This is a genomic window from Pyxidicoccus sp. M6 (assembly GCF_055568925.1).
Window position 1 is genome coordinate 12,459,506 of the sequence record NZ_CM145714.1, and the last position, 57,671, is coordinate 12,517,176.

Consider the following 57,671-nt stretch of genomic DNA (forward strand, 5'->3'; position numbering starts at 1 on the left):
CTACCTGACGCGCGTGGAGGCGACGACATGGGCGCTGTTGCCTCGCGCGGGCAGGGACGCGGAGGAAGGATTCGCTCAAGTCGAACCCACGCTCATCATCGACGGAGGAGCGGAGTTTGGCGTCAACGTGGGTGCCCCGATGCGACTGAGGTTGTGGGGCGGAGGTGAGGGCGCGACCGTCATTCGGCGTGAGGACTGGGACAGCCTCTCGGACTGGGGACAGCTCGTGCGCGGCCTCAAGTTTGGCTCCGACAACGCTCCGCTGGGCGTGTGGTTCGGCGTACTGGAGGACTACAGCCTTCTGACCGGGCACCTCGTGCGGCGCTACTCCAATCGCACCAACCCGGACTACCACCCGGCCGGAGGGTTCCTCACTGGCACGGTGGGGCCTCTCTACACGGAAGCTTTCGCCTCGGACGTGCTGGGCGCTCGCCTCATGGGCGCGGAGCTCTCCCTGGACGTGCAGCACGTCCTCTTTGGCAAGCCTCGGGAGAAGGGGCGCTACACGCTGGCGCTGTCTGCCGTGCATGACTGGGGCAGGGCCGGAGGACGCGCGCCGTCGGTGACGCTGGCACACCTGGACGCGACCGCCATTGCGATGGTGCGTCCGGGTTTTGAGGCGCACGTGTTCGCGGGCTGGGGAGGACTGCCAGGTGAAGGCGGCGCGTGGGGCGCGGTGGCGGGAGTGGGCGTGGACGCGGTGACGCCCACCCTGGACTCATGGCTGCGGCTGGAGGTGAGACGGCAACACGGTGGCTTCCGGCAGGGCTTCTTCGGCCCCGACTACGAGCTGGCGCGTTTCCGGGCGGCGGGCCCTGACGGCGTGCCGCTGGCCGACGCGCCATTTCCGGAAGGCTACTCCGCCTTTGGCGAAGCGAAGGTGGGCTGGGACGCCGTGGGCTACGGCGGGCTGCAACGGCACCTGATGCTGACGCTGGGTGTGGAGGCCTTCTCCTGGGGGCGCTTCGACGTGGACGGGCGCGTGGCGGTGCAGCTCTTGGAGCGAAGCCTGGAAGTTGCAGTGAAGGGGCTGGGCGTGGGCATGGGAAAGCCTGGAGCGCGCTACCTGGGAGCAGCAGAGGTGCGGTGGCGATTCCTCGACGGGAAGCTCTACGCCATGGGCACGGGCGGCACGCTGCTCTTCCCGGAAGCAGACGGCACGCTACGGCCGGGAGCCTTCGCGTCGGCAGGCCTGGGGGTGGACGATGCGCGCTAATGCATTGTTGCTGTGCGTGGCCGTGCTCTCCACCGGCTGCGTGTCGTCGTCGCGAGCACCGAACCGAAGCGGAAGCCTGAGCTACCTGCCACGCGGCGCCAAGGGCCCAGCGTTGACGCAACCGCCGAGCGATGAGCACCCGCGCGCCCTCGCGTCTTCGCCTCTTTCCATCTCGGGTCCCGAAGAGTCGGAGCGGTTGAGCCGTCGTCGGGGCTCCCGTGAACTCGTGACGGGGGCGGCCTCTGGCGGCGTCGGGGGCGCCATTTCTCCCGGCACGTCGCAAACGGATGCCTGGGAGAAGCTGCTCACCGCCGCGGGCCTGGAAGGCCGGGACGAGCGGCCCTTGCCGGGAGGCTCCCTGTCGCCCACGCAGGCGGCGCGGCTGATGGAGACGTTGCTGCGCAGGCCGGTGACGCTCGGCAACTTTCCGGCCCGCATGGCCGTGGGCCTCATGCTGCGCGAAGTGCTGGAGGAGGGAGAGGCTTCACGCGACGAGCTGGTGCGCCGAGCGGAGCGCTTTGCACACGTGGCAGTGCTCCGGCCCGACGGCTGCCTCGCGTGGGTGCACAGCGGGAAGACGCAGCAGCGGGTGGGCCCTGTCGAGTGGACGGACGGTGCCTTCCGCTCCCATTCCTTCGAGCTGGGACGCTTCTACGTGAGCGATGGCTTCCTCTTCCATCTCGCGAACGAGCGGATGGAGCCGATTCGCAACGGCCCGGTGAGGACGGAAGTCCACGACGACGCGGACCATGTCAGCCGCACCCTGGACGGAGCCGAAGCGGCCTTCTTCAAGCTGGCGCTCTCCATTGGCCACTTCTTCACCTACCCGCTGGACAGCATCGCCTCACTGAAGAACCTGCCCGCTGGAGTCGCGGCGCTCATCGAGTCGTCACCGGAATACTTCGAGCGGTTCCGGTACATGACGCATGGCGAGCAGGTGCAGGCAGTAGCCGAGCTTGCCACGAACCTCCTCGTGACAACGGGCACCGCCACGGCCACCACGCGCACGCTGACGGGAGCACTAGCCGGTGCCGAGGCGACGGTGCCGGTGCTGTCGCTGTCCGCGCAGGGAGCGCTGGCGATTGAGCGCGTCACGGTGCCGGTGGGAAGGGCAGCAGCCGTGCTGGGCAGCGGGCCAGGCGCCGCCATCATCCTCCACCGGGCGAATACGGCTACGGGACAGCCATCGCCCTCCGACGATCGCGGGCCGGGGCAGTGGGGCCCATCCGAAGAAGGGGGCGCAACCGAAAGCGCTCGGGCGTACCAGGAGCAGATTACGGAGCACTCCGCCGACGAGGCCTACTGGGTTGGCGGCGTGGGCAAGAAGAGCGGCGGGACGAAGTTCGACGGCTTCAAGAATGGCGTGCTCCTGGAGGCGAAGGGTCCCAACTATGCCAACAAGTTCCTCGACAACCTTGACCCTCAGTTCTGGTTCAAGAACTCGGGAGCAGCCGAGATGGTCAAGCAGGCCAACCGGCAGATAGGTAGGGTGAAGGGAACAGGCATCCCCATCGAATGGCACGTCGCGGAGAAGAAGACAGCCGATGCCATCCGAAAGCTGTTCCGGGAAAATAGGATCAAAGAGATTACGGTTGTCCACACCCCGGCGCGCTGAAGAGAGACCAACGTGACCGTCAAGTCCGAGCCACAGACCCATCCTGAGACCTACTATGCCGGTGCCTACTGGGGACCCCGTAAGGAGTCGCCCGAGGAATGCGCCCGGCGCACAGCGGACTTCCTCAACCTGCTGGCTCCGTGCGATCCGTTCTTGGCCAATTGGTATAAGCCGGCCCGGTCACTCAAGGATGCTCGCAAGCACCCGCTCATGCCGCCCGATGTGCCTACTCTCACCGCACTGTTCCGGAGCGGCGTCAACCGCGAGAAGGGAGGGCCAGCCATCGAGCAATTGGGCTTCACCTTCTGGTTCGGCAACGGCGGTGGGAATTACGACAGCGCGGATCTACGAATTCTCTGCGGATGCTACTCTGAGGCTGTTTCCAATGCGTGCGTGCTGAAGCTGCCCACGCTCGGTTATGGCGCGAACGCTGCTCGAGTGCTCACTGCCCCCGTCCTGACGAGTGCGGTGCGAAGCATGGCGCTAGCCTGGGAGCCGGACTGGGCGTTCGCGACTTCACACGCCTTCGAGGATGAGTACCAGGAGCCCGACTCGGCGCCCTTCTCTCTGGGCTGGATCACGTACCTCTCACGCCGCATCGGCGCGGTGCCGCCGCTGCCCGCTCCGGTGCGCATCGAACCCGTCGCGGACAAAGGAACCCTCATCGTCCTCACCCCGGAGCGCTTTACGGCCAGCAATCCGGAGCATGTAGCGCTAGCTGAGAGAGTGCGGGAACTGCTGGACGGGGCGGGCCTGCTGAAGCCGCTCCGGCCCACGTCATAGAGAAACGCAGGGGCCTGGACGCTTCGGCCCTTCTGCATGCCCTGGAGCTCCCGGGGCAATCCCCCCGTGGAGGTATTCGGCTCCCACGAGGAAGCACGTTGAATGCCGCCAAGTCCTCAGGAGCTCTCCATGGCACTCGTGAAATGCAAGCAATGTGGCGGTGAAGTGGCTTCCAACGCGGCAGCCTGTCCCAAGTGCGGCGCCCCTCCACCGCGAGGCCTCTCCTTCGGGAAGCTGCTGCTGTTCGGCGTTGGCGGCTTCATGGCCCTGTGCTTCTTCGGCACCTGCATTGGCGGCATCGGCGCGGCGGGTCGCAAGAACGCCGGTACCGCCTCGGCGGCTCCGGCCGATCAGAAGCCCACGGCGACTCCGACGTCAGTGGAAATCCGCAAGCTGCTCGCCGAGTACAGCGACAACGAGGTGCGCGCCGACTCCACCTTCAAAGGCCAGCTCATCCAGACCACGGGCGTCGTCGATGACGTCAAGAAGGACATCATGAACTCCATCTACGTGACGCTCGGCACGGGCCGGCAATTCGAAATCCCGCAGGTCCAGTGCTTCTTCGACGACGTGCACGCGAAGGAGGCCGCATCCCTCTCCAAGGGCACGCGCGTCACCGTCCGCGGCCGCGTGGACGGCCTGATGATGAACGTCCTCGTCCGCGACTGCGAGTTCGCCGAGTAGCGCCTCCGCGCGCCCCCGCGTCTCAGGCCCCGTGCCGGGGCAGCCGCACCGTGAAGGTGGTGCCGTCGTCCGCCGAGGACACCACGTCCACGCCACCGCCGTGGCCCCGGACGATGTCGCGGACGATATAGAGCCCCAGGCCGATGCTCCGGCTCGACTGGCCCTCCTTCAACACCCCACGCGTCATCGGCTCGAAGAGGCGCGGCATCAGCTCCGAGGGAATCGGCGCGCCGCCGTTGAAGATGGTCAGCACCGCGCTGTCCCCGTCCAGCTTCGCCCCCACCCGCACCGGCGCTCCCGGCGGGCTGTACGTCAGCGCGTTGCTCAAGAGGTTCGTCAGCACCTGCGCAATCCGGTCCGGGTCCCACTCGCCCTTCAGCTCGGACGCCACGTCCAGTTCCACGTGCCGCCCGGGGTGCGCCACCAGCACCTCGTCCACCACCTGGTGCACCACGTCCTTCAGGTCCGTCGGCTGCCGGTGCAACGCAATGCCGCCGCCCAGCCGCGCCTTGGTGAAGTCCAGGAGGTCGCGAATCATCCGCGCCGCGCGCTCGGTGGCCTGGTTGATGCGCACCACCATGCGCTTCTGCGAGTCGGACAGCTCGCCCTTCTTCTCCATCAACCCCGCGGACATGGTGATGGCCGCCAGCGGGTTGCGCAAATCGTGCGAGACGATGCCCACCAACTGCTGCTCGAACTCGGCGCGGCGCCGCAGCTCCTCCTGCGAGCGCTGCTGCTCCGCGAACAGGCGCGCGTTCTCAATCGACAGCGCCGCCTTCGCCGCCAGCTCCTCCAGCAGCCCCAAATCGTCCCGCGTGAAGGGCCGCCCCGGGCTGAAGCGGCACAGCGACAGCACGCCCATGGTGCGCCCCTGCATGCGCAGCGGCACGCCCACCAGGCTGTGGATGGGGAAGCGCCGGCCCGCCTCGTGGTGCTCCGGCTTCATCGTGGCCAGCAGCGACTCCAGCGTCAGGACCGGGAGAATTTGCGGCTGACCGCTCTCCAGCACGCGCCCGCTGAAGCCCTCACCGGAGCGCAGCGGCACCTGGAGCACCTCTCGGTAGAGCGCCTCCGCCTCCGGGTTCTCATGGTGGAAGGCCGCCAACTCCAGCCGCTCCCCGTCACCGGACAGCAGGTAGAGCGCGCACGACTCCGCCAGGTGCCGGGCCATCTGCCGGGCGATGGTGGCCACCAGCCCGTCCCAATCACGGTTGGCCACGCTGAACGCGTCCGAGGCCTCGCTGAGCAACCGCAGCCGCGCGGCCGCCGAGCGCGCCTGCTCGTGCGCACGGCGCTCCTCGGAGGACAGCCGCACCCGCTCCAGCGCCTGCGCGCACGCGTGCGCCAGCGCGGTGAAGAAGGCCCGGTCCATCTCCGAGAAGACGCGCTGGCGCGCGAAGGACAGTCCAATCGCGCCCACCCCCCGGCCCTTCACCAGCAGCGGCAGCGACACCGCCGCCTCGAGGACGCCGCGCGCGTCCACGTCCGGGTACTGCGCCTGCCACTCCTCCGGCGAGCCCAGCCAGATGGGCCGCTGCTCGCGCACCGACTGGGTGAGCGGAATGGGCGCGGACAGCGGCACCCGCCGCCACTGGGACAGCACCGCCTCCGAGAAGCCGATGGAGTCCACGACCTCGAGCGCCTCGCCCGCCGCGTCCAGCAGGTTGACGGCCGCCGCCTTCGCCCCCGCCGCCACCAGCCCCTGCTCGAAGAGGGCGCGGCACACGTCCTCCACCGTGCCCGCCTCGGACAGGCGCGCGGCGAAGTCGCGCAGCCGGTCGATGTAGCCGGACGCGCGCAGCGCCGCGTCGCGCGCCTCGGCCTCCTTCTGCTTCAAGAGCTCCGACTGGCGCCGCACCTGCTGCTGCGCGCGGAACAACTCCACGAAGACGGACACCTTCGAGCGCAGCACCTCCGGCGGGAAGGGCTTCTGCAGGAAGTCCACCGCGCCGGTGGAGTAGCCCGTGACGACCTCCACGTCGTCCCGGCCGTAGGCGGTGAGGAAGATGATGGGGACGTTGCGCGTGCGCTCGCGCTGCTTGATGAGCGCCGCCGTCTCGAAGCCGCTCAGCCCCGCCATGCGCACGTCGAGCAGGATGACGGCGTACTCCTCGCGCAAGAGGAAGCGCAGCGCCTGCTCACCGGAGGTGGCCTTGTCCATCCGCACGCCGAGCGGCTCGAGGATGGCCTCCAGCGACACCAGGTTGGCGGGGTTGTCGTCCACCAGCAGCACCGCCGGCACCTCGCTACCGGCCAGCACGGGGTGGTGCGAGGACTCGTCGGGCGGAAGGAGCTGGGGCGCCAGCATCAGGTTCGGCGCCGTCACCGCGCGGCGAGCGGGGGCCCCCAGTCGCTCCAACCACTCGGTCATCGTCGGAATCCCGTCCTGGAACATGAAGAGGTCACCTGGGTGTATGGCGGTCCGGAGTGCTTCCGGCCCCATGGCCCCGAGGGCGGGGGCTCTGGGAACAAACGTGCTCTTAGGATTACACCGGTGCGTAGAAGCGCGCGCCCGGCATGGCGGCCCCGCGAGCAGACAAGCGTGCGCTATCCATCATTCCTGTTGCTCAATAGCGCCCCTTCACTCCGAGGATGGGCAGGACGACGGGCAGGCCCACCGCCTCCTTGGTGAGCGTGCGTCCGCCGCCGCCGTTGTACTCGAAGCCCACCGTCTCGCGGCTGATGGTGACGTTGAGCATGTCCAGGTACGCCTCCAGGTTGAAGGAGTCGTAGACCCACGCCTTGGACAGCCGCACGTCGAAGCGGAGGAAGCCCGGCAGCCGGTCCACGCGGTCCCGGTCCGCCTTCACCCACGTGGGCCGTCCCGCCACGTCCACGCCCTCGCGGTGCGTCTGCGTGCCCAGCGCGCCGTACTCCGGGCGGCCGGTGTTGAAGTGCACCACCCCGCCCACCGTGACGCTGTTGGAGAACTTGTAGCTGAGCACCAGGTTGAGGATGTGCGTCTGGTCGAAGACGAAGGGCAGGTTCTTCTCGTCCTCGCGAATGACGTTGCCCTCCGCGTCATGGCGGTAGAAGCGCGTCAGGCGGGTGCTGCGCTGCAGCGTGTACGAGAGCCAGCCGAACCAGTTGTTCCCCAGCGGGTGGCGGATGAGCAGCTCCATGCCGTACGCCATGCCCTTGCTGGTGAAGTCCGGGAAGTCGATGTCGCCGCGGTCCGGGATGAGGCCACCGTCGTCGTCATCGTCGTCGTCCTCCTCCTGGAAGGCGCGGCGCAGGGAGCGCGCCTGACGGGCGCCCTTCGTCACCTCCACGTCGTCGGGGAGGTCCGGGTCCACGTCGTCCACCAGCCCCTCGTCGGAGAAGGGCGTCAGCTCGATGGTGCGCACCATCGGGTTGACGTAGACGTCCAGGCCCACCTCCAGGTCGCGCCACGCCTTCCACTCGGCGCCCATGGAGAGCTGGATGCCCTCCTGGAGCCCGAGCAGCAGGCTGCCCACGTCCACCACGGGGAGGCTGATGAGGGACGTGGGCGGCTGGTGGAAGAGGCCCGCGCCGCCCTTGAGGGTGAGCCGGTCCGTCAGCTTCCTGCGCACGGTGACGCGCGGCTCCAACACCGAGTACTGGATGTTCGGGGACAGGTGGTAGCTGTCCACGCGCAGGCCGGGCACCACGGACCACTTGTCGTCGGGCGTCCACACCGCCTCCGCGTACGCGCCCAGGAAGGTGCCAATCGCGACGGGCGCCGTCTCCACCTCCTCGGAGTCGTCCCGCGTCTCGTCGAGGATGTCGACGATGGCGCGCTTGGAGTCGATGTCCGCTCCGCCGCGCAGCGAGAGCTGGGGGGACACCGTCATCGTGTAGCCCAGGCGCGCGGACAGCGTGCCCTGGTCGATGTAGACGGCGTTCGCGTTGTCGGCCACGTCCTCGTTGATGACGGAGAAGCGGTCCAGGCCCCACGTGGCGCCGGCCTCGAATTCACCGGGGCCCACCGGGTAGCGCAGGCGCAGGTCCACGCGGTGGAAGACGATGGACTGCAGCGAGGTGCTGCTGAAGTCGTCCTGCGCCTCCTCGCCGAAGGTGTCCGAGGAGCCGAAGGCGAACAGCCGCAGCTTGCCCTGGCCGACGTCCTGTTCGATGCGGCCCTGGTAGTCCCAGAAGTCGAGCACCAGCTTCGGATTCTCGCGGCCCGGCGAGGGCGGAGACTGAAGGCTGTTGGCCGCGAGGGCGATAATCCAGGGCGTGTACGAGTAGCGGCCGGCGAGGCTGACGTTGGTGCGCGTGTCCTCGAAGGGCGTCTCGATGAAGAAGCCCGCGTTGATGAGGTCCGCGTAGGCGCTGCCGTGCACGCCGTCATCGCGCGGGCGGCTGAGGCGCCCGTCGATGGCGCCGCCCATCAGCCGCCCGTACTTCGGCGGCGGCGTGCCCGGATAGAAGTCGATGGCGTCGAGGAAGTCCGGGTGGATGACGGCGGGGCCGAGGAACAGGTGGAAGAGGATGGGGACGCGGATGCCGTCGAGGAAGTAGCCGGTGGACGCGGGCTGGCTGCCACGCACCACCGGGTACGCCACGCCAGACAGCATGCTGCCCACGCCCGGCATCAGCATGACGACGCGGAACGGGTCGCCCATGGTGCCTGGCACCTCGCGCAGCTCCGCGTCGTGCAGCGTGACGCGGCTCACCTCGGTGCGCTCGCGGTCTCCGCGCACCACCGTCTCGTACGGGTTGATGACGAGCGGCTCCAGGCCGTAGACGACCTCCAGCGCCTCCTTCGCGTTGAGCGTCTCGCGGAAGACGAAGGGCTTGTGGCCGGGTGCCACCACGCGGACCTTGTGCGCGCCCATGGGCCAGCGCGCCTCGAAGCGGCCGTGCTCATCCGCCTGCACCGGTGAGTCCGGCAGCACGTCCGACACCAGCGTGGCGCCGGCGATGGGACGGCGGTTGCCCCGCGTACGCACCAGGCCGCGCAGCGTGACGGGTCCGTCGGGAACCACCCCGCCGTCCACGGCCGCCACCGGCATGGGGGCCTCGAAGCGGTACTCGAAGAAGAGGCGCACGCGCACCGGCTGCCCGTCGAGCGTGGCCGGGTTGAAGCGCAGCATGGGCGCGGCGTGCAGCGCGGCGCGGTCCAACCGCGGGTGCAGGCCCTCCACCAGCGTGGCGGACTCCACCTCGCCCGCTTCGTCGAGGAGGAGCTCCAGCTTCACCACACCCGCGATTCCCTCGGCCGCGAGCTGCGGCGGGTACGGCGCGGGCGAGTCCGTCACCAGCGACGGCGGCACGAAGGCCTGCTGCGCCGGAGTCCCCGCGTCCGCTGACACCTCCGAGGCGGCGGCGGCCGGGTCCACCGCCCAGCCCGCGTCCGTGTGCAGCAGCTCGCGCTCCACCTCTTGTGGAAGGGCGACGGCCGCGTCGGGAAGGCCTCCGTCCGACACGCCCCCAGACTGGGCGCGCGCGGCCAGCACGGGCACGAGCAGTCCCAGCACCAGCGCGAGCGCGTGCCCGTGGGGGCTCCCCCTCCGCCACCTCTGTCGACGAGTCATGTCCTTCACGGTGTCGTTCGCGTCGGCCCCTGAGGTCGCATGAGGCCAGGGACGGCAATGGGTGACAAGCACCCCCACGTGAAGCAACCCACCTGACGGCTCTCACGGGGTCGAAGTTCCCTCCTTCCGTCATGCGGTGGACGGTCCAGCGCACCGCGTCGAGGGAAGGACAGGGGACTCCGCCATCCGGGCGGGAGGACGTCGGCCCGGACGCTCCCCACCTTGTTCTCCACCCCGGAGAACCCCTCCATGCGAGACACGCCCCCACCTTCCAGAAGCCGGCTGGCCGCCGCCGCGCTGCTTCTCTTCACGGGCACCTCCGCCGTGGCCGCCGAGGGCGAGCCACCGCCGCTGCCCTCCTTCGACCTCGAGCGTCTCACCGTATCGCCCACCTCGCGCGGCGCGCTGCTGGGCTCGGACGCCATGCTGCTGGAGCCGGGCGCGCTGCGGCTCGCGGTGGTGACGCACTACCAGCACCACCCGCTCGTCATGGTACGAGACGGGCGCCGCGTGGGTGAGGTGGTGCGCGAGCGCGCACTGCTGCACCTCGCGGTGGCCGTGGCGCCGCACCCGCGTCTGGAATTGGGCGCGGCGGTGCCGGTGCTGCTGGGCCAGGGCGGCATGTCGCTGGCGGGCCTGGGGCTGGGCGAGTTGCGGCGCTCCGGCGTGGGCACGCCGCTGGTGCGCGCGCGCGTGGGCCTGCTGCGCGAGGCGGACGGCGCGCTGGTGGACCTGGCGGCCGAGGTGGACGCGGGCCTTCCACTGGGACGGCGCGAGGCGCTGATGGGCGACGGGCACTGGAGCGCGACGCCGCGCCTCGCGGTGGGGAAGAGGTTCCAGAAGATGCGCGTGTCGCTGGAGGCGGGCACGCGGCTGCGCGAGCGCGTGCAGGTGGGCTCGCACTCGGTGGGCTCGGAGCTTCCCTTCGCGATGGGCGTGACGAACGTGGACGGCTCGCTGCGCGGCGAGGTGCAGCTCCGCGCCTCCGCGCCGCTCACCGGTGGCGCCCTCTGGTCCGGCGAGGTGCTGGCCGGTGCGCGCTACCTGCTCAGCGAGAAGTTCGAGGTGTTCGCCTTTGGAGGCCCGGGCCTCGGCGTGGCCCCCGGCGTGCCCGCGTTCCGCATGCTCGCGGGCGTGGGCTTCGACCCGCTGCGCGCGAAGCAGGCGGTGCCGCCCGTGCCGCTGCCTGTGCTTGCTCGCACACCGGAGCCCGAGGGCGTGCGCGATGGGCTTCCCGGTGAGACGGTCGTCGCCGTCGCGGAGCCTCCGGTGGAGGACGGCGCGGCGCCGCCCGAGCCGGAGGTGGTGGTGGAGTTTCCGGACCAGGACGCCGACCTGGTGGCGGACGGCGTGGACAACTGCCCGCGCGAGCCCGGCCCGCCGTCCAACCAGGGCTGCCCGGAGTCGGTCCGGCAGGTGGTGTACCTGACGGACAAGACCCTCGAGATTACCGAGCGCGTCTTCTTCGCCTTCGACCGCGCGGAGGTGCTGCCGCGCTCGTTCCCGCTGATGGACCAGGTGGCGAAGGTGCTGCGGGAGCACCCGGAGTTGGAGTTGGTGGAGGTGGAGGGGCACACGGACAACATCGGCCCGGCGACGTACAACCGGCGCCTGTCGCAGGCGCGCGCGGAGTCGGTGTGCCGGCAGTTGGAGCGGCGCGGGGTGAACGCGATGCGACTGCGCGCGGTGGGCCGAGGGCCGGACAGGCCCGCGGACACCAACGCCACCGCCGCCGGACGCGAGCGCAACCGCCGCGTGGAGTTCCACATCATCCCGCCCGCCACCGCGGCGGAGGGCAGCGCCCGGGAGGTCACGCCATGATTCGGCCGCTCTCGTTCCATGGCATGCGCGCGGAGAGGGTGCGCGTGGCCGGCTGGCTCGTGGTGCTGATGCTGGTGCCGGTGTCCTCCGCCTTCGCGGGTGAAGAGCGGGAGCTGGACACGGTCATCCTCACCGGCCCGGACTCCTTCACGACGTCCACCACGGCCGACTTCACCTTCCGCTCCAATCTCTTCAACCGCACCGACGACGCCGAGTTCTGGTGCGCGCTGGATGACGAGCCGTATGCACGGTGCGGCAGCGGCACGTGGCACCGCGAAGGCGCTACTCCCGGGCCCGCCATCCAAGCGTGGCACCGCGAGGGCATCACTCCGGGGCCACACCTGTTCTGGGTGAAGGCGTACGACACGCTATTGCACAGGGAGGACGCCACGCCCGCGAACTGGGAGTGGACAGTGGAGGCTCCGGGTGACGCGGGGACGGGGGACCCCGATGGCGGTGTGCCTCCGAGGGACGCGGGCTCGGGTGGAGATGGTGGCTCTCCAGGAAGCGACGCGGGCTCGGGTAACGACGGCGGCTCACCCACGAGTGACGCGGGCTCGGGCGCGGACGGTGGCTCCTCCGGAGACGACGCAGGCTCGGGCGGCAACGACGGTGGCTCGCCCGGCGATGTGGACGGAGGCACGGGCCCGGTTGGCGACGGCGGCACGAGCAACGTCGATGACGGAGGCACGCCCGTCACCGACGCGGGCACGGCTGAAGAAGACGGAGGAACACCGGGCCCCGTGCCTCCGGGCGACGTTACGCCGCCGAACGCACTCGACTACCTCGGCAGCGGCATGGGCTGCACGGGTGCGCCCGCTCCAGGCGCGATGACAGGGCTGCTGTTGCTGGTGCTCGCGCTACGTCGGCGGAGACGCGGCTGACAGAGTGACCTGACTCAGGTCCCTTCGATGGGACGCGAGAGCACGGAGGATGGAGTGCTCTGGGTCTGGGGCCTGTCGGCGCAGCGCTGGATGATGGTCTGGAGCTGGCTCTTCACACCGGTGAGCTTGCTGCGCAGCATCGCGTGGCGCAGCGAGCCCGCGAGCGCACCCGCCAGGACCTGGCCCACTTCGATGTCGGCCGCCGTCCACCGGCGCTCCTTGCGGCAATCGTCGAAGCCCACGAAGCCCCACCAGTCGCGGCCCACCATGATGGGGCACACCAGCAACGACTTGATGTCCTGGCTCTCCAGCAACTGCTTCGCGGGCGAGGGAAAGTCGCTCGGAGTGCCGAACAGCGATTGTCCCTTCGACAGCACCGGCGGCCAGGTGGGGATGACCTCCTCGTAGGCCATGTTCTGCAGCTCCGGGTTGTCGAGCTGCGCGGAAGCCGAGGCCGCCGTCCACTCGAAGCGCTGATTGCAGAGCAGCTTGCCGCCAGGACCGGTGTGGTTCTCGAAGATGTAGACCCGGTCCACGTCCAGCGCGACACCCATCTTGCCGAGCGCCTCCGCGACTGTCTTTGGCTCGAATCCGTGCTCCAGAAGCGCCTGCGTGACACCCATGACGGATGCGAGTGCCTTCAATGCCATGTGCTTCTTCTCCAGCTGAGGGGACCGGCGGGGGGACCGGCCAGGCAATAGTCACATATACATCATAAATTTTCCACCCCCTCATAAAACAAACCCAGCCCGAGGCATGCGCGTTGACTGCGCAACACGCGCCTACACCTGGAAGTACGGGTATTTCTGGATAACCGTGTAGGTCTCCAGGGGATACACACCCAGATAAACACAGGCCGGAGCCCCCTCGCGGAATGACTCACGCGGGTTGCTCCGGCCCCATGTCTGACAATGAAAAACGCGGAGAAGTGCTAGCGCGAGGACGTCTGGGTGACGATGAACTCCACGCGGCGGTTGTTCTCGCGGCCCTTCGCCGTCTGGTTGGTGTCCACCGGCTTCGTTTCACCGTAGCCCACCGCGTCCAGCCGCTCCGCCGCGATGCCCTGCTTCACCAGGAACTTGCGCACGTTGTTGGCGCGGCGCTGGGACAGGTCGAGGTTCTTCGCGTCGTTGCCCTGGCTGTCGGTGTGGCCCTCGATACGGAGGCGCTCCACCTGAGGGTTGGCGCGCAGCACCGTGGCCACCTGCTTCAGCAGCGGGAAGGAGCGCGCGAGGATGATGTCCTTCGACGTGGCGAAGTAGACCTTCTCCAGGATGAGGATGCGCTCACCGTCGAGCTGCACCTTCGCCTTGCCCTTGTCCGGGCAGCCATCCTCGTCCTGCACGCCGTTGATGACCTCGGCCTCGTTCGGGCACTTGTCGGCCGCGTCGGTGATGCCGTCGTTGTCGTTGTCCGGCTCGGGGCAGCCATCCGCATCCTCGAAGCCATCCTTGTCCTCGGCGGCGTGAGGGCACGCGTCATTGGCGTCGAGGAGACCGTCGTGGTCCGAGTCCACCGGCGGCGGCGGGAGCTCGAGCGCGGGCTGCTTGTCCGGGCAACCGTCCGTGTCCTTGTAGCCGTTCTTCGTCTCCGGCTCGTTGACGCACGGGTCGGCGCTGTCGGCGATGCCGTCCTGGTCATTGTCGAGGTCGGGGCAGCCGTCCGTGTCCTCGAAGCCGTCCTTGTCCTCGGCCTCCACGGGGCACCGGTCCTCGGTGTCGATGAAGCCGTCGCCGTCGGTGTCCACCGGCGCGGGGGGAACGAAGGGCTTCGGCTCGCGCGAGGGCGGCGGGCTGTAGCTCAGGCCCGCGAGCACGCGGAAGCCCGGCGTGCCGTAGCCGCGCGTGAGGCCGGGGCCGGCGCCCACGTGCGCGGAGAGGCCGCTCAATGAGCGGTACTTCAGCGCCGCCAGCACTTCCAGCGGGCGCTCCTCCGTGTCCTGCTGCTTGAAGCCAACAGCGCCCACCAGCGTGGCCTCGGCGGACAGCGGCACGTCGCGCAGGGTGAAGGGCAGCTCCGCGCCGACACCGAAGGCCAGCGCGTTGCCCGTCATCAGGTTGCGAAGCTGCTGCTGCTTGCGGAGGTCCACGCCGAGGTTGGCTGCGAGTCGCAACCGCTGGCCATACTCGGCCACGAGGCGAGGCTGCACGCCGACGCCCGAGCCCCCGAGGAAGTCCGAAGCGCCACCCGTGGGCAGAATCACCGGCACCACCAGCGCGAGGCCGAAGGAGTCACCGTCCACGAGCCGCGCCTTGGGCACCAGGCGCAGGTCACCGATGCCGCCCGAGGCCACGCCGTTGGCGAGGCTGGAGTCCACCTGCGGCGCCGACTCCGAGTCCTGCAGCGTCACCGGCAGCAGCACGCCCAGCTCGAAGCGGTCGAACAGACCCACCGCGCCCATCAGGTCCAGCCCGACCTGTCTGCGCACCAGCGCGGTGATGAAGCGGTCCTCCCGTGGGTCGAGGTAGTTGAGCGGCTTGTCCGCGTAGTTGAGCGACAGGCCCACGTTCCAGTTGAGGTGGCTCTGCACACGGGCGCTGTGCACGCCGAGGATGTCCCCGGCGCCCGGCCCCGGCTTGTACTGCTGCACGTCGATGGCCTGCGACACCGTGGGCGTCGTCACCTGCGCCTGAGCGGGCGAGGCCACCAGCGCGCCCGTGAGGGCCACGCCACCGGCCGCGCCTGCAATCAGGGCCCGCGAAGAAAGCCCACCCGCGTGAGCCAGACGGCCCGGCAGCATCGGCGAGGACTGCTCCGCCCGCGCGGACTGCCGGCCCGCGCGGCGCAGGCGGCCCAGCAGCGGCAGCGCGAGGAGCAGCAGCGCCAGCGGAGCGAAGGTGCCCGCCCCGCCCGTGCTGCAGCCACGGCCCGTGATGGCGAAGTCGTCATTGCCGTCCAGCGGGTTGCTCCCGCTGTTGACCTCCGCACCGTCGCTGGCACCACCCAGGTCCGTGTCGCGGTTGTTCGGGTCCGTCTCGCCGTTGTCGAAGCCGCCGTTGTGGTTGGCGTCCTCCACACCGTCCTGCAGCCCGTCGTCATCCGAGTCCACGTTGAGCGGGTTGGTGGGGTTGGCGCCCTTCACCTCGACACCGTCGCTCAGGCTGTCACCGTCGGTGTCCGCCTTGTTCGGGTCGGTCTCCGTCGCGCCCACGCGGCCGTTGTGGTCCGCGTCCTCCGCGCCGTCGTCGAGCCCGTCACCATCCGTGTCCGCCTTCTTCGAGTCGGTGGTGGTGCTCGGGTCGTCATCCGGGCGGAAGTTGGGAGAGGACGTATTCGTCCCGGCCGGCGCGTTCTCCAGCGTCACGCCGCGCTCCGTTCCGTCGAGCAGGCCGTCGTTGTCGCTGTCCGGGTCCCTGGCGTCGATGAGGCCGTCGCCGTCCGTGTCGGTCAGGCCATCCACGCCGTCCGGCACGCCGTCGTCGTCCGTGTCCGCGTCGCGCGGATCGAGGCCGAGCTCGATTTCGGTGTCGTCATCCACACCGTCACCGTCCGCGTCCTTGTCGTCCGCGGCCACCAGCGGGTCGGTCTCGTCCGCGTCCACGCGGCCGTTGTGGTTCGCGTCCTCCACGCCGTCGCGCACGCTGCCGCTGTCGGTGTCGACATCGAGCGGGTCCGTCTTGGTGCTCGGGTCCGCGTCCGGCGTGAAGTGCGCCAGGTCGGTGTCCTCGCCCTCCGGCTGCGTCAGTCCCAGCTCCAGGCCGTCCGCCAGCGCGTCACCATCCGTGTCCGCGTTGTTCGGGTCCGTCTCGTTGGCATCGACGATGCCGTCGTGGTCGGCGTCCTCCGTGCCGTCCATGAGGCCGTCGTCATCGGAGTCATCGTCCAGCGGGTCCGTCTCGCCGACCTTGACCTCGATGCCATCCGTCAGGCCATCGCCGTCCGTGTCCGCGGAGCTCGGGTCGGTGCCGAGCGAAATCTCCTCGGTGTCCGTCAGGCCATCGCCGTCGGTGTCGGCGGCCACGGCCCAGGCGTAGGTGGCCGGCGTCGGGTCGACATTGCCCGCCCCATCCACCGCGCGCACCGCCAGCGTGTGATTGCCCGAGGCCAGGCCCGTGAAGGTGCTCGGGTCGGCGCACGGCACGAAGGCCGCGCCGTCCAGGCTGCACTCGTAGGCCACGCCCCCCCCCGTCTGGTCGAAGTCGAAGACGGCCGTGGTCGGCGCGTCCACCAGCACCGGGCCGCTGACGATGCTCGTATCCGGCGCGGTGAGGTCCACCGTCCACGTGTACATGGCCGGCGTCGGGTCCACGTTGTCATCCGCGTCCCAGGCACGCACCGCGAAGGTGTGCTCGCCCTCGGACAAATCGCTCATGGACAGCGGCGTGGTGCACGGCGTGAAGGCCGCGCCATCCGGGCTGCACTCGAAGGTGACGGGCGACTCGTCCGAGGTGAACTCGAACGTGGCGCTCGTGTTGTTCGTCAGCGCGGGAGGCGTGGAGGTGAACGTCGTCTCCGGCGGCAGCGCGTCCACCGTGAACGCGTGCGTCACGGGCTGGCTGGTGTTGCCCGCCTCGTCCGTGGCCGTGACGGTGACGGAGTGCGTCCCGTCGGCCAGCGCGCCACCCGGCAGCGTCCAGTTGCCCGAGACATCCGCCGTCACCGTACCCACCGTGACGCCGTCCACCACCACCGTCACCGTGGCGCCCGGCTCCGCCGTGCCCGAGTACGTCACCTGCGGCACGGAGAACACGTCACCGTTGGCAGGCGCAACCAGGGAGACGGCCGGAGCCACCGTGTCCACTTCCCACGTGTGCGTGGCCGGCGTGGCATCCACGTTGCCCGCCGCGTCCACCGCGCGCACCGCGAGGGTGTGCTCGCCGTCGGCCAGCGGGCCGAAGCTCGCCTGCGCCGGGCACGCCGTGAAGGGCCCACCGTCGAGCGAGCACTCGTACGTCACCGGGCTCTCGTTGGAGGAGAAGACAAACACAACCACCGCCTCGCGCGTCAGCGCCGCGGGGCCACTGTCGATGGCCGTGTCCGGAGCGGACGTGTCCACCGCGAAGGTGGAGGTCGCCGGAGCGCTCGCGTTGCCCACGGAATCCACCGCCACCACGGAGACGGTGTACGGGCCGTCCGCCAGCGTCGCCGGAGGCGTGAAGGTCCAGTTGCCCGACTCATCCACCGGGATGGGGCCATACGTCACGCCGTTGAGCGTCAGCGTCACCGAGGTGGCGCCGTCCGCCGTACCAGAGATTGTCACCACGCCCGAGTCCAGCACCGCGCCGTCGGCCGGCGTGATGATGACGGGCACAGCCGGAGCCGTCAGGTCCACCGTCCACGTATAGGTGGCCGGCGTCGGGTCCACGTTGCCGGCCGCATCCACCGCGCGCACCGTCAGCGTGTGGTCACCCTCCGCGAAGCCCGCGAAGGTGCCCGGGTCCGAGCACGGCACGAAGGCCGCGCCGTCCACGCTGCACTCGAAGGTGGAGTCCGGCTTGGAGGCCTCGAAGTCGAAGGTGGCCGTCGTGGCGTTCGTTACCAGCGCGGGGCCCGAGTCGATGAGCGTGTCCGGCGCGGCGGTGTCCACCGTCCACCGGTGCTCGGCGGGCGTCGGGTCCACGTTGCCCACCGCGTCCACCGCGCGCACCATCAGCACGTGCTCGCCGTCAGCGAGGCCCGTGAAGGTGCTCGGGTCCGTGCACGGCGCGTAGGACGCGCCGTCGAGGCTGCACTCGTAGGAGACGCCGCCGCCCGTCTGGCGGAAGTCGAAGGTGACCGACGTCGCGTTGGTGAGCGCGGCCGGACCGGAGTCGATGAACGTGTCCGGGCCCGTCAGGTCGACGATGAAGGTGCTCGTCACCGGGCCGGCCGTGTTGCCCGCCGCGTCCACGCTGGTGGCGCTCACGGTGACAGGTCCTTCGGTCAGCGGCACGGGCACCGTGAAGGTCCACGTACCAGCACCGTTGACGGAGATGGGGCCATAGGTAGCGCCGCCCAGCTCCAGGAAGATGCTGCTGCCCGGCTCACCGGTGCCGGTAATCGTGGGCGTCGCGGTGCCCACCGTGTCGCCGTCGGCCGGCGAGTCGATGGTGGGCAGCGTCGGCGCCGTCAGGTCCACCATCCACGCGTACGTCGCCGGCTGCGGGTCCGCCGTGCCAGTCGAATTGACGGCGCGCACGGCCAGCGTGTGGCTGCCCTCGGTGAGGCCCGTGAAGGTGCTCGGGTCGTTGCACGCTGTGAAGATCGCGCCGTCCAGGCTGCACTCGTAGCGCACGCCGCCGTTCACCTGGTCGAAGTCGAAGGTGGCGGACGTCGCGTTGGTGCGCGAGGCCGGGCCGGAGACGATGAGCGTGTCCGGCGCCGTGGTGTCGACGAGGAAGTCATGCGACGTCGCCTCGCTGATGTTGCCCGCGGCATCCGTCGCCGTGGCGTCCACCGTGTGCGAGCCGTCCGTCAGGTCCGTCGTCTCCACGATGCTCCAGCGGCCGTTACCATCCGCGGTGACGGTGCCCACCACGCGGCCATCCACCGTCACCGTCACCTGGGCGTTGGGCTCGGCGGTGCCCTGGTACGTCGGGCGGCGCGTGGCCACCGTCGCACCATCGGCCGGGCGCTCGATGACCGGCGCGTTCGGACGCACCGTGTCCACGGTGAAGCGATTCGTGTTGCTCGGCTCGCTCACGTTGCCCGCCGCGTCCGCGGACGTGGCAACCACCGTGTGCGGGCCCTGCTCCAACGCCACCGGGCTGGGGAAGCTCCACTCACCCGAGGCCTTCACCGGCGCGGTGCCCAGCACCTGGCCGTCCACCACCACCGTCACCACCGTGCCCGGCTCCGCCGTGCCGGTGAACGTCGGCTGCTGCGTCGGCACCACCGAGCCATCCGCCGGAGCCGTCACCACCGGGCGCGTGGGCGCCGTGCGGTCCACCGTCCACGAGTACGTCGCGGGCGTCGGGTCCACGTTGCCGGCCGCATCCACCGCGCGAACCGCCAGCGTGTGGCCGCCCTCCGAGAGCCCCGTGAAGGTCTCCGGGTCCGAGCACGAAACGAAGGCCGCGCCATCCACGGAGCACTGGTACGTCGCGTCCGTCGTGTCGCTGCTGAAGTCGAAGGTCGCGGAGGTGGCGCTCGTCACCAGCGCAGGGCCGGAGACAATCGTCGTGCTCGGCGCCGTCGTGTCCACCGTCCACGTGTACGTCGCGGGCGAGGCATCCACGTTGCCCGCCGCATCCACCGCGCGAACGGCCAGCGTGTGGCTGCCATCCGTCAGCCCCGGGAAGGTCTCCGGGTCCGCGCAGGCCGCGAAGGCCGCGCCATCCAGCGAGCACTGGTACGTCACCGGGCTCTCGTTGGAGCTGAAGTCGAAGGTGGCCACCGCCGAGCTCGACACCGTCGCCGGAGTGCTGGCGAATGACGTGTCCGGAGCGAGCGTGTCCACCGTGAAGCTGGAGGTCGCCGGAGCGCTGCTGTTGCCGGCGGCATCCGTCACCACCGCCGAGACGGTGTGCGGACCCTCCGGCAGCGGCACGGCCGGCGTGTAGCTCCAGTTCCCCGAGGCATTCACCGTGATGGGCCCGTACGTCGTCCCGTCCACCGTCAGCATCAGCGACGTGTTCGGCTCGGCCGTGCCGGTGAAGGTCACCGTTCCACTGTTCAGCGTGGCGCCGTTGGCCGGCGCGACGATGACCGGAGCGGCGGGAGGCGTCGCGTCCACGCGCCACGCGTAGGTGGCGGGAGTCGGGTCCGCGTTGCCGGCCGCATCCACCGCGCGCACCGCCAGCGTGTGGTTGCCGTCACCCAGACCCGGGAAGGTCACCGGGTCCGTGCAGGCCGCGAAGGCCCCATTGTCCAGCGAGCACTGGTACGTCACCGGCGACTCGTTCGAGTTGAAGTCGAACGTCGCGCTGGTGGACTTCGTCACCGAGGCGGGACCACTGACAATCGTCGTGTCCGGCGCTGTGGTGTCCACCGTCCAGGCATACGTCGCGGGCGTCGCATCCATGTTTCCCGCCGCATCCACCGCGCGCACCGCCAGCGTGTGATTGCCCTGCGCCACCGTGAAGGACTGCGGGTTGGTGCACGCCGCCCAGGCCCCGCTGTCCAGCGAGCACTGGTACGTCACCGGCGACTCGTTGGAGTTGAAGCTGAACGTCGCCGTGGTGCTGTTCGTCAACGAAGCAGGCGCCGACACGATGCTCGTATCCGGCGCGGTGGTGTCCACCTTCCACGTGTACGTCGCGGGCGTCGCATCCACGTTTCCTCCGGCATCCACCGCGCGCACCGCCAGCGTGTGGTTGCCCTGAGCCAGCCCGGGGAACGTCACCGGGTCGGTGCACGCCGTCCAGGCTCCGCTGTCCAGCGAGCACTGGTACGTCACGTTGCTCTCATTGGAGTTGAAGTCGAACGTCGCCGACGTGGCGGTCGTCGCCGCCGCCGGGCCGCTGACAATCGTGGTGTCCGGTGACGTCACGTCCACCGTGAAGCTCACCTGCGACGCGGGGCTCACATTGCCGCCCGCGTCCGTGGACGTCACCGTCGCGGTGATGGGGCCCGCGGGCAGCGTCGAGCTCGTGCAGGACCAGTTCCCCGCCGCGTTGACGGTCGCCGAGCAGACCACCACCCCATTCACCACCACGCGCACCGTGGTCCCCGCCTCCGCCGTGCCGGAGAACACCGGCGTCTGCGTCGCCACCGTGCTGCCGCCCACGGGCGTGTTGATGACCGGCGCCGGAGGCAGGCTCGCGACGATGTTGGTGGGGCCGGAGGTGGAACCGTTCGGGTTGCTCGTCGACGACGCCGCCTGTGCGCCCTTCTGGCCCGACGCGGTGATGGTCGCCTGGTTGGAGATGGTGCCCGACGTGCCGTTCTTCACGACGACGCGGAAGCGGATGCTCGTGCTCTGCCCCACCGTGAGGCTGCCGCCCGTCGTGGCATTGGCGCCCGTCCCCAGCCGCACCGTGAGGACGCCGGCGTTGTACTCGCCCACGTCGTCACCCGACAGGTCCGTGAGCGCCCCCACGTTCGGCCCGGAGACAACCTGGAGCGTGCCCGGCACGTACGTGAGCTGCGACGGCAGCGGGTCCGAGAGCACGGTGCTGACGCTGGTGTCGTCGCCGGTGTTGGTGGTGACGATGGTGTACTCGAGCACGTCGCCGCCCCGGATGGAGCCGTCCGCGCGCGGAGAGACAGGCGTCGCCGTCTTGTACGTGTTGGTGAAGTCCGGCCGCACCGTGGCGATGGAGGTGACGAAGGCGCCCAGGTGGTACGTGTCACCGGTGGACGTGGCCGTCAGCGACATGGACGTGTTGCCGCCCGACACCCGCGAGGTGATGTCCACCACGTCCAGGTCCAGGCCGGACATGCTGTTCGCGGCGCCCGACAGGCGGGGCAGATCCGTCGCGCTCCCGCTGGACGCCACGCCCAGCACCGAGCGGCTGCCGTTGAAGAAGTTGGTGGAGCTGTTGACGGCGTCCGAGATGGAGGTGCCGTTGACCTGGAACTGGTCGCCCGTGCGGGTGTTGTCGCCCTCGTAGGCGATGAGGCCCAGCTTCGCGTCATAGCCGGACGTGGGCACCGTGAAGCCGGACAGCGTCACGGTGATGGGGTTGCCGCTGCTCACGCTGTCCAGGCCGTCGAACAGCGTCAGGTTGCGCAGCGGCTCGCTGGCGAGGCGGTAGAAGACCACCAGCGACCAGCTGCTGAACGTGCCGAGCACGTTCTGGTCCGCGAGGGCCGCGCCATCCACGCCGCTCACCTCGTAGACGCCCGCCCCGTTGGCGGTGACCAGGCTGGTGACGTCCGCCGAGGCCTCGTAGATGAACTCCGACGTGAGGGTGCGGCCGTAGGAGACATCCGCCGTCAGCGAGGCGGAGAAGCCTCCCGGCCGGCTGAAGGTGGCCGTGGTGTCCGCCGTGCCCGCCGTGCCCGCCGCGTTGAGCTCCGCGGCCCAGTACAGCCGCGCGTACGTCACCGTCGCGCCCGCCGGCAGCACCAGCGTGGCGCGGCTCCGCGCGGAGGCGGCCGTCACCGAGGTGTTCGCGGTGGCCACGTCGTTGGTGATGCTCCAGTACACGTCCGTGGCATCGTCCGACGTGTTGGTGCCGCAGGTGCCCACCGTGCCAATCAGCGGCGCCGGCACGCCCGCGGCGCAGTCGTGCGCCAGCGTGTTGCCAATCAGCAGGATGTCGCCGCGCTGGTCCGACTGGAAGCGCTTCACCGGCGCCGCGCTGGCCGTGGCCGCACAGAAGAGGACGAGCAAGGGAAGCAGCGCCAACGGCTTCCGGGGAAGGACGGGCGGGGAGTCTGACATGGTGGAGGGTCCGGGGAAGCGCTGGGGGAGTGCCGGGGAGTCGAAGCGAGGAGTACGAGCCATGACGGGCGTCTCCGGCCTACGGGTCCGCCAGGCCCGCGAGCGCCATCACATGGCTCGCGAGCGTGGGAAGGGGTTGGGGTTTGACGAGGAGCAGGTCCACGTGCGCCATGCGCGCGTCGCGCTGCACCTCCGCGGTGCAGTGGCCCGTCAGCATCACGATACGGGTGCGCGGAGAGGACTCGCGCAGCCGCGCCGCGAGGATGAACCCGTCCACGCTCCGCGTACCGCTGAGCATGAGGTCCGTCAGCACGACGTCGAACCGCATGTCGCGCGACGCATCCAGCGCTTCCTGGAGCGTCGCGGCGGAAGACACGCTAAAGCCGCTCATCGAGAAGTAACGCCCCAGGGACCATCTCAGGGTGGGTTCGTCATCGACGATGAGCAGACGCCGGGCCATGGCGCCGCACCGAGCAATGGTGATGCCACGCGGTGGCGTGATGAAACACGTGGGTTTACGCGCGCGCCGCGCGAGACACCGACGATGGATGTCTGGGTTTCAGATCTGGATTCTGGAATCCGGATTGATATGCGACCCAAGCGGATGACCTCGGGTACCTCATGGAGCGCACGCGCGGTGAGGCCGCCGTGCCGGACCGCCTGCGGGTTGCGCGAAATTCCCGCCTCCCCATGAGAGGAGCGGAGCCGCGCGTCTTTCCGGGAGCGCGCACTCACGCCAGCTCGGGACGGGCGAACGTGGCGAGCCCGTCGATGTAGCGGGCGAGCGAAGTCAGGGGCTGGGGCTTGACGAGGAACAGGTCCACCTGCGCGTCGCGCGCTCGCTGCCGCGTCTGCTCGTTGGAGTAGCCCGTCAGCAGGATGTAGCGCGCGTGGGGCATGAGCTCGCGGAGCCGGGCCACCAACTCCAACCCGTCCTCCCGCTGCCCGCGGGCGAAGAGCAGGTCCGTCAGGACGACGTGAACGGGCGCGGTCGCGACGGCCTCCAGCGCCTCCCGCAGGTTCTCCGCGGAGACGACGTCATATCCTTGGAGGGTGAAGTACCGGCTGAGCGCCCAGCGCAGGGTCGGTTCGTCATCGACAATCAACATCCGCTTCCGCATGCGCCGCCGCGTGAGCAAGTCACATGCCCGGTGCGCGCGCTCCGGTGCCAGAGCCGCAACGCCTCACATCGCGGCTCCCTGCTCGCGTGCCGGGCCCTCTTGCTGTCTGGATTTCAGATCTGAAATCCAGAAGCCGGACAGCGCGGTGCCCCGTGTAAATCCCTCACAGGCGTGCCCGACGACGCCTCGGGGGTGGAGTCGTCGCGAGGCGTGACGGTGCTGGGGGCGGCCAGGGAGGCGGTCCGCCCGCCGCCGAGACCCGGCTCACCGCTGGGGTAGGATGGCGGAGGCTACCTGGTTCATCAGCTTGAGCTGGCCGCGCGACATGCGTCGCAGGGTGCGCAGGAGCCGGCGCATCTCCGGCAGGTGGTCCTTGTCCCGGGAGTCGTCCTCCCACAGGGCCGCGCCCACCGACGCCGCCGTGACGAGCCCCATGCCCACATCCGCGGACAGCCGCAGGGCCAGGCACAGCCGGAACAGGGTGGGCACGCTGGGCATCATCTTCCCGCGCTCCATCCGCCCGTACACCTCCGCCGCGATGCCGATGCGCTCCGCGACGTCCGCCTGCGTCAGCCCCGCGCTCATCCGCGCGGTCCGCGCCGCCTCGCCAACACTCGCCGCCAGGCGCCGCTCCAGTTGCTGACGCGACATCCTCGCGCGGTCGGTCACGCTGCGGCGCCGGGGCCGCCTGCGGGGGGTAGCGGAACCTTCAGGGTGGGTCTTCACCACGTCAACCTTCTGAGTCGGGCCGAGGCCCCGGCCTGAGCAGGAATCAGCCGCCCCCAGTCACGGGGCTTCCCGACTTATAACCCAGCAAGTCAGCAGGCGATATACCGATATGGCGGGTAGTGTATCCCCCCGGCGGCACTCCAAGGACGCTCGCCACAGCCCCACCCGCCGCGTCCTCCTCTTCCTGAGACGCCGCGTGCATCCCACCTGACACTACATCCCGTGAAACGGCCTCGGACTGGCGAGGCCTGCTCCGTCCGGAAGGGCCGCTTCGGACGGGGCTTCGCGAGGCGCCCGGCTGCCGTGGATGGAGCAGGAGCCCCTGGTGAAGCCGCCACGGAGCGGCGGGGACTCCCTCATCCAAAGGGCTACGCCGAACGAGGCTTCGCGGGGCGCGCGGCTACCGCGGGCAGAGCAGGCCGTGGTCCGTGGTGGAGTCCGGTGGCGTCCACCCGCCGTGGGTACTGAGTGGGTACCCGGCGGGAGGTGCGCACTTCGTGGCAAAGGGACACCCGGCGCAGGGCCCTATGCCTGGCCATTGCCCCATCAATCGCAAGCGCTCGCCGGGCATGGTGCCCTGCGTGCGATTTTTTCAGGAGACGAGCTTCGAGCCGACGACGCGCAGGAGAGACGAGAGCCAGACCAGGGCATAGGCCATCGGAGGGCTCTGGCCGGATGCGATCTTCGTCACCTCGTTCCAGTCATCGGACAACTGCCCCATCGTCAGCTCGGACTCGGGTGGGGGCGCGTACACCGAATACAGATGCTTCTCCGGGATGCTCCAGTAGAAATCCTCCGTGACTTCGATCTCCGTGCGGCCAGTTCGCTCCAGATGGTCGAACAGGGCGTCTGTCGCTCGTCGCAGGTCGGAAAGCTGAATCTTCACGGTTCTCCTCCCAAGTCCCTGATGGCCTTCTCGAAGGCCCGGAGCTCGTCTTCCAGGTGCTTGATCCGGCCATTGATGATCCTCTGTCGGACTGCCGGTGATGGTGCGTTCTTCAGCATGTCCTGATTATCGAAAGCATCAGGGTTGGCCTTGTAGCCCGCCAGCTTCTGGCGGTGCTCCACCAATCGTGCCTTGAGGGACTTGATCGACTCCGAGGGATTGGAACTGGTCTGGCGCCCTCGCATCGTCATGGCCACCGCCCCCGGCGCCAGGGCGATGGTGATGGTTTCGGCACTTACGGCCACCGCTCCCACGTCCCCGACCGCCGCGAGCTTGATGCCCATTTGCGACTCGGCCTGCACCGCTGCCCGCGCGACGCCGGGGAACTTCGGAACCTTGGCCCCCAGCCCCGCCGCCGTGTTGCCCACGGCCGCCACGGCCAGCATGGCGAAGGCTCGCGCCGCGTTGCGGCCCATGAGCTTGCCGTAGCGCTCTCCCGCCTCGCGCAGCTCGTCGAACGTGGTGGCCCGGTCCGCATCTCCCATCAGTCGCTTGAAGCCGACAATGAGGCCCCAGAAGGTATCGACGCCCACGTAGGCGATGAGCGTGGCGGTCATCACGGCGGCGAGCCCCTTGGAGACCGTCACGTCGGGAAGGGAGAGGAGGATCATGTACGTGGTCCACGTCCACAGAACGGCGGCCACCATTGCGTGGGGATCGGCCATGTCCTTGAACGTCTCCAGCATCTCGTCCAGCACGGCGCCCTTGGCGAGGCCCATGGCGAGCGCGAAACGACCATCTCCGTTGACGAAGGGGTGCTCTATCAGCAGGCGGAGACAATCCCCGGGCCTGCCAGTGCGCTCGCACCAGCGCAGGTAGGCGCGCGTCAGCTCCAATTCCGCCGCCGGTGCTTGCTCCTCCAGGTGCTCGCTCGAACCAAGCGGAGTGAGGCGGCGGCTGTGGGGCTCGTACGTATACGAACCGCTCCGCGCCTCCACCTCGAACAGCCTCCGGGCGGCTTCCTGGGGCCGAGTGGAAGGCCGTATGCCCCGGGTCAACTCCGTCACGGCCTCCTCGAAGTCGTCCACGTCCAGTCGCACCGGCTGGACGTCACCGGTGCGCGGGGTGAAGATGGTGGGCTTTTCACGCCCTGTATCGAGTCGCACGATCCGGGAGGCCGTGCCGCACCCGGCGAGCAGGAGCAGCAATAGTGGCGTCAACCAGCGCGTCATCATGGTTTCCTTCCAGCCCTGCTCACGCTCCGAGAGCGTAGGAGTAGGAACTCAGGGAACGATGGAAGCCATGTCGTCCGCGCGAAACCAGGACTTGCCACGGCGGGATTCCTCCCGACGAACCAGGTGATGCTCTGACGGTTGCTGGGGCGCGCTCGGCGGAATGACTACGGGAACGTCACGCCGGAGAGCGTGATCGTGCACAGCCCGCCCGGTCCCCACAGCTTGAGCGTGAACGTCCCTCGGGCTGCATCCGGCATCGCCTCCGCCTCCCGCAGGATGCGGACCCTCTGCTCCTCAGTGAACCGACTCTTCCTCACGACCGACCTGCCTCCTGGCCGCGAGGACTCTCTCACGCTTCAACCGGTCCGAAAATCGGGGAGCAGCTCACTTGCCATCCGCGTTCAGCTGGATGTCGTCACATCACAGGCCAGCAACCTGAGAAGGGAGAGCGCGTCGTCCGACTCGTCGGAAGACACGCGAACGAGCATGCCCCCGCGGCTGTCTTCCCGAAGCATCGCGGACTCATGTTGAACAACATCAACTCCTGTCACCGACAGCGGCCGCGCTTCATACCCACCGGGCATCGGATTGAGAGTGATTGGCGCGCGGCCCCCGGCGTGGAAGGCGGACGAAAAGGCCCGGGCCCGGTGCCGGGGTGAGGCACTACCCACAGGGTGACTTCCGGAAACAGGAGGACCATACTCGGAAGGTGAGCCGGCGAGCGTGGGAGGCCCGTCCGGCGCCGAGGAGAGCCGCCCATGTCGTCCCTGCCGTCCGACGTCCCCACCGCGCCGCGAGTGCTGCTGCGCTCCGGCCGCACGTCCTACGAGTTCGTGCGCACCCTGGGCACCGCCCACCACGGAGAGCTGGTGCTCACCCGCCGCCGGTATGACTGGGACTTCGCCGGCTATGCCGTCCTCAAGCGCCCGCTGCCCGCGGAGGCCGAGGCCGCGCGCCGGCTGATGGAAGAAGGACGCCTCAGCTCACAGCTCCACCACCCCAACCTCGTCCCCGTGCACCACGTGAAGGGCCCGGACGACGCGCCGGTGCTCGTCTTCGAGCACACGCCCGGCCACCGCCTGGACGTGCTGCTGGAGGCGTCCTTCCGCGCGCGGCTGCCCTTCTCGGAGGGCTTCGCCCTCTACGTCACCGCCGAGATAGCGGACGCGCTCCACCACGCGCACGGCCTCACGGACGAGAACGGGCGCGCGCTCCAGGTGGTGCACCGCGACGTGGGCCCCCACAACATCCTCGTCACCGAGCACGGCGCGGTGAAGCTGCTGGACTTCGGCGCCGCCTGGTCCCGGCTGCCGGGGCGCGTGGCCACCAAGGGGCCGGACCTGCCGGGCAGCCTCGCCTACGCCGCCCCCGAGCACGTGGCCCAGCTCGGCCTGGACGCACGCGCGGACCTGTTCAGCCTGGGCATCGTCCTGCTCCAGCTCCTCACCGGCCGCCACCTCTTCGAGGGCGCGGACCGCTTCGACGCCGAAGCGCGCCGCCGCCGCGAGCGCATGCTGTCCCAGGGCTCCGCCAGCCGCGAGCAGGCCCTGGACGCCGCCATCCACGAGGCCATCAGCCTGGCCGCCACGAACGAGCTCTCGAGCCGCATCCTCGCCTTCTCCCTGGAGGACCTGGACGAGGCCACGCGCGCGGTGCCCGCCGCCCTCCTGCCCGTCGTCCGAAGGGCGCTCGCCCCGGAGCGCAACCAGCGCTTCACCACCGGCGCGGAGATGGCCCGCGCCCTGCGCGAGCAGCTCCGCCGCACCGCGCAGCCCTTCGGCCGCGCGGAGGCCCTCGCCGAGCTGGCCGGCCTGCGCTACGCCGCGATGCGCGTGTCGGCTGGCGAGTCCCCCGAGGAGGCCACCGAGGACCGCCTCCTGCCGGAAGACGACACGGCCGCCTGATTCGCACATCCCCGCAGTGTCCTCGCCGACACTTCCGGCGTCGGCGGGAGGACGCATCCACCGGGCGGCCCTGGCGGACATTGGACGTGAGTACAAGGCTGCACACCCATGTCCACGTCCAGCCTCGTCCTCCTGGTGGAAGACCATGCCGACAGCCGCGAGCTGTTGGAGGAGTTCCTCACGCTGGAGGGCTTCCGCGTGGAGACGGCGGGCAACGGCCTCTCCGCGTGGGAGCGCCTGCGCCGCCCGCCCCGTCCGGACGCGGTGCTGTTGGATTTGATGATGCCGGTGATGAGCGGCTGGGAGCTGATGCGCCACGTCCGCGAGGACTCGCGGCTGCACTCCCTGCCGGTGGTGGTGGTGTCCGGCGCGGGCTCCTCGCAGCCCCTGCCCGAGGGCGTGCGCGCCACCGTGCCCAAGCCGGTGGATTTGGAGGAGCTGCGCACCACGCTGACGCGCGTGGTGCGCATGCACTGAGGCGTCAGCCCGGCGGCGCGCGCGGCAGCATCACCCGGAAGGTGGTGCCCGCCTGCGCGGTGGACTCCGCCTCGATTCGGCCGCCGTGGCCCTTCACCACCTGCTCGACGATGTAGAGCCCCAGCCCCAGGCCGCTGCTCGCGCCGCCCGCGTGGCCGGCGGAGGTGCCCCGGCGGAACGGGTCGAACAGGCGCGGCAGCACCTCCGCGGGAATGGGCTCGCCCGCGTTGTGGACCTCCAGCACCACCGCGTCGCCCCCGTCTGACAGGCGGAAGGTGACGGGCGTCTCCGGCGGGCCGTACTGGAGCGCGTTGCCGCCCAGGTTGCTCACCACCTGCATCAGCCGGTCCGCGTCCCACTGCCCCTCGTAGCGGCCGGGCCCCACCTGCACGCGCAGGCTGCGCTCCGGCCACGCGGCCTCCAATTCCTCCACCGCCTGCCGCACCACCGCGCGCACGTCGCCGGGCACGCGCTGAATCGGAATGCCGCCGCCCAGCCGTCCCCGGGTGAAGTCGAGCAGCTCCGAAATCATGCGCCGCATCCGGTCCGCGGAGCGGGCCAGCCGGGTGACGAGCCGCCGCTCGCGCTCCGGCAGCGCCTCGCTGTGCAGCAACTGGGTAGCGGAAAGCTGGATGGCGTTGAGCGGGTTGCGCAAATCGTGGCTGACGATGGCGATGAGCCGCTCGCCGAAGAGGGAGGCCTGCATCGCCACCTCCTGCGCGCGGCGCCGCTCGGTGACGTCCACCATGGTGGCCACGGCGGCGACGATGAGGCCATCCCTGTCACGGATGGGCGCGCTGGAGACGAGCACCGTCAGTCGCTGCCCGTTCTCGTGCGGGAGGAGCATCTCCTCGTTGCTCACCACCTCGCCGTGGCGGACGCTGCGGGTGAGCGGCCGCTCGTCGGACGTGTACGGGCGGCCGTCCAGGTGCATCGCCTCCGGGTAGTTGCGCGCGAAGTCCTCCGTGACGCTGGACGCCTGGAAGGGCCGGCCGGTGAGCAACTCCACCTGCCGGTTGGTCATCAGGAGGCGCCCGCTGGGGGCCTCGGCGATGAAGACGCCGGCGGGCAGCTGCTCCAGCACCGACGCCAGCCGCGCGCGCTCCGCTTCAATCGCCGCCAGGAGGCGCTGCCGGTCCACCTCCACCGCGCGGCGCTGGGTGATGTCCAGCACCGTGGCCACGCGCTGCACCACGTGGCCGGACGTGTCGCGGAAGGACGTCACGTGGGAGAAGGCCGGGAAGCGGCTGCCGTCCTTGCGGACGTGGAGCGACTCGTACTCGTGGGACGTCTTCGAGTGCGCGGCCGCCACGTGCCGGGGCAGTACGCCGCGAGACTCGGGCGCGAAGGTGTCCTCCAGCGGCCGGCCCTTCAGCTCCTCCGGCGCGTAGCCGTGCATGCGCGCGAAGGCCGGATTCACGTCGCGCATGATGCCGTCGTCCGCGCTCACCACCACGACGCCCACGCCCAGCCGCGTGAAGACCTCCTCCCAGCGCCGCAGCCCGGCCTCGCTCTCGCGCAGGCGGGCCAGGGACGCCTCGGCCTCGGCTCGCGCCTGGCGCTCGCGCGCGTGGGCCTGCGCCTGGGAGAGCAGCGCGGTGGCGCGCGCCGCCATGGCCCGGAAGAGGAGCAGGTCCTCCTCCGACAACTCCGGGGTGGTGCGGCTGCCCATCAGCGCCACGCCCAACAGCTCCGAGTCCAGCACCAGCGGCACGCCATACAGCGCGCGCAGGCCCGACGCGCGCAGGCTGGCCTCCCCCACCCGCGCGTCCGTGCCCGCCTCGTGCACCAGCAGCGGCTGGCGCGTGGCGGCGATGGTGCCGGTGAAGCCCTCGCCCACGGGCACCCGGGCGCCGGGCTCCAGCCCCTCGCCCACCACGCTCTCCACGCGCAGGGCGTCCCCGTCGCGCAGCAGCACCGCCGCCACGTCCACCGTCACCACCGTCTCGCGCAGCACCAGGAGGAGGCGCGGCAGGAAGCCGGCCACGTCCTCGCTGCCCAGCGCCGCGGTGCTGATGCGGTCCAGCGCCTGCAGCGTGCGCTCGCGCGCGCGGGTGTAGCGGCTGACGGAGGCGGCCACGGCCTCGTCCATGGCCTCGTGGAAGACGCGCTCCTCCTCCACGTCGGGCACGGGCTTGCGGCGCTGCACCCACAGCCGCAGCACGCAGGCGCGGAGCAGCCGGTACTCCGTCACCACCTGCCGCAGGTTGAAGCCCTCGCCCAGCCGCTCCAGCGCGTGCAGGTCCGGAATGGGGCCCAGCCCCGAGGCCACCCCGTCCCGGGGCCGCTCGTGCATCAGCTTGGAGACGACTTCCAGCAGCCGGGGCAGGCCATCGCGCAGCGCGGGCCGGGACAGGGCCTGGGCCGCGGGCATGGCGCGCACCTCCCCCTCCCACGCCTCCATGATGGCGTCGCGGTGCTGGAGGAGGAAGTCGGCCAGGGTGATGGGCACGGTGGCGCGGCATGTAAGTCCCCGCACCGCCGTCCGACAACCGCCTTCCACGGCCAAGTGCCGTGCATCGGAAAAGCCGGCCGTCAGCCCTGGGCCTGGGCGCAGTGCTCCGCCACGGTGTCCAGCAGGAGGGGAATCTCGAAGGGCTTGCGCAGCATGCCCCGGGCGCCCTCGGGCGGCTCGCGCGCCGAGGCGGAGAGCACCACGACGGGGACCTCCCGCAGCCTGGGGTCCGCGCGCACGCGCTCCATGAAGGCGAAGCCGTCCATGACGGGCATCATCAAGTCGAGCAGCACGAGGCACGGGCGCTGGCCGAGGTGGCCCAGCTCCCCGAAGACGTGCAGCGCGTCCTCGCCGTTCTCGGCCACGTGCACCTCGAAGCCCGCATCCTCCAGGATGTCGGCCACGGCGGCACGCAGGTCCGCGTCGTCCTCCACCACGAGGACCGAGCCAACACCCGGGACAGAGCTCTCCATCATGGTGCTGACGGTAATACCCCCGGCTGACGCGGCAGGCTGCCCCGCACCGGCGGGAGGGGGGCCCGCCCGCCTGCCCCCCCTCAGCGCCCCTGGGTGGAGGGAGGCTGCATGTGCGTCAGCCGCAGCAGGCGATGGTCCCTCTCCAGGCGGTAGCGGACGCGGAAGCCGGAGTCGAGCACCACCAGCCCGGCCTGCCCGGGGACGAGCGGCCCTTCGAGCGGGAGGTCGGCGGCGAGCGCGCCGAGCTCCGATTGCAGCCGGAGGCGCACCGACGTCGGACATTCGCTGAGGGTGCGCAGTGCCCGGGGTGCGAGCTGGAGACGGAGGGCCATGGTTCTTCAAGACTGGGCCGCTCCGCCCCGCGGAACAAGCCGTGCCCCCGGTCCAAGCCCCCCGTCAGTTTCCCGCCCCATGCGGGGGGCTGTCCTCCACAGTCCCGTGTGCGGTGGGGAACAGGCTCGCGCGCTGTCCGCCAGCCAACGCGCCGGGTTTCCGATCTGGCTCGGAGTCCCTGTCCGGGGTATCAGGAACCCCCTTCTTCCATTCCCCCGCGCCATGTCCCGGCACCTCCAGCATCTGCTCCTCGTCGAGGATGACTCCACCTGGCAGGAACGCCTGGCGGAGGCCGCTCGTGCGGAAGGCCTCCGCGTGTCCCACGCCACGGATGGGGTGGAAGCCCTGGAGTGGCTGAAGACCCATCCGCGCGCGGGGCACCCGGACCTCATCCTGTTGGACTTGTCGCTGCCACGGATGGACGGGTGGGAGCTGTACGGCCAGCTCCGCACGAATGAGCGGCTGCGGCACCTGAGCGTGCTGATGTTCTCCGGCGCGCTGAGCGGTGGGGAGCCGCCGCTCGGAGGCGTGGTGGGCTACCTGCGCAAGCCCCCCGCTCCGGAGGCGATGCTGGGCGAGTTGCGCACGCGGCTGCGCCACCTGCCCGAGCCGCCTCCTCGTGAGACGTCCGGGCCGTACGCGCTGAAGCTCCAGGACGACGTCTCCGTCACGCTGGGCCTGCTGCCCCGCGCGGAGGGACACGCCGTGCGGCTGCACCTCCTGCGCGCGGCGGAGCTGGTGGGCACGGAGCTGCCCATGTCCTCCACGTGGCTGATGGCGCTGCCGGGCGTGCCGCCCGCGCTGCTGGTGACGGTGTCCGGCGTGCAGGTGGTGCTGGAGGTGGACGACGAGCAACGCGTGCTCACCGCCACGAACCTCCACGTCCCGGCGCACCTGCTGCGCGTGTCCTGAAGCGCCGGGCGTCAGCGCACGGCCACGTGCCGGGCGATGCCCTCGTCCAAATCCAGCCACAGCACCCGGCCGCGCGAGTCGAAGGCCGTGAGCGCGGTGGCGGTGAGGCGCACCCGGGGAGGCACGTCTCCCTCGAAGACGAGCAGGGCGCGCTCGGAGCCGCGCGCGTCGGCGAGGCGGAGCTGGTAGTGGCCCGCGCAGCGCAGCACGTCCACGCGCCAGGACTCGGAGAGGATGATGCGCTCGCGTCCGGCGCGGACGGGCACCGGAACTTGCGGCGAGCGCGTCCCCACGGGCTTCCGCCACAAGTGCCGCAGCTCGCGAGCGGCCGGGGAGCGCCCGGGTTCGAGGAGCACTTCTGGCAGCACCACCTTCCCGAAGTCGAGGATGGCCACCATCACCGCCACCTCGCCGTCCGCGGTCAGCGAGACGGACTCGATGACTCCCGTGAATGCGTTCTCCGGGGTGAGCAGCTCGACGCGGGAGCGCAGCGTGGGGCCCTGGGGCAAATCGTAGGTCCACCGCTCCAGGCCGGTGGAGACGAAGCTCAGCCACCCGGAGTCCACGGCCAGCGCGTGCACGGGCGGCTGCACATCCGTCACCCGCCAGAGCGCGCGCACCTCCGGGGCGAGCACGTCCACCATCATCACCGTGCTTCCCGAGGCGACGAACCACGCGCCGCCGTCATACGTGGGGGCCCAGGTGTCCACCACCGCGTCGCACCAGAAGGACGCGCGGCGCGCCACCAGGTCCAGGCGCGACAGGCGGTGCACCTCGCCGCGCCGGGCAAGCGCCAGCGCGCGGTCTCCGTGGACGGACGGCACCAGCGAGAAGGCCGGCACGTCGAAGTGCGCCACCACGTGTCCGTCCGCGCGCACCAGCCGCGCGCCCGCCTCGCCCAGCGCGAGCAGCAGGCGGCCGTCCGGCAGCACCACCACGTCGTGGACGGGGAAGGCACCGTCGTCCGTCTCGCGGGCGGTGATGTGGACGGGCGGGCGGGCGGCGTCGGTGTTCCACGGGATGCGGACGCGCTCGGACAGCGCGGGCAGGTCCGAGCGCAGCGTGCCGTCGGGTGCGTCGCGCAGCAGGCGGGTGAGGAAGTCGGTGGTGAAGCGGGCCCGGTCCGCCGCCCTGTCGCGGAGCAGCGCGCGCACCATGGGCACCATCAGCGCGGTGCGCTCCGCGGTGGACGACTCGCCGGCCATCGTGAGGGCGAAGGCGAAGCGCTCGGGAGCGCGCTCCGGGGTGTCGTCGTCGAGCAACTCCCGCACCCGCGCCTGTGCCGCGGTGAGCCCGTCGGAGTAGGCGGAGACCCAGAGCGCGAGCAACCGCGCGCCATTCGCACCGCCGCACGCCACGCCCCGCTCAATCCAGCCGCGCGCCAGCTCGCGGGCATCGGCGAGGGGCCACACGGCCTGCACCGCGCGGCTCCAGTCTCCGGACTCGGCGAGCGTCTCGCCCCAGAGGAGGCGCAGCACGCGGGCTTCTTCCAGGTGCGTGCGCTCCAGCCGCAGCACCGCGTCCGCGAAGGCGCCGCTGCGCCGGGCGATGGCCGTGGCGCGCGCGATGTCCTTCGCGAGGAACCACTGGCGCACCACGAGCCCCGGAGGGAGGTTGCGCCCCTCGGCCAGCTCGGCGGCGAGCCTGAAGCGTCCGTGCCGCTCCAGGAAGGAGACGGCCTCCTCGTGGGCGCCCAGCAACTCCGCGAGGACGAAGGCGGCCTCGTCGATGCGGCCCTCGCGCTCGAGGCGGCGGAAGGCGTCGCGGTAGCGGTCCTTGAGGGCGGAGAACAGCGCTTCGCCACCGCCGAAGATGGAGCCGCCGCCCCGGGAGGTCTGGATGGTGAGCGACTCGCGCGGGCCGGGCAGGCCCAGGGCCACGCGCGTGTTCTCGTCCAGGCCGCCGCTGTTCAGGGGAATGGCGTAGCGCAGGGCCTCCTGGAGGTTGCCCTCCTCGAACAGGTCGAAGAGGCGGCGCACGTACTCCGCCTTGCGCCGCCCCAGCAGCTCGCCCAGCGGCGTGTTGCGCAGCATCCACTCGGAGAAGCGGGACAGCAGGCCCGGGCCGGAAGGTACCGGCGGAGGAGCGTGCGGTGCCTGGCCGGGCCTGTCACCGCCACCGGCCGCGGCGCCTCCACCGTGCTCGTTGGAGGGAGCGAAGAAGTACGCGAGCAACCGGCTCAGCCATGAGGGCCCGCCGGGCGCCGACGGAGCGCCGCCGGAGGTCCTCTCGGGCAACGCGGGCCGTGCACCGCCAGGCAGGAGCCACGAGGCGAACCGCGCCAGCAGGCCCGGCCCTCCCGCAGCGCCCCCCGCCCGTGCCGCATCGTCGGAGCCCCTCTCGGAGCGCAACGCCGCGAACAGCCGCGTCAGCAGGCCCGGTCTTCCTGCTCCGCGCGTGGCTTCCCCCTGAGCCGGCGCATCGGAGCCCTTCCCGGAGCGGAGCGCCGCGCGCAGGCGCGCGAGCAGTCCCGGGCGCTCGGCCACCACGAGTCCCTCCGGTGGCGGCTTCCCCTGCGTGCGCGCGAGCATCACCTGGGCCTCGGGCGCGAGCGTGGGCACCGACGCACCGAAGGAGGCACGCGTCGGCGGCGGAATCGGCTCCAGCGCCGCCACCGGAGGAGGAGGCGCACCGAGGCCGCGCACCGTCACCACCTCCCACGCGGACACCTCGAGCCACGCCGAGAGGTCCACCACACGCGCGCCCGCCAGCGTCTGGACATGCGCCTGCCCCGCGCGCACCAGCAACACCGAGCCCTCGCGCAACTCCGGGTGCTCGCGCTCGGAGGCGGACAGCGGCGCCGAGGAGAGGACGCCCTTCTCCAGCGTGAGCGGCAGCCCCGGGGCGGAGTCACTGACCACCACCAGGGGACGCGGCAGGCGCAGCAGGTAGCCACCGGCCACGGCGAGCACGGCAGCGCCCGGAGTCCACGCGGCGAGCACGCGCCGCCGCGCCTCGCCCTCGCCGAGCAGCGCGGGGTCGAACCAGAGGGCCGCGGCCCGCACGGTGCCCCGGTGCACATGCCTCCGGGGCCGGAGCGTCATGGACGTCGCGTTCATCCGGCTGCTCCCGGCAGCGCCTGGTACAGGATGCCGCCCTCGCGCAGGTTGCTCAGCACCAGCCCGCCTCCCTTCAACATCCACCCAAGCACCGGCAACGCATGACTGGCCTCGGCATGCACCACTTCCTCCCAGGCCACCGTCAGCCGGTACCGGACGTCGGGAGTGACGAGCCACAGCGTGCGCTTGTCCGCGTCGAGCGCCAGCAGCCCGGGCTTGTCGGGCGCCTCGCGGGACGTGCCCACGCCGACGACGCGCATCTCCGTGGGGAGCTCCACATACCGCGAGCCGCCCTCCGCGCCGAACAGCCGCCACAGGCCCGGCTGGCGCCGCACCGCGAGCAGCCCCGCATCCGGATGGGCGGGCCACCCCAGGAAGCCGAAGAACGCGTCACAATCCTCCGTGCCGATCGGCAGGTGGCGCACGTGGTCCTTCTCCACGACGCAGAGCCAGCCTCCGGACGACTCCGTGCCAGAGAACGTGGGCCTGGGGCGCGTCATGAAGACCACCTTGCGGTCCACCTCGGCCGCGGCGGTGACGCCCTTCGCCACGCGCAAGAGGTTGATGCGCCGGGTGGTCCGGTCCTGCTGGACGAGGAAGAGGCTCTCATCCAGGCCGGCCAGGAGCAGCCGCTCGTTGCCGTTGGCATCCTCGCAGCTCAGCAGCCGGCCCGGGGGCGAGCCCTTCGCGGGAGGCGCCACGGCCACGGCCCCCTCGTCCAGGTCGAAGAGGTCGCTCTCGGGCTTGTTGCGCGCGGAGGCGCGCAGCTTGCCGTGGAGCACGTATTCGTTTCCACGCTTGCACAGGAGGATGAGGCCGCCGTTGTGACGCCAGCCCGCGCCCATCAACTCCTGCCCGGGAGGCGGCTTCACACGGCGAGCCTTGGGCACGGTGGCGCGGATGGAGTGCGGAATGGCCATGGCGCCCACACTGCCGTCCTCGCGGTAGAGCAGCAGCCGCTTGCCATCCGCGGAGAAGGCGAACGTGCGCAGCGGCGCCATGAGATTCGCCGGGCGGACCACGGGCGGAGCGATGCGAGGCTTCCGGAACGGGTCTCGCAGCAGGCGCACGCTGGTGTCGGGCGGAGGCAGCTCCAGCACCACGGAGCGCGAGGGACGCGAGGCGGGCCGCACGTCCACGGTGAGCTGCCGCGCGCCAACGGCCAGCACCTCGGACACCTCCACGCGAGACAGGCCCGAGGCCTTCGGCAGCCGGGACAGGCGCGCATCGCCCACGAGCCACGCGTCCTCCGGGCCCGCGTCGAGCGAGAGCGCGTCCCGCCACGCGGCGAGCCGCTCGTCCGTCGGAGGCTGCAGGTCGCGAGTGGAGAGCCACGTATTGAGCGTGGCCGGAGTCACCTCGGAGAGGGCGCCCCTGGACGGGTCGGACTGGAGCACGGCCCACGAGAAGGCGGCGCCCGCGGCCTCGGCGCGGCGGGAGAGGACGATGAGGAGCGCGAGGTGCGCGATGCGCGGGGCTCCGAGCTGGTCCGGGCCCGCGTCCAGCAGCGCCACCGTGCGGCGAGCCCCCTGCGGCTGGCGGAACGCGGGCTTGAGGAAGGACAGCTCGCCGAAGGCGGCACGACGCACCAGCTCGTCAGGAGCTTCCAGGGCCCACAGCCACTCGCTGACGAGGAGCCGCTCATAGGTGCCACGGCGGGTGAGGCCGTCATAGCCCTGCGGCTCACCACCAGTGGTCTCACTGCGGGGACGCAGCGCACCGAGCGCCGCGGACAGGCGAGCGACGTAGGGCCCCATGTGCAGGGCCAGGTCGTCAGGGAACAGGGAGAGCTGCGACGCCCAGGGCCGCAGCGCGGGAGGCAGCTCGGTCATGGAGTCACCTGCGCATTCGGAGTCACCGGAGCCGGCTCCAGCCACGCGGTGAGCGTGACGCGAGACACGGGCCGGGCCGCGCCCACCGGAACGAGGTGGCCGGACGCGGGCAGCACCGCCACCGGAGTCCCCGCGTTCCCCACGCGAGCGAGCAACGCGCGCTCCAGCATCGACGCGGCCACGTTGGGAGCGAGCGCACACGGCATCAACAGCGAAGGCGCGCCGGAGTCCCTGCCGAGGTACACGGCGCCATCCACCCACGGCAGCGAGCCCGAGGGCCCGAGCAGGACGAGCACGCCCGCCCCAGCCACGCCGCTCCACTCCGCGAGCCGCGCGTCCGGCTCGGAGAGCACGCGGCGAGCGAGCGCGAGCGCCACGTCCCCCTCGCCCGCGACGGCGAGCGGCTCCAGCGGCTCGGCCCGAGGGCCCCAACGCACCGGTACTCTTTCGCTGCTCATGCCCATCCCCTCACCCCGCACCGGGCCGAGGCCAATGCTTCATGTTCCCGCCGACCCGCTCCGCTGATTGCTGATTGCACCACCATGCGAGCCCGGACGCGCCTCGGTTCAGGCCGCCACCACCGGAGCCGAGGGAGACAACGCCGCGGCCACCTGGGCCCGCAACGCCTTGAGGTCCTCGGTCAGTGCCTCGGGCGCGAAGCCCGCGTCCATCTCCCGAGCCACGCCCTCCAGCTTCAAGCGCCACGCGGCAAGCGCCTCCGCGTCGCCATCGGCGGGCCGCTCCGCCAGCAGCATCTGCCCCGCCGTGGCGATGCGCTGAGCGCGAGCCCGAGGCCCCGCGCTCGCCTCCAGCGCGGCGGCGGCCAGCGCCGGGTTCTCCGACGCCGCGAGCACATCCCGCAGCACATCGCGAGCCAGCGCCTGCGCCTCCTTCGTGGGCACGGCATACACGAGCGGCCACAAATCCGCGGTCGTCGGCACACGCCGGCCCGCGAGCGCCGCGGCGGAGGCGATGAGCTTCTGCACCTTCACCGCGCGACGGTCCGACAGCGCGATGCCCGCCGCGCGCAGGGTGCGCAGCGCGTGCGCCAGGTGCGGACGCACGGAAGCGAGGTCCGCCTCGCGAGCCGCCTTCGCCAGCACGTCCAGCGACTCCAGCGACGTGACACGGGCCTCGCCCTCGCCCCACAGCGAGGCACCGCCCGCGAGCAGCTCCTCCAGGCGCGGGTCGGGCACGGGCTCGACGAAGATGCGCGCGAGGAAGCGGTCCGCGAAGGCCGCGAGCGATTCATCCTCGGGCAGCGCGTTGGACGCGCCCACGCAGACGCGCAGCGGGCAATTCATGCGCGTGTGGCCCCGGCGGAAGGTGCGCTCGTTGAGGATGCCGAGCAGCGTGTTGAGGATGGCCGTCGAGCCGAGGAACACCTCGTCGAGGAAGGCCACCTCGGCCTCGGGCAGCATGCCGGAGGTCTCCGTCTCCACGAGCCCCTCGCGCAGCTTGCGCAGGTCGACGGGGCCGAACAGCTCGGAGGGCTCGGTGAAGCGTCCCAGGAGGTACTCGAAGTAGGAGCCACCGAGGCCCCGAGCGGTGCGGCGCACGGCCTCGCTCTTCGCGGTACCGGGAGGACCGATGACGAGCAGGTGCTCGCCGGCCACGGCGGACAGCGCGACGAGCTCGACCATGGCCTCGCGCTCGACGAGCCCGCGCCCCGCATCGGTGAGGGCGTCGCGAACGGCGGAGGCAGCGGCTTCGAAGGTGACGGACATGATGGGACGGGAGCCTAACCGCCGGACTCGGCCGGCGCGAAGAGCACCAGGAGCCCCAGCCGCTCCTCGATGGAGTGGAAGCGGTGGGGCACGTGCTGTGGGACGTAGATGAAGGCACCGGGTTCCACCGGCTGCTCGGTGTCCCCCACGGTGAGTCGCGCGCGTCCGGACAGGGCGTCGTAGACCTCGTCCTCCGCATGGGGGCACTGTCCGCCGGTGGCGCCGGGCTCGAGGACAGACAGGCCCGCGCTCATGGACGCGCGGCGGAGGAACTCCAGGTAGGGCCTGCCGCCCTCGCGCTGTTGGGACTGCAACGCGGAGAGGGTGAAGGTGGCGGGCAGGTTGTGCTGCGGAACACGCATGTGCCTCTCCGTGACGGGGGTCTACCAGCGTTCATGACACGCGACGCGCGAGGACAGGAGACAGCATTCCCGGAGAGCACGGTCCTGCGCGTACACTGGAGCGCATGAGAGAGCTGTCGAAGTGGATGGTCCTGGCGGGAGTGCTGGGCGTGGTGACGGATTCGGTGGCGGAGGGTTGGAACGGCTACGCGTCCCTGGGCGCGGGAATCACGCTGGACCACCTGAGCGACCTGCATGCGAAGGGTCCGGCCCTGCACGGCTACCTGGGCATCGAGTCACCACCGGGGCTGTCCATCGGTCTGCTCGCGGAAGTCTCGGAGACGTGGGGTCAGAAGTTCGCCGTGGCGGCGGACCCGAACCGACTCGAGCGGTCGCAGTTGGACTACAAGGCGGTGGGTATCGAGGTGCGGCTGCGCTTCTTCCGGGACAAGCCCATCAACCCGTGGGTGGGGGCGCGGCTGTCGAAGAGCTGGTCGAATACCTTCACGCCCGACAGCGCGGGGAACCTGTTCCGGGAAAAGATAGACACCACGGGCATGGCGTTCCGGCTGGGAGTCGATGGCTGGCTCAGCGCGCGCTGGGGAGTGTCGCTCGCGACGGCGTTCCAGTTCTGCGACGTGAAGTTCACCGAGGACTCCATCAAGGAATGCGCCCAGCCGCTGCACTCGGTGATTGCGGGCCCGGTGCTGCGGTTCTGAGCCCGCGCTCTTCCCGGAAGGCGCGGACGACACGGCGGGCGGCAGTCTCCCCGGCAGCCCTCCCATAGAGGGTGCGTCCCGGCTAGCCCCCACCTGTTCGTTCCGCGACACCCGCCCCACCTTCCCGAGCGACAGCCTCAAATCAGGACGGGGTGACCATGAAAGTCATTGGACTCATCGCGGCGGCGCTGCTGCTGGGGACCGGCTGCGCGCATGACCAGAACAAGCCCGCGGAGGGCACGAGCCCCACGCCACCGCAGAGCACGAACAGCACGGGACAGCAGGTCGGCCCGCGCAGCACGAGGACCGTGTCCGCAGCGCAGCAGCCCGGAATGGTCTGCGAGGTGGTGGGCACCGGAGGCTCCGGCCAGCAGTCCGTGAGCGCCGCGCCGAAGCAGAAGGAGGACAGCGACAACTGGGCCACCGGAGGTGCGGGACGGCAGCAGTCGTCGAGCCTGTCGACGCCCGAGACGTCGCCCAGGGCGTCGGACACCAGCGGCACGGCACAGCAGCAGCCAACGCCAAAGCCAGACACGGCACCTGCGCCTGACACCCACGAGGACGCCACCGGCATCGGCGGCGCGGGCCAGCAGTCCGAGCCCTCCGCATCCCCGCCCGCGCGCGAGGACACGGGCCTCGCCGGAGGCGGTGGGGGCTGAGGAGTAACAGTCCCTCCTGAGAGGCTCGGAGACGCACGCCTTGCGCGGCGGCATCGGAAGCGGGTGGCTGTCACTCCTCGTGACGCTGCTCGGAACACTGACCGGTGCCGCGCCGTCTCCGTGGCGCGCCGTCCTGAGCGAAGGAGTAGAGGAGGCCGCGCGAGACTTCGACGGAGAGCTGGCGCTCTACGTCCGCGACGTGAGCACGGGCGAGGAGTACGCCCGCGACGCGAGCACGCCCATGTACCTCTCCTCGGCCATCAAGGTGGCCGTGATGGTGGAGGTCTTGCGTCAGGTGGACGCGGGCACGCTCACGCTCGACACGCCCATCCTCTTCGAGCCCGAGGACGTCCGAGACGGCATGCACCCGATGGCGAAGGTGCCACCGGGCACGCCGCTCACCGTGGCGACGCTGCTCGAATACATGATGGTGCACAGCGACAACGCGGCGGCGGACCTGCTCATCGGGCAAGTGGGCATCGACCAGGTGAACGCGGGACTGAAGCGCCGGGGCGTGCACTTCGGTCCCCTGGTCTCACTGCTGGAGGACCGGCACCACGTCTACGCAAAGCTGGACCCGAGGGGCGCGGAGCTGACGCCGCAACAGGTCCACGAGCTGGGCCGGACGAGCTCGCCAGAAGCGCGAGCAAGAGCCCTCTCTGAAGTCCTGGGCCACGAGCCCGCCTGGACCGGCACCGAGCTGGAGTCCGCCTTCGACGCCTGGTACGCGGAAGGCACCAACTCCGCGCCGATGCGAGAGATGGGCCGGCTGTTGGAACAGCTCGCCCGCTGCGAAGGCCTGAGCCCCGCGAGTTGCGAGCGAGCCAGGACACTGATGCGCAACTGCCACACGGGCCGGGCACGAATCCGAGCCGGCATCCCCGGCACCGCGCGCTGGGCGCACAAGACAGGAACGCAGCACCGGCGAGCCTGCGACGTGGGCATCCTCGAATTCGAACCGGGTCGCCCCATCATCGTGGCCGCCTGCACGCGAGGCTTCCGCCGCGTCACCGAAGCAGAGCTTCTGCTGGCGAGAATCGGCGGAGCACTCACGCGGGCATTCACGAACACACCCGTGACGACTGGCAGGTACAGTGCGCCGCCATGAGCACACCGCCTCCTGTCCCCGCGCCCACCAGTCCTCGCTGGCTGTATCTGCACGGCTTCGCCTCGGGGCCGGACTCGGCGAAGGGAGTCGCGGTGGCGAGGCACTACGCGAGCCAGGGCATCCACGTGGAGCGCCTCAACCTGCGAGTACCGTCGATGGAAGCGCTGCGACTGAGCGCAATGCTGGACACGGTGCGCAAGGCAATCGGAGGTCCCGAGGACCGAGCCGTCCTCTTCGGCTCCAGCCTGGGAGGCCTCACCGCCGCGCGCGTGGCGGAGCAGGACGCACGGGTGTGCGCGCTGGTCCTGCTGGCTCCGGCGTTCCGGGTGGTGGAGCAGCTCCGCCGCCGCATCGGAGAGGCGGGCTGGGCGCACTGGAACAAGGTTGGCTGGATTGAGACGGACGACTTCGCGGAGAAGCGCAAGGTGCGCATCCACTCCGGCTTCATCCCGGACGCGGAGGCGGAGGACGCGAAGACGGGAGGCTGGCCCGACGTGCGAGTCCCCACGCTCATCATCCACGGGCGCGCGGATGACACGTGCGACATCCGCCACTCACGCCACTGGGCCGAAGGCCGGCGCCACGTCCGCATGGTGGAAGTGGACGACGGCCACGAGCTCACCGCGTCTCTCCCGAGCATCCTCTCCGAGTCCGAAGCCTTCCTGCGCCCGTGGGGGGCGGGCCGGTAACGCTCGACCTCTCCGAGTCCGAAGCCTTCATCGACAGGACCCCGTGTCCGCATGGGCTACGCCATCACTCAGGTGCGGTGCCGCTCCGCCTCGCGGAAGAACTGCGTGAGGGAGTAGTCCAGCAGCGACTGGCGGGACTGCATGTACCGGCGGGCACGGAGGAAGGGCAGCCAGACACGTTTGCCAACGCGCACCTGGGACTCTTCCAGTTTCTTGCGTGGTATCCACTGCCCGCCCAGCCTCCGCACGAGCGCACTGCCCAGGTAGGCCCCTACCGCGGGTGTCACTCGCTCGTCGATGAGCTCCCGCACGTACCTCTCTGGGATGTTGTCGCGCCAGAGGTGGAAGTCGATGTCCGTCAGCGCCTCGGGCGTTGCATCGTAGATGGAGGGCACCTGCGCGTGGAGGACCACCACGAGGTACTCCGCGAGGTCGCCATACTGACTCCGGACACGCTCCGCATCTCCCACGTCCGACGGCATGGCAGCAGGGAGCCACTCTTCCGGCTCGGGCGGCCGGTACACGTTGAGCTCGGCAATCTTTCTCTGCCGCTCGCTGATGGCGAACTCGTCCGGCAAGCGTGAGAGGAGCGGTGCAACATCCGGGTGGAAGTGCGGGTCCACAGGGGCCAGGGCGGCGCTGCGCTCTCGCAGGGTGCGCAGCACTGTTTCGAAGTCCAGGTCCGGCCGCAGGTGGACGTGCGCGCGTGCCTGAGCAACACGCGCCGCCTCGCTGGCGAAGTCGGCGGCGGTGGGCCACGTCACCAGGAGGACTGAGCCATTGGGCAGTGCCTCCACCCGGTGGGCTGGAGTGGACAACACCCGCTCGCGGCCAAGGGTCTCCACCAGCTTCGGTCCGAAGACGTTGAGCCAGCACACTTCATAGACCTTGTCGAACCTATCCCGCTCCCATGTTTCGTCGTCCCGACCGAAGCTGGGAAAATCCGCGAGCTGCTGATCAGCAGCGCTATGAGCTGCTGCATAAGGCGTCGGATATCGAGAGGCCCAGGCACGCGCCATATCCGCGAACTTGCGGCAACGCTCCACCTCGGCAAAGAAGGAGAGCGGCTGCACGTCGAGGATGACACTTAGATCAGGTGGGTCCTTCGCGAGCCCGAGGTCGAGCGTCAATGAGACGGCGGGATTCTCTGAGCGAAACAGCCCAATCATCGAGCCGAACTCATCGCGCCGCTCCTCCAGCGCCCTCAAGACTGCATCCCGGGAGTACTTACGCCTTCGACTGCTCTTTACAATTGTCGGCACCCAACCGACGGCGAACGTCTCAACGGCCTCAAGGAACGGCGTCAGCTCGTGCTCTATCCCGGCCTTTGGGTCGAAGGCTCCATCGAAGGAGAAGTTCAGACTGTCCTCTTTGTTCAAGTCATGAAGCGTTAGCACTTTCATTGAAACAGCACCTCCACGCCCTTGATCCGCTCCTTGACCCTGCCTGCCGCACTCTTCAACGCACTTCGGTTTTCAGGCAGAAGTCCCTTGTCTTCATAGACAAGGCGTACCCTTTGAACCTCCGCCCTCTGCCTGATGTCATCCCGGAGGATATTCAGAACCCCACCGTAGTACTTCATCTCCGACAGGGCGCCGGGCCGGTGGTGAACCTGTTGGGCTGAAGCAGCCCGTCATGTTCGAGCTCCCCTCGGAAGATGCCGGGTGGGTGACGGGTGGCACTCCGAGGGAGCAGTCCAGATGAGGGGATGGCTCAGGGGGTGGTGGAGCAACTCCGCCGCCGCATCCCACGAGCTCGCCGAGTCCCTGCCGCGAATCCTCTCCGAGTCCGAAGCCTTCCTGCGCCCGTGGGGCGCGGGCCGGTAACGCGCCAGCGGAGGAGTGTCAGGATGAGGGCCTCGCGTGCGTCACGCAGGCCCCCATCACAAAAGCAGGAGGTCGCCCATGTCCGAAGGCCGTCCCCTCTTTCATCAGCTTGCGCTCCCCATCGCGTGCGTGGGATTGGCCCTGAGCACGATTGCGCACGTGGCGAGCTACCTCGGGGAGAGCTGGCACGAGCCACTATTCATCCTGCACCTCGGAGCCATGTTCCTGGGCATCGGCCTTGTCCTCTGCAACGGAGGGCGCAAGGTGCGGATGCACGTTGGCACGAGTCACCGATGGCCGTGGACCCGGCACCTTCCCGCGCTCGCCATGGCGTACTTCTTCGTGACTTTCGGCACCACGTACTTCCTGTCCGAGGGAGGAGTGCCGCAGGAGCGCGACGGGCGGCTGGTGCTGGCCAACCGCGGCCACTTCATCCGCGAGCTCACCCCCGAGGAGTATCGATGGCACAGGGCTATCAACTCACGGCCGTGGACGGCTGTCTTGATCCTCTTCTACCTGGCCTTCGCCCTGCACTTCTCCGCTGGCGACGAAGAGACGTCCAGCGACACGTCCCCGCGAAGCTGACCCCTTGAGCTCGGCTCGTTCTCGAACGAGTCGGCAGGGCGACGGGTCGTGCTATCGGAACTCGTTCACGATGTAGACCCCCGCCCGCGGAGAACCGAGGATGGCCGTCCCGGGCTTGGACTCGGGCTGCTTCCGAAGCTGCCCGAAGCCCAGCCGGGCCACCGCACAGATGGGCACCTGATCGCCCCCATTCATTGGCTGGGCAGCGTAATACCGGATGACAGCCTGTGGCCCGCCAGTCCAGACCCGGCCATAGAGTCGCGTCGGCGCTTCAAGCAGCCCGAGATTCTCGTCCAGCACGCTCTCGATGTTCCCGTCGTACAGGGTGATGGGACGCGCCCGGCTCTGGTTCGCATCGAGCTGCACCCACGCGGACTCCCCAACGAACATCCGGAGGTAGTTCATCGCCTTGCGCGCCTCTTCAGGGCATTCCTGCGGCCCTGGGCTGCCATCAGGACGTAGGGACACGCCTCCCGTCGCAGTTCCGGGGCACCCAGAGGACACGACGAGTAGGACGGCGCAGCCCAGGAGCGTGAACGTGTTCGAGGCCATGCGTTCCGCTCTATCGCGCCACAAGGGCCGGATCTAGCTGGACATAGGCTTGCCGCATCCCATCGTGCCGGAAGACCTCCAGCCGCAGGCTCGTCAACACGCCATCGTCCAGGAAGGCGCTCCCGTCCACCACGATGGCGAGCACTCCCGAGTCGCCGGGCGAAATCTCGCGGACGGTGGCGCGCACGGCGACCGCTCGCTCGTGGCCGCTGTCATTGGTCACCAGCCGAATCCGCCGCGCGCTCCAAGAATGCTCCGGATCAAGGTTCTTGACCTTGAAGACGACAGCGACCTTCTCCTTCCCCCGAAACACCTGCGCATCAATCTCGGTGTCGTCATCCTTGCCATGAAAGCGGTCCGCGACCTTGAAGGGAGTCTGCGCTACCGAGCCAGATGCCAGCAGGGCAGCAAGGGCGTGGTCCTCCGACGTCTCTTCCTTGCGGTAGCGCTGGTTCTCTTCGGTGAGGGTGTCGTTCTTCTTGAGTGCGTCCATCAGCGCTGAATGCATGGCCGCGTAGCTCTCCCGGTCCTTGAACACGTCGATCTGTTGATCGGTCATCGGCGGCCACCCTCTGTCTTTCTTGAGCCAGGGGGGCCTGACGAGGAACGGAATCTCGGTCCCATCCGCCAGCGCCACGACCAGGGGAATCCCTTCGTCCCTGTTGAGGTCCCGGATGGGCTCGAGGAGCACCTTGTTGCGGACCACGGCCAGCGGTTCGAGCCTGCCCTCCCAACCGATCATCTTCGTCTTGCTCGCGTCTACGAGTTGCTCGAACCGTAGCGTCGTGACGACCTGCCCCTTCACGTAGATGGAGTGGGTGCCGTCGGCCGGGTGCTCGGAGAGCATGATGGGGCGCACGGAGGGCGTGTCGCGCTCGTCACGGGCTTGAGCGGCTGACGAGGCCGCAAGAGCAAGAAGCAGGAGGGACCGGATGAGTGGAGGCGTTCGCACGGTGAGGGCCAACGTACCAGGGTGGGTATTTTGCGTCCAACCCCACGCAGTGCCTGTAAAGTGCCGTCATCGCCGCTGTTCGATCCCCACAGGAGGTATCCGCGGCGATGCGCCAAGCCCGAGCGCCATTGGACTATCTCTGTAGGCAAGGTTCCCTCACGTTCCTCGCGGTCATGAGGAGCGACGATGACGCCCACGCCGTGCGCGCGCTGGTTCGTGTTTCAACCCACGCTCCTCGCGGTCACGAGGAGCGACCCGCCACGATACGCGGGCTATCCGCAAATTCAAGTTTCAACCCACGCTCCTCGCGGTCACGAGGAGCGACCCGTGCGTGTGCCCACGGCCCTGCTCACCAATGCGTTTCAACCCACGCTCCTCGCGGTCACGAGGAGCGACCAAGGGTAGAAACACCCAACCCAGGATGGCCTAATGTTTCAACCCACGCTCCTCGCGGTCACGAGGAGCGACACCGCAACGCCGCAGTCACCAACAAAGGCATTGAGTTTCAACCCACGCTCCTCGCGGTCACGAGGAGCGACCGGCGCCTCTCCGCGAGAGATTCGCGCAAGAGGTTTCAACCCACGCTCCTCGCGGTCACGAGGAGCGACCGGTACGCTTCGTAACCATTGGACATGGGCACCGGTTTCAACCCACGCTCCTCGCGGTCACGAGGAGCGACCTTCGCCCACCGTTCAGCCACGTCCCACCGATTCTGTTTCAACCCACGCTCCTCGCGGTCACGAGGAGCGACGGCGAGAAGGCGAGGCGACCGCGGGTGATGAAGTTTCAACCCACGCTCCTCGCGGTCACGAGGAGCGACAACCACAACGCGAGGGGGAGCCCCATGGACGTGTTTCAACCCACGCTCCTCGCGGTCACGAGGAGCGACCGAGGTGGCGCCGTACGCACCCACCGGAGCGCTTGTTTCAACCCACGCTCCTCGCGGTCACGAGGAGCGACTCCGCCGCCTGCGCCACCACCGCGCCCGGGTGGTTTCAACCCACGCTCCTCGCGGTCACGAGGAGCGACTCCTCTCTCCCGCGAGCAGCAAGAGACGGTGGTGGTTTCAACCCACGCTCCTCGCGGTCACGAGGAGCGACTAGTAGCGGTTGGCGCCACCCACAACACGCCCATAGTTTCAACCCACGCTCCTCGCGGTCACGAGGAGCGACAGCATGGCGTCACGCAGCGCCTTCGCCATGTCCTGTTTCAACCCACGCTCCTCGCGGTCACGAGGAGCGACAGCCGCATGGAGCCGCTCCTCGACGACGTCCTGTTTCAACCCACGCTCCTCGCGGTCACGAGGAGCGACCTGGGACTGTGCCCGGGACTGGCCGCTTGATTCGGTTTCAACCCACGCTCCTCGCGGTCACGAGGAGCGACTCGCAAGAGGACTCGCCCCTGAAGTCTTTTTGACGCGTTTCAACCCACGCTCCTCGCGGTCACGAGGAGCGACGTGTTGCCCAGGTAGCCGTTGTTGTAGGCGTCGTTTCAACCCACGCTCCTCGCGGTCACGAGGAGCGACGGGGAAGACGGCCCTCGTTGCCGAAATCATCTGGTTTCAACCCACGCTCCTCGCGGTCACGAGGAGCGACTCGTCTACTCGAACGACGTGTTCGACCCCGAGGAGGGTGTTTCAACCCACGCTCCTCGCGGTCACGAGGAGCGACCTGGCAGCGTTGGCGGCGGAGGTTTGGAGGGCTCCACGTTTCAACCCACGCTCCTCGCGGTCACGAGGAGCGACCTCCTTGTTACGGGCGTGAAGGCCACCGAGGGGTTTCAACCCACGCTCCTCGCGGTCACGAGGAGCGACTGAAGGAGCTCCGGCAGGTGGCAGCCGTCTGCGTGTTTCAACCCACGCTCCTCGCGGTCACGAGGAGCGACCGCAGCGTCGCGTGCGCTGGTTTCCCCCGGAGCCGTTTCAACCCACGCTCCTCGCGGTCACGAGGAGCGACGCGAGTGCTCATTGATGTGAGCGAGCTGCTGGCGGTTTCAACCCACGCTCCTCGCGGTCACGAGGAGCGACAGCGCCGGGGTGCTCGGCGGTGACGCAATTCGAGTTTCAACCCACGCTCCTCGCGGTCACGAGGAGCGACTGGGGACGGCGCCCGGCGGTAGCACGTTGCACATGTTTCAACCCACGCTCCTCGCGGTCACGAGGAGCGACGAAAGCCGGCTTCTACATGGGGGCCGACAAGCTGTTTCAACCCACGCTCCTCGCGGTCACGAGGAGCGACCGAGCGCCTCCCAGACGCCGTCCGTCACCAACGCGTTTCAACCCACGCTCCTCGCGGTCACGAGGAGCGACATGATTTCCGTCCCTGGCAGGTCCGGCACCGCCTGTTTCAACCCACGCTCCTCGCGGTCACGAGGAGCGACCTCCAGTCCGCGCGCCGCTCGGCACCATCACGGCGTTTCAACCCACGCTCCTCGCGGTCACGAGGAGCGACCTTCGACGTCGGCCATGCACTTCTTCAGCGCGGTGTTTCAACCCACGCTCCTCGCGGTCACGAGGAGCGACGAGGACGCCACGCTGCGCTTCCGCCCCAGCTTGTTTCAACCCACGCTCCTCGCGGTCACGAGGAGCGACGGGACAAGGCGCTGACCATGCTGGCCGAAGAGGTTTCAACCCACGCTCCTCGCGGTCACGAGGAGCGACACGCGCCCTGCCGTTGACGGCGGACCCCGCCACAGAGTTTCAACCCACGCTCCTCGCGGTCACGAGGAGCGACTTCTTCTGTTTGGACAGGGCGTCCAGTTCCTTAACGTTTCAACCCACGCTCCTCGCGGTCACGAGGAGCGACTCATTCTCCAGGAGATGGAAACCCAGTCCGGCATGTTTCAACCCACGCTCCTCGCGGTCACGAGGAGCGACTCGTCCACGAAAAGGTGTATGCCGAGATGGCGGGTTTCAACCCACGCTCCTCGCGGTCACGAGGAGCGACCCGTCGGGCGTGCGCGACTGGAGAGCCGCGTGGTGTTTCAACCCACGCTCCTCGCGGTCACGAGGAGCGACCGGATTCTGACGCGGGCGACGCGCGACATGGAGTTTCAACCCACGCTCCTCGCGGTCACGAGGAGCGACGGCGGGCGTTGAGTGTGTTGGGGGCGTGCTCGTGTTTCAACCCACGCTCCTCGCGGTCACGAGGAGCGACCGAGGACTTCCTCGTCGCCTGTCCCGTGGAGCGTGTTTCAACCCACGCTCCTCGCGGTCACGAGGAGCGACTGGAGCACCTCCGAGAACCTGCCGATGGACATCTGTTTCAACCCACGCTCCTCGCGGTCACGAGGAGCGACTGCGGTGTCTCCGAGGGCCATGGTGCCTCAAAAGGTTTCAACCCACGCTCCTCGCGGTCACGAGGAGCGACACCTCCGCCAAGCCGGGCGACTTCGTCCTCTCGCGGTTTCAACCCACGCTCCTCGCGGTCACGAGGAGCGACCCCGGCCGGCATGGTGGAGACGCTGCCCCTGGAGTTTCAACCCACGCTCCTCGCGGTCACGAGGAGCGACCGCAACGCGGTAACAAGTAGAGCTGGACTCCGTGGTTTCAACCCACGCTCCTCGCGGTCACGAGGAGCGACTTGGAGGGACGGCGTCCGGTCCGAGGCGAACTCGTTTCAACCCACGCTCCTCGCGGTCACGAGGAGCGACTGGGGCGCCTTCGGATCGCGTCACGGTGACGAACCGTTTCAACCCACGCTCCTCGCGGTCACGAGGAGCGACCGGTGCGGGACACCACGGGCGGCGCGCTCACCATGTTTCAACCCACGCTCCTCGCGGTCACGAGGAGCGACGTCGCAGTGATGAGGCCAGCCGTCTCATCTCCGTTTCAACCCACGCTCCTCGCGGTCACGAGGAGCGACCCGGGACACGCGCCAGCGTGGCCCCACGGAGCGTTTCAACCCACGCTCCTCGCGGTCACGAGGAGCGACGAAACTGCTCCCGCTCCTCGTCCGTGAGGTCCGAGTTTCAACCCACGCTCCTCGCGGTCACGAGGAGCGACTTTCGCCTTCAATTCCTCAAAGCGCTTCGGAGGTTTCAACCCACGCTCCTCGCGGTCACGAGGAGCGACGGGACATGACGTGTCCATGCTCGCCCTTGCGCGCGTTTCAACCCACGCTCCTCGCGGTCACGAGGAGCGACGCCCACGCGCGCAACTTGGCATCCACTTCCGCAGGTTTCAACCCACGCTCCTCGCGGTCACGAGGAGCGACGCATTCGCCTCCCGCATCGGGAGCGGGCTTTCCGGTTTCAACCCACGCTCCTCGCGGTCACGAGGAGCGACCCTGCGTCTCCAACATACCGTCATTCCAGCGGAAACCGGCATTCTTCCGCGAACCCGTCTCCAGGCGCGGCGAGAGTCGCCGCCCCTCGCGCCGCCCCCTGCTCCAAACCCGCACGACTATTCGAACTTTCAAAGAGCGCGAACCCTCGGCGCACAGCACACCAGCAGGGGTTCGCGGGCGTGGGGCATTCAACAGCCTGCCAGGGAGCCTAGAGAATGAGCGGCCCCTCGACGTCCAGCGGGACACGGGCCCCATGGTGCTCGGTCTTCCGGACGGCGTCTTCGCCCAGGAAGTAGAACCGAAGGCTATCCCCAGCCGCATCGAACTCCCCCAGCAACCTCGCGCGCAGCAGCACCCAGTCCTTGGGCTCCAGCACGCACTCGAAGACCGAATACTGGACCCGGACCCCATGGTCCCGGCAGGCCCGCGCAATCCGGCGCAGGCGGCGCGGTCCCTCGGGGTCGGAGACCTTTACGTCATAACAAATCAACACCGTGGTCTTCTTCATCCGTGCATCGCGAAGGGAGGATAGGTGTCCAGCTCACCGCGCAAGGTGCGCGCCAGCAGGAGCGCCTGCAGGTGAGGCGCGGTGCCCCACTGCGTGTCCTGCTCCAGGAACAGGTGGCGCACCGCTCCTTGCTTCGCGCCCTGGTACGCCACGAGGAACGTCTTGCGCGCCTCGTCCCGCAGAAGCACCGCCCCCGCGGCCTCCGTCCGGAAGTCCTCCGGTTTCAACTGGGCTCGGTTCACCATGGCCACGACGAGTCGGTCCACCACGGGCGTCCGGAACTCCTCCATCAAGTCCAGGGCGAGCGACAGCCGCCCCGGCCGGTCCTCGTGCAGGAAGCCCACGGCCGGGTCCAGTCCCACGCCCGCCAGCGCTGACGCGCAGTCCTGCATCAACAACGCGTAACCAAAGGACAGGAGCGCATTCAGCGGGTCTCTCGGAGGCCGGCGGTTGCGTCCTTCGAATCCGAAGCCGCTGGCAGCCGACTTCAGCAGCGCCGGGAAGGCCTCGAAGTAGTCACGGGCCGCGATGCCCTCGAGCCCGCGCACCACGTCCATGTCCTCCGCCCGCTCCAGGGCGCGCAGGTGTCCGGTCAGCCGGTGCGCCACATCCGACAGCACGGCCTGCCGCTCGGCGGCGGCATCCCGGCGCGCGTGCGACAGGAACTGCCGTGCGTTGGCCACCTTCCCCACCACCAGCGCCCGTGACAGCGCCAGCGTGCGTGCCGGGTCATCCGCCGCGCGGTACTGCTGCCGCCGCAGGAGCACGTTGCCTCCGGGCATTCCTTCGACCCGCGCCAGGAACCGCCCCGTCGTGCCGAAGAACGAGACATGGATGCCGGCCTCCACACAGCTCTCCAGCAACTCGGGTGTCAGCCAGGCCCTCGCCAGACACACCACCGAGCGCAGGTGACGTAGCGGCACCTCCGCCTTCTTCTCGTCCTGGACGGTCACCACCACGCACTCTCCCTGCTTGTTCAGGCGAGTGCCTTCGGCGGTGATGAACAGCGTATTGAGCGCGGTCGTCATGCGTGCCTCCCCTGCCCGCGCCGCATCCATCGGGCACGGACGCCTTCAGTCCCCACGTTCCACCCACTGCTTCAGATAGTCCCGGACGGGCCGCTGCCCCGCCGTGACCTGCGGCAGACACAGCGGCTCGAGCGAGCAGCCGTCACACTTCGGCGCGCGCGCAACGACGGGCACACGCTGCAACCGCAGGAGCTCGTGCATCCGGCCGATGGCGTCCTCGGTGCGGCGGCGCAGGGCCGCATCGAAGACCACGGAGTGCCGCCGGTGCCGCGCCCCGTAGAAGAGCGCGCCCTCCGGCACCTCCACTCCGTGCATCTCCTCCAGGCACAGCGCCTGAGCGCAGAGCTGCACCGCGTCCGCATCCAGCACCCTCCCGCGCCCGTGCTTCACCTCCACCGGGAAGGGCCTCCAGCCAGATGGAAGCGTGGCATCGCGCAGGTACTCGACCATGTCCGCGCGCCCCGCGACACGCAGGCGCTCGCAGCCCAGAAGGACGGAGCGCTCCACGCGCCGGCCCTGGCGGGAATCATGGCCGGGCAGGTCCACCCGCTCATGGAGCAGCCGGCCCGAGGCCGTGCGGACATCCTCGCGCCACAGCCGCTCCACGTGGATGAGCGCCGCCTGGCGCTCGCAGAAGAGCAGGTGCTGCAGGGCAGACAGCGCCACCCACGTCTCGCGGTCCGGGCTCATCCCATCCGGTCCATCACCTCGATGCCCTGGGGCAGGCCCGTGGTGTCCACCTCCACCTTGTAGTCGGAGAAGCTCCGCGCGGGCCTGTCGGGATGGAGGCGCGCCGCGCGGACCCGGTCGAAGAGGGCATGCGCCGGCGCGTTGCCCAGCTCGGAGCCATGCCGGAAGACGATGACCCTGCGCATGGACATCAGCCCGCGCGCGGCGCTGCGGTCCAGCTCGAACATGTGCGCGAAGGCCTGGAAGAGCAGGTCCAGGTCCGCCGTCCCGAATCCTGTCTGCCCGGCCAGATGCGGAGACACGAAGCCATGGGCGCGGTAGAGCCCGTAGGGCACGGTGTTCTTGCGGCCCATGGTGCGGTTGTCGCCTCCCTGCTTCTCGGCTTCGGCTTCCGTCGCCACGGCCATGCGGGTGATGGAATGCTCCTGCGACACGATGGGGTCCACCGAGCGTGCGAAGGTGAGCTGCACCGGCCCGCGCACCTGCCCCGCGTTGGCGCCCGTGGACATCACCGCGCCGAAGGTGCGCACGTCGAAGAACGTCTTGCACATCCACGCGCGGCCCTTGTCCACCTCGGAGCCCTGGGCCGAGCCCTTCGTCTTGCGCGCCTTCCCGTCCTCCGCGCGGGCCGGCTTCGCCTCCAGGTCAATGCCCAGCTCCTTGTACGCGGAGCCGATGACCGTGTTGAGGACGGCCTTCTCCTTCACGAAGATGTCGAGCCCTGGCTTTCCCGCCTGGGTCAGTGAAATGAAGTTGCGCACCTTGCGCTTGAGGCTCACGTCGGTCACCAACCCGTGGCCGGTCTCCGGGTCGATTCGCGGCAGGTTGCCCGCGTCGGGGTCTCCGTTGGGGTTGCCGTCCTGGACGTCGAAATACAGGACGAAGTCATGGCGGTTCTTGAGCTCGGTCATGGCGTTCTCTTTCTGGGACTGGACGGGAAATCAGGTGGAGGAGACGGGGGCCTCGACGGGAGCCGAGGCCGAGCGCTTCGTGAAGAACGCCTCGCGCTGGTGGTAGTAGCCGACGGCGAAGAGGCCCTGCTCCTCCAGGCCGAGCACGCGCGGGAAGTGCTCCGCGGGCAGCAGCGCCATCACCTCGCCCTTGGTCCTCTCCAACCACCGGCCGTCATCGCCCGCCTTGGCGGCGTGGTGAACGGAGAGCTGGAGCAACCTGGGGAAGACGGTGGCGGGGTTGCGCGACGCCGCGCCGAAGTAGCGGTCGCGAATGGTGGCATTGATGTCGCCCAGCGCGACGCCCTGCTGGCGCTCCAGCACGGCGAAGAGGCGGCCCAGCACATAGGCCGGTGTCCGGTTGTCCTTGTCCAGTGACACGGTGACCTCCAGGGAAGCGGTTCCACTGCGGGGAAGACGGGAGAGGGTGGCCTTGATGAGCGCGACACGGAGCCGGAGCTGCTCGCGCTCGAGCCCGCTATCCGCGGGCGGCAGCCGCAGTCGCTCCAGTGCGGCGGACAAGAGCTGGCGGGGAAAGGGATGTCCCCTGAGCGCGGCGCCCACCATGCGAGTGGCGAGGTCGGGTGACAGCCCGCGCCCAGAAGGGGCCTCCACCGCCTTGAGCAACCGCCAGACCGGAATGGGCCCCGCAGGTGCGTTGCCGATGCGCAGGTCTTCGAAGTAGCGCCGGACGTTCCGCTTCACCTCGCCCACGCTGGACTCGAACCAGTCGCGCACCGCAACGCGCCCCGCGTTGCCCGCGAGCGTCAGCGAGTAGAACCGGCTGTCGTCCAGTTCGCCCGGCTCCAGCCCGCGCAAAGGTGACTCGACGAAGCGCCGCAGGTCCTCCTCCGTCGGGTCCATCCAGGACAGCAACAGGCTCTCCTGCTGAGGAGCGCCACGCGTCCAGAACACCAGCACCGAGCCATCACCGAGCGCGATGCCTTGACGGTAGCGGCGCTGGTCCGACTTGCGGAGCATGTCATTCAGTGCCAGCACGTATCCCAGAGCGGCTTCCTGCGAGATGGGGGCGTTGTCCCCCTGCCCGAGGCCATGTGATTCGAAGGAAGGCGCATTGAAGGAAACCAGCGCGGCGCCCGAGGACTGTGCCGCCGGAACGTTTTTGAGCTTGGGATGGGTGTCGGCGATGGGCGCCTGCCGTCCAGTCACCAGGCATCGTGCCGTCTTCCCCAGCGCCCGCTGCGCACCGGCGCGACGTTCCCAGCAGGCACGGATGCCAGGCAGCAGGTGGACCGGCTCCGTGTCGTCGTCGACGACGAACGCGAGCAACTCCGAGCCTGTCCACTCCTCCCTGTCCCGGGACTCCAAGGCACGCTTCCGCTGGGCCTCACTCTCCAGGAAGGCCTGAACCGCCCCCGCTTCTGGAGTCCCTGTCTCGGCCGCCGCTGCCCGAACCTGCGTCAGGAAGGCTTCCAGCCGCGCGGCGGCCTTGTCCACACGTCCCGCCTTCGGAGTCGAGGCATCCGGCGCATCCTTGTCGAAGGCGAGGACGTACTTGGGATTGTCCGCGAAGAAGCCCGCGGCGATGTTCACCGAGCGCTGCGGCAGCCGGGGAATGGACATGGGCTTGCCCCTGCCGTCCTCCCCCGCCGTGGATTCGAGCGAGACGAACTTCCCCTTGCCGCTGATGCGGATGAGGAAGTCCACTGGCTTGACCTCGTACAGCGGGTCATCGGCCAGCCCGCGCTCGCGAGCGAAGTCATTGAGCGCCGCCAACATCATGGCTGACCTCCGTCACGTCCCAATACCTGCTCGCGTGGAGGAACCTTCAGCACACCGTCCTCGAGAAAGGCCTCGAAGAACACGGGGCGCACCGGCTGGCCGCCCGCGCCGAAGGCGAAGTCGTAGAACATCAGTCCCAAGGGCCGCCGTCCCCTGCCCGCCTCGTGCGGCTTCAGGTCCTCCGCCGCGGGCTCCACCCGAGCCGCGAACTCGCGGCACCCCAGGTACGGCGCGTGGAAGCTCTGCCCCTTCTCCAGTCGCCGCTCGAACATCTCCTCGAACTTGCGCAGTGAGTCCTCGGGGCCTGTCTTGCCCGGCACCAGGGTGAAGGACGCGGTGATGACGTAGTCCACGTCCCGCAGCGCCACTGTGTTGCGCTGGGCGCGGTCCTCGTCCGCCGCGTAGTCGAACTTCCCCACCGAGGCCCGGCTGTTCACCTCGTTGCGACGGAAGCTCGTCCACTGCACGGGAGCGAGCGCGGCAATCTCGTGGATGTGCCAGCGGATGGCCGGCTTCCAGAGAATCGCTTCCAGCAGCCCCCTGGCGGCGGAGGGCGTCATCATCTCGTAGCTGACGCGCTCCGCCTTCATCTCGGGGCGGGTGAAGCACGCCACGGGCCCCCTGGCGCGCACGCGGAACCGCCTGCCTGCTGCTGGCTTCATCGGCACCTCCTGAAGAGTCATCAACCTGGGATGAGAGAGCTGGGGTCGAGCACGCCGACCTGGTCCGGCAGCAAACCGAAGCGCTCGTGGTACGCGGGTCCGTGCTCCGGCCCGAGGAACGCCACGGTGTCGGAGACGAGCCGGGCCAGCTCCCGGTCCAGCCACTCCTGACGGAGCTTGCGTGGCACCGTCACCGTGAACCGCTGCACGGCCCGCAACCGCTCGCGGGAAGGGCCCAGCAGGCGGAGCTCCTCCAGCAACGGCTCACAGCCCGGGAAGGGCACCACCAGCGGCGCGCTCCACTCGTCCTCAACGAGCTTGAACAACGCTGCGACCTGCTCGAAGCAGAGACTCTCGCGCAGGGCCTGAATGCCCTTCCCGTCGGTGTTGGCGGAGGCATAGAGCCGCTCGAAGTAGAGGCGGAAGCTCTCCGGCGCGAACAGGTCCAGGTCGGGCCGCTGTTCGAGCAACCCG

General features: G+C 69.7%; 41 protein-coding genes, 1 pseudogene and 1 CRISPR repeat array (2 of these 43 running past the window's edge). Of the genes and pseudogenes, 15 read left to right on the forward strand and 27 right to left on the reverse strand.

What is annotated here, in order from left to right:
- From ACVTJA_RS49185 to ACVTJA_RS49200, 4 genes are all read left to right on the forward strand, one after another.
- Positions 1–1,216 carry the 3' portion of a hypothetical protein gene (locus ACVTJA_RS49185; protein ID WP_465831421.1) on the forward strand. The gene continues 200 nt to the left of window position 1, outside the view, so only the last 1,216 of its 1,416 coding nucleotides appear in the window; its start codon lies beyond the left edge, outside the window; the stop codon is at positions 1,214–1,216.
- Positions 1,217–1,412: 196 nt separating this feature from the next.
- A complete protein-coding gene (locus ACVTJA_RS49190) occupies positions 1,413–2,831 on the forward strand; it encodes a Tox-REase-5 domain-containing protein (protein ID WP_465831422.1) in 1,419 nt (472 codons plus the stop codon).
- Between the two features lie 12 nt (positions 2,832–2,843).
- Positions 2,844–3,614 carry an immunity 52 family protein gene (locus ACVTJA_RS49195; protein ID WP_465831424.1) on the forward strand — a complete coding sequence of 257 codons (771 nt, stop codon included), beginning with the start codon at positions 2,844–2,846 and terminating at the stop codon, positions 3,612–3,614.
- A 129-nt stretch (positions 3,615–3,743) separates the two neighbouring features.
- A complete protein-coding gene (locus ACVTJA_RS49200; RefSeq protein WP_465831426.1) occupies positions 3,744–4,298 on the forward strand; it encodes an OB-fold protein in 555 nt (184 codons plus the stop codon).
- A 22-nt stretch (positions 4,299–4,320) separates the two neighbouring features.
- Here ACVTJA_RS49200 and ACVTJA_RS49205 read toward each other — a convergent pair whose 3' ends face one another.
- Both ACVTJA_RS49205 and ACVTJA_RS49210 read right to left on the reverse strand, forming a co-directional pair.
- The gene (locus tag ACVTJA_RS49205; protein WP_465831428.1) at positions 4,321–6,693 is read right to left on the reverse strand and encodes a GAF domain-containing protein; all 2,373 of its coding nucleotides are present in this window, start codon (positions 6,691–6,693) and stop codon (positions 4,321–4,323) included.
- Positions 6,694–6,865: 172 nt separating this feature from the next.
- The gene (locus tag ACVTJA_RS49210) at positions 6,866–9,799 is read right to left on the reverse strand and encodes a TonB family protein (protein ID WP_465831430.1); all 2,934 of its coding nucleotides are present in this window, start codon (positions 9,797–9,799) and stop codon (positions 6,866–6,868) included.
- Positions 9,800–10,048: 249 nt separating this feature from the next.
- Between ACVTJA_RS49210 and ACVTJA_RS49215 the strand changes: the two genes are divergently transcribed.
- Both ACVTJA_RS49215 and ACVTJA_RS49220 read left to right on the forward strand, forming a co-directional pair.
- Positions 10,049–11,620: an OmpA family protein gene (locus ACVTJA_RS49215; protein WP_465831432.1), complete on the forward strand. Its 1,572-nt coding sequence runs from the start codon at positions 10,049–10,051 to the stop codon at positions 11,618–11,620.
- Positions 11,617–12,504, forward strand: coding sequence for an MYXO-CTERM sorting domain-containing protein (locus ACVTJA_RS49220; protein ID WP_465831433.1), 888 nt, complete (start codon positions 11,617–11,619; stop codon positions 12,502–12,504). The genes ACVTJA_RS49215 and ACVTJA_RS49220 overlap by 4 nt, the downstream gene beginning before the upstream one ends.
- A 14-nt stretch (positions 12,505–12,518) precedes the next feature.
- Here ACVTJA_RS49220 and ACVTJA_RS49225 read toward each other — a convergent pair whose 3' ends face one another.
- The 7 genes and pseudogenes from ACVTJA_RS49225 to sitA5 all read right to left on the reverse strand — a co-directional run.
- Positions 12,519–13,154: a GAF domain-containing protein gene (locus ACVTJA_RS49225; RefSeq protein ID WP_465831435.1), complete on the reverse strand. Its 636-nt coding sequence runs from the start codon at positions 13,152–13,154 to the stop codon at positions 12,519–12,521.
- Between the two features lie 281 nt (positions 13,155–13,435).
- Positions 13,436–22,753, reverse strand: coding sequence for an Ig-like domain-containing protein (locus tag ACVTJA_RS49230; RefSeq protein WP_465831437.1), 9,318 nt, complete (start codon positions 22,751–22,753; stop codon positions 13,436–13,438).
- Between the two features lie 79 nt (positions 22,754–22,832).
- A complete protein-coding gene (locus ACVTJA_RS49235; protein WP_465831440.1) occupies positions 22,833–23,213 on the reverse strand; it encodes a response regulator in 381 nt (126 codons plus the stop codon).
- A gap of 271 nt (positions 23,214–23,484) precedes the next feature.
- Complete coding sequence (locus tag ACVTJA_RS49240; RefSeq protein WP_465831441.1) at positions 23,485–23,874, reverse strand: response regulator transcription factor; 390 nt, start codon at positions 23,872–23,874, stop codon at positions 23,485–23,487.
- A gap of 264 nt (positions 23,875–24,138) precedes the next feature.
- A complete protein-coding gene (locus tag ACVTJA_RS49245) occupies positions 24,139–24,525 on the reverse strand; it encodes a helix-turn-helix domain-containing protein (RefSeq protein ID WP_465831443.1) in 387 nt (128 codons plus the stop codon).
- 670 nt (positions 24,526–25,195) lie between these two features.
- Positions 25,196–25,489, reverse strand: a complete 294-nt coding sequence (locus ACVTJA_RS49250) for a hypothetical protein (RefSeq protein ID WP_465831445.1) — start codon at positions 25,487–25,489, stop codon at positions 25,196–25,198.
- A gap of 236 nt (positions 25,490–25,725) precedes the next feature.
- Positions 25,726–26,724: pseudogene (gene sitA5, locus ACVTJA_RS49255) on the reverse strand (SitA5 family polymorphic toxin); the annotation flags it as partial.
- Positions 26,725–27,482: 758 nt separating this feature from the next.
- Between sitA5 and ACVTJA_RS49260 the strand changes: the two are divergent.
- Together ACVTJA_RS49260 and ACVTJA_RS49265 are read left to right on the forward strand one after the other, a co-directional pair.
- Positions 27,483–28,628, forward strand: coding sequence for a serine/threonine-protein kinase (locus tag ACVTJA_RS49260; RefSeq protein ID WP_465831446.1), 1,146 nt, complete (start codon positions 27,483–27,485; stop codon positions 28,626–28,628).
- Between the two features lie 108 nt (positions 28,629–28,736).
- Complete coding sequence (locus ACVTJA_RS49265) at positions 28,737–29,105, forward strand: response regulator (RefSeq protein WP_465831448.1); 369 nt, start codon at positions 28,737–28,739, stop codon at positions 29,103–29,105.
- A 4-nt stretch (positions 29,106–29,109) separates the two neighbouring features.
- Here the strand turns inward: ACVTJA_RS49265 and ACVTJA_RS49270 are convergent, their stop codons facing one another.
- The 3 genes from ACVTJA_RS49270 to ACVTJA_RS49280 all read right to left on the reverse strand — a co-directional run bounded on the left by ACVTJA_RS49270 (position 29,110) and on the right by ACVTJA_RS49280 (position 32,368).
- Positions 29,110–31,509 carry a PAS domain S-box protein gene (locus ACVTJA_RS49270; RefSeq protein ID WP_465840708.1) on the reverse strand — a complete coding sequence of 800 codons (2,400 nt, stop codon included), beginning with the start codon at positions 31,507–31,509 and terminating at the stop codon, positions 29,110–29,112.
- A 131-nt stretch (positions 31,510–31,640) separates the two neighbouring features.
- Positions 31,641–32,036, reverse strand: a complete 396-nt coding sequence (locus ACVTJA_RS49275; RefSeq protein WP_465831450.1) for a response regulator — start codon at positions 32,034–32,036, stop codon at positions 31,641–31,643.
- An 80-nt stretch (positions 32,037–32,116) separates the two neighbouring features.
- A complete protein-coding gene (locus ACVTJA_RS49280) occupies positions 32,117–32,368 on the reverse strand; it encodes a hypothetical protein (RefSeq protein ID WP_465831451.1) in 252 nt (83 codons plus the stop codon).
- Positions 32,369–32,591: 223 nt separating this feature from the next.
- Between ACVTJA_RS49280 and ACVTJA_RS49285 the strand changes: the two genes are divergently transcribed.
- Positions 32,592–33,281, forward strand: a complete 690-nt coding sequence (locus ACVTJA_RS49285) for a response regulator (RefSeq protein WP_465831453.1) — start codon at positions 32,592–32,594, stop codon at positions 33,279–33,281.
- 11 nt (positions 33,282–33,292) lie between these two features.
- On the opposite strand, the gene ACVTJA_RS49290 is transcribed toward ACVTJA_RS49285, so the two are convergent.
- From ACVTJA_RS49290 to ACVTJA_RS49310, 5 genes are all read right to left on the reverse strand, one after another.
- Positions 33,293–36,340 carry a bpX6 domain-containing protein gene (locus ACVTJA_RS49290; protein ID WP_465831455.1) on the reverse strand — a complete coding sequence of 1,016 codons (3,048 nt, stop codon included), beginning with the start codon at positions 36,338–36,340 and terminating at the stop codon, positions 33,293–33,295.
- On the reverse strand, positions 36,337–38,172 hold the full coding sequence (locus ACVTJA_RS49295) for a hypothetical protein (protein ID WP_465831457.1): 1,836 nt from the start codon (positions 38,170–38,172) through the stop codon (positions 36,337–36,339). The genes ACVTJA_RS49290 and ACVTJA_RS49295 overlap by 4 nt, the downstream gene beginning before the upstream one ends.
- Positions 38,169–38,630, reverse strand: a complete 462-nt coding sequence (locus ACVTJA_RS49300) for a bpX5 domain-containing protein (RefSeq protein ID WP_465831458.1) — start codon at positions 38,628–38,630, stop codon at positions 38,169–38,171. The genes ACVTJA_RS49295 and ACVTJA_RS49300 overlap by 4 nt, the downstream gene beginning before the upstream one ends.
- Positions 38,631–38,738: 108 nt before the next feature.
- Complete coding sequence (locus ACVTJA_RS49305) at positions 38,739–39,899, reverse strand: AAA family ATPase (protein ID WP_465831460.1); 1,161 nt, start codon at positions 39,897–39,899, stop codon at positions 38,739–38,741.
- 14 nt (positions 39,900–39,913) lie between these two features.
- Entirely contained in the window at positions 39,914–40,261 is a 348-nt protein-coding gene (locus ACVTJA_RS49310) for a cupin domain-containing protein (protein WP_465831462.1), read from the reverse strand.
- 104 nt (positions 40,262–40,365) lie between these two features.
- Here ACVTJA_RS49310 and ACVTJA_RS49315 point away from each other — a divergent pair, with 104 nt between their 5' ends.
- The 4 genes from ACVTJA_RS49315 to ACVTJA_RS49330 all read left to right on the forward strand — a co-directional run bounded on the left by ACVTJA_RS49315 (position 40,366) and on the right by ACVTJA_RS49330 (position 43,415).
- Positions 40,366–40,959 carry a hypothetical protein gene (locus tag ACVTJA_RS49315; RefSeq protein WP_465831463.1) on the forward strand — a complete coding sequence of 198 codons (594 nt, stop codon included), beginning with the start codon at positions 40,366–40,368 and terminating at the stop codon, positions 40,957–40,959.
- A gap of 158 nt (positions 40,960–41,117) precedes the next feature.
- Positions 41,118–41,618, forward strand: coding sequence for a hypothetical protein (locus ACVTJA_RS49320; RefSeq protein WP_465831465.1), 501 nt, complete (start codon positions 41,118–41,120; stop codon positions 41,616–41,618).
- Between the two features lie 40 nt (positions 41,619–41,658).
- On the forward strand, positions 41,659–42,726 hold the full coding sequence (locus ACVTJA_RS49325) for a serine hydrolase (protein ID WP_465831466.1): 1,068 nt from the start codon (positions 41,659–41,661) through the stop codon (positions 42,724–42,726).
- On the forward strand, positions 42,723–43,415 hold the full coding sequence (locus ACVTJA_RS49330) for a YqiA/YcfP family alpha/beta fold hydrolase (RefSeq protein WP_465831468.1): 693 nt from the start codon (positions 42,723–42,725) through the stop codon (positions 43,413–43,415). The genes ACVTJA_RS49325 and ACVTJA_RS49330 overlap by 4 nt, the downstream gene beginning before the upstream one ends.
- A 68-nt stretch (positions 43,416–43,483) precedes the next feature.
- Here ACVTJA_RS49330 and ACVTJA_RS49335 read toward each other — a convergent pair whose 3' ends face one another.
- Positions 43,484–44,818, reverse strand: coding sequence for a hypothetical protein (locus ACVTJA_RS49335; RefSeq protein ID WP_465831469.1), 1,335 nt, complete (start codon positions 44,816–44,818; stop codon positions 43,484–43,486).
- Between the two features lie 297 nt (positions 44,819–45,115).
- On the opposite strand from ACVTJA_RS49335, the gene ACVTJA_RS49340 reads away from it, so the two are divergent.
- Positions 45,116–45,241, forward strand: a complete 126-nt coding sequence (locus tag ACVTJA_RS49340) for a hypothetical protein (RefSeq protein ID WP_465831471.1) — start codon at positions 45,116–45,118, stop codon at positions 45,239–45,241.
- Between the two features lie 78 nt (positions 45,242–45,319).
- On the forward strand, positions 45,320–45,826 hold the full coding sequence (locus tag ACVTJA_RS49345; RefSeq protein WP_465831472.1) for a hypothetical protein: 507 nt from the start codon (positions 45,320–45,322) through the stop codon (positions 45,824–45,826).
- Between the two features lie 51 nt (positions 45,827–45,877).
- Here ACVTJA_RS49345 and ACVTJA_RS49350 read toward each other — a convergent pair whose 3' ends face one another.
- From ACVTJA_RS49350 to ACVTJA_RS49390, 9 genes are all read right to left on the reverse strand, one after another.
- Entirely contained in the window at positions 45,878–46,378 is a 501-nt protein-coding gene (locus tag ACVTJA_RS49350; protein ID WP_465831473.1) for a hypothetical protein, read from the reverse strand.
- A 10-nt stretch (positions 46,379–46,388) separates the two neighbouring features.
- Positions 46,389–47,330: a DUF2381 family protein gene (locus tag ACVTJA_RS49355; RefSeq protein WP_465840710.1), complete on the reverse strand. Its 942-nt coding sequence runs from the start codon at positions 47,328–47,330 to the stop codon at positions 46,389–46,391.
- A gap of 218 nt (positions 47,331–47,548) precedes the next feature.
- Positions 47,549–51,615: direct repeats of the CRISPR family, unit length 37 nt; unit sequence GTTTCAACCCACGCTCCTCGCGGTCACGAGGAGCGAC.
- 209 nt (positions 51,616–51,824) lie between these two features.
- Positions 51,825–52,124, reverse strand: coding sequence for a CRISPR-associated endonuclease Cas2 (gene cas2, locus ACVTJA_RS49360; RefSeq protein ID WP_465831475.1), 300 nt, complete (start codon positions 52,122–52,124; stop codon positions 51,825–51,827).
- Positions 52,121–53,152: a type I-C CRISPR-associated endonuclease Cas1c gene (cas1c, locus tag ACVTJA_RS49365; RefSeq protein ID WP_465831477.1), complete on the reverse strand. Its 1,032-nt coding sequence runs from the start codon at positions 53,150–53,152 to the stop codon at positions 52,121–52,123. The genes cas2 and cas1c overlap by 4 nt, the downstream gene beginning before the upstream one ends.
- Positions 53,153–53,197: 45 nt before the next feature.
- Complete coding sequence (cas4, locus tag ACVTJA_RS49370; protein WP_465831479.1) at positions 53,198–53,842, reverse strand: CRISPR-associated protein Cas4; 645 nt, start codon at positions 53,840–53,842, stop codon at positions 53,198–53,200.
- Positions 53,839–54,753, reverse strand: a complete 915-nt coding sequence (gene cas7c / locus ACVTJA_RS49375) for a type I-C CRISPR-associated protein Cas7/Csd2 (protein WP_465831481.1) — start codon at positions 54,751–54,753, stop codon at positions 53,839–53,841. The genes cas4 and cas7c overlap by 4 nt, the downstream gene beginning before the upstream one ends.
- 30 nt (positions 54,754–54,783) lie before the next feature.
- Entirely contained in the window at positions 54,784–56,535 is a 1,752-nt protein-coding gene (cas8c, locus tag ACVTJA_RS49380) for a type I-C CRISPR-associated protein Cas8c/Csd1 (protein WP_465831483.1), read from the reverse strand.
- Positions 56,532–57,197, reverse strand: coding sequence for a type I-C CRISPR-associated protein Cas5c (gene cas5c / locus ACVTJA_RS49385; RefSeq protein WP_465831485.1), 666 nt, complete (start codon positions 57,195–57,197; stop codon positions 56,532–56,534). The genes cas8c and cas5c overlap by 4 nt, the downstream gene beginning before the upstream one ends.
- Positions 57,198–57,217: 20 nt before the next feature.
- Positions 57,218–57,671: the 3' portion of a CRISPR-associated endonuclease Cas3'' gene (locus ACVTJA_RS49390; protein WP_465831487.1), read on the reverse strand. It continues 1,787 nt past the right edge of the window; only the last 454 of its 2,241 coding nucleotides appear in the window; its start codon lies off the right edge, out of view — the gene reads right to left on this strand; it ends in the stop codon at positions 57,218–57,220.

Excerpts from the sequence above, each read along its gene's own strand:
- ACVTJA_RS49200 (WP_465831426.1), top strand. The coding sequence starts at position 3,744 with ATGGCACTCGTGAAATGCAAGCAATGTGGCGGTGAAGTGGCTTCCAAC.
- ACVTJA_RS49205 (WP_465831428.1), bottom strand. The coding sequence starts at position 6,693 with ATGTTCCAGGACGGGATTCCGACGATGACCGAGTGGTTGGAGCGACTG.
- ACVTJA_RS49210 (WP_465831430.1), bottom strand. The coding sequence starts at position 9,799 with ATGACTCGTCGACAGAGGTGGCGGAGGGGGAGCCCCCACGGGCACGCG.
- ACVTJA_RS49215 (WP_465831432.1), top strand. The coding sequence starts at position 10,049 with ATGCGAGACACGCCCCCACCTTCCAGAAGCCGGCTGGCCGCCGCCGCG.
- ACVTJA_RS49220 (WP_465831433.1), top strand. The coding sequence starts at position 11,617 with ATGATTCGGCCGCTCTCGTTCCATGGCATGCGCGCGGAGAGGGTGCGC.
- ACVTJA_RS49225 (WP_465831435.1), bottom strand. The coding sequence starts at position 13,154 with ATGGCATTGAAGGCACTCGCATCCGTCATGGGTGTCACGCAGGCGCTT.
- ACVTJA_RS49230 (WP_465831437.1), bottom strand. The coding sequence starts at position 22,753 with ATGTCAGACTCCCCGCCCGTCCTTCCCCGGAAGCCGTTGGCGCTGCTT.
- ACVTJA_RS49235 (WP_465831440.1), bottom strand. The coding sequence starts at position 23,213 with ATGGCCCGGCGTCTGCTCATCGTCGATGACGAACCCACCCTGAGATGG.
- ACVTJA_RS49240 (WP_465831441.1), bottom strand. The coding sequence starts at position 23,874 with ATGCGGAAGCGGATGTTGATTGTCGATGACGAACCGACCCTGCGCTGG.
- ACVTJA_RS49245 (WP_465831443.1), bottom strand. The coding sequence starts at position 24,525 with ATGTCGCGTCAGCAACTGGAGCGGCGCCTGGCGGCGAGTGTTGGCGAG.
- ACVTJA_RS49260 (WP_465831446.1), top strand. The coding sequence starts at position 27,483 with ATGTCGTCCCTGCCGTCCGACGTCCCCACCGCGCCGCGAGTGCTGCTG.
- ACVTJA_RS49265 (WP_465831448.1), top strand. The coding sequence starts at position 28,737 with ATGTCCACGTCCAGCCTCGTCCTCCTGGTGGAAGACCATGCCGACAGC.
- ACVTJA_RS49270 (WP_465840708.1), bottom strand. The coding sequence starts at position 31,509 with ATGGAGGCGTGGGAGGGGGAGGTGCGCGCCATGCCCGCGGCCCAGGCC.
- ACVTJA_RS49275 (WP_465831450.1), bottom strand. The coding sequence starts at position 32,036 with ATGATGGAGAGCTCTGTCCCGGGTGTTGGCTCGGTCCTCGTGGTGGAG.
- ACVTJA_RS49280 (WP_465831451.1), bottom strand. The coding sequence starts at position 32,368 with ATGGCCCTCCGTCTCCAGCTCGCACCCCGGGCACTGCGCACCCTCAGC.
- ACVTJA_RS49285 (WP_465831453.1), top strand. The coding sequence starts at position 32,592 with ATGTCCCGGCACCTCCAGCATCTGCTCCTCGTCGAGGATGACTCCACC.
- ACVTJA_RS49290 (WP_465831455.1), bottom strand. The coding sequence starts at position 36,340 with ATGAACGCGACGTCCATGACGCTCCGGCCCCGGAGGCATGTGCACCGG.
- ACVTJA_RS49295 (WP_465831457.1), bottom strand. The coding sequence starts at position 38,172 with ATGACCGAGCTGCCTCCCGCGCTGCGGCCCTGGGCGTCGCAGCTCTCC.
- ACVTJA_RS49300 (WP_465831458.1), bottom strand. The coding sequence starts at position 38,630 with ATGAGCAGCGAAAGAGTACCGGTGCGTTGGGGCCCTCGGGCCGAGCCG.
- ACVTJA_RS49305 (WP_465831460.1), bottom strand. The coding sequence starts at position 39,899 with ATGTCCGTCACCTTCGAAGCCGCTGCCTCCGCCGTTCGCGACGCCCTC.
- ACVTJA_RS49310 (WP_465831462.1), bottom strand. The coding sequence starts at position 40,261 with ATGCGTGTTCCGCAGCACAACCTGCCCGCCACCTTCACCCTCTCCGCG.
- ACVTJA_RS49315 (WP_465831463.1), top strand. The coding sequence starts at position 40,366 with ATGAGAGAGCTGTCGAAGTGGATGGTCCTGGCGGGAGTGCTGGGCGTG.
- ACVTJA_RS49320 (WP_465831465.1), top strand. The coding sequence starts at position 41,118 with ATGAAAGTCATTGGACTCATCGCGGCGGCGCTGCTGCTGGGGACCGGC.
- ACVTJA_RS49330 (WP_465831468.1), top strand. The coding sequence starts at position 42,723 with ATGAGCACACCGCCTCCTGTCCCCGCGCCCACCAGTCCTCGCTGGCTG.
- ACVTJA_RS49335 (WP_465831469.1), bottom strand. The coding sequence starts at position 44,818 with ATGAAAGTGCTAACGCTTCATGACTTGAACAAAGAGGACAGTCTGAAC.
- ACVTJA_RS49340 (WP_465831471.1), top strand. The coding sequence starts at position 45,116 with ATGAGGGGATGGCTCAGGGGGTGGTGGAGCAACTCCGCCGCCGCATCC.
- ACVTJA_RS49345 (WP_465831472.1), top strand. The coding sequence starts at position 45,320 with ATGTCCGAAGGCCGTCCCCTCTTTCATCAGCTTGCGCTCCCCATCGCG.
- ACVTJA_RS49350 (WP_465831473.1), bottom strand. The coding sequence starts at position 46,378 with ATGGCCTCGAACACGTTCACGCTCCTGGGCTGCGCCGTCCTACTCGTC.
- cas2 (WP_465831475.1), bottom strand. The coding sequence starts at position 52,124 with ATGAAGAAGACCACGGTGTTGATTTGTTATGACGTAAAGGTCTCCGAC.
- cas1c (WP_465831477.1), bottom strand. The coding sequence starts at position 53,152 with ATGACGACCGCGCTCAATACGCTGTTCATCACCGCCGAAGGCACTCGC.
- cas4 (WP_465831479.1), bottom strand. The coding sequence starts at position 53,842 with ATGAGCCCGGACCGCGAGACGTGGGTGGCGCTGTCTGCCCTGCAGCAC.
- cas7c (WP_465831481.1), bottom strand. The coding sequence starts at position 54,753 with ATGACCGAGCTCAAGAACCGCCATGACTTCGTCCTGTATTTCGACGTC.
- cas8c (WP_465831483.1), bottom strand. The coding sequence starts at position 56,535 with ATGATGTTGGCGGCGCTCAATGACTTCGCTCGCGAGCGCGGGCTGGCC.
- cas5c (WP_465831485.1), bottom strand. The coding sequence starts at position 57,197 with ATGAAGCCAGCAGCAGGCAGGCGGTTCCGCGTGCGCGCCAGGGGGCCC.